Source organism: Petrotoga sp. Shatin.DS.tank11.9.2.9.3 (genome assembly GCF_003665005.1).
GTDB lineage: Bacteria > Thermotogota > Thermotogae > Petrotogales > Petrotogaceae > Petrotoga > Petrotoga mobilis.
The window spans coordinates 84,179-141,849 of record NZ_JGVT01000005.1 but is presented as its reverse complement, the minus strand read 5'-3'; the positions used below and the strand labels follow the sequence as shown (position 1 = coordinate 141,849).

General features: G+C 34.4%; 49 protein-coding genes and 3 pseudogenes (2 of these 52 running past the window's edge). 36 read left to right on the top strand and 16 right to left on the bottom strand.

Annotation, left to right across the window (positions count from 1 at the left end):
* Positions 1-2,156, bottom strand: partial view of a formate dehydrogenase subunit alpha gene (fdhF, locus tag BZ25_RS05645; RefSeq protein ID WP_121514548.1) — the 5' portion only. 598 nt of this gene lie to the left of the window's left edge; the window shows 2,156 of its 2,754 coding nt (coding positions 1-2,156); the start codon lies at positions 2,154-2,156; the stop codon falls past the left edge of the window.
* 44 nt (positions 2,157-2,200) lie between these two features.
* A complete protein-coding gene (locus tag BZ25_RS05640) occupies positions 2,201-4,012 on the bottom strand; it encodes an LVIVD repeat-containing protein (RefSeq protein ID WP_121514549.1) in 1,812 nt (603 codons plus the stop codon).
* A 181-nt stretch (positions 4,013-4,193) separates the two neighbouring features.
* Between BZ25_RS05640 and BZ25_RS05635 the strand changes: the two genes are divergently transcribed.
* Positions 4,194-4,658: a chemotaxis protein CheW gene (locus BZ25_RS05635; RefSeq protein WP_012208237.1), complete on the top strand. Its 465-nt coding sequence runs from the start codon at positions 4,194-4,196 to the stop codon at positions 4,656-4,658.
* 62 nt (positions 4,659-4,720) lie between these two features.
* Here the strand turns inward: BZ25_RS05635 and BZ25_RS05630 are convergent, their stop codons facing one another.
* The 7 genes from BZ25_RS05630 to BZ25_RS05600 are packed head-to-tail and all read right to left on the bottom strand — an operon-like array spanning position 4,721 to position 10,046.
* Positions 4,721-5,089, bottom strand: coding sequence for a cupin domain-containing protein (locus tag BZ25_RS05630; RefSeq protein WP_012208238.1), 369 nt, complete (start codon positions 5,087-5,089; stop codon positions 4,721-4,723).
* Positions 5,090-5,113: 24 nt separating this feature from the next.
* Positions 5,114-5,380 carry a carbon storage regulator gene (locus BZ25_RS05625; RefSeq protein WP_121514550.1) on the bottom strand — a complete coding sequence of 89 codons (267 nt, stop codon included), beginning with the start codon at positions 5,378-5,380 and terminating at the stop codon, positions 5,114-5,116.
* Positions 5,381-5,382: 2 nt separating this feature from the next.
* A complete protein-coding gene (gene fliW, locus BZ25_RS05620) occupies positions 5,383-5,856 on the bottom strand; it encodes a flagellar assembly protein FliW (RefSeq protein WP_121514551.1) in 474 nt (157 codons plus the stop codon).
* Positions 5,857-5,873: 17 nt separating this feature from the next.
* Positions 5,874-6,770, bottom strand: coding sequence for a flagellar hook-associated protein FlgL (gene flgL, locus BZ25_RS05615; RefSeq protein ID WP_103064562.1), 897 nt, complete (start codon positions 6,768-6,770; stop codon positions 5,874-5,876).
* 42 nt (positions 6,771-6,812) lie between these two features.
* Positions 6,813-9,263 (bottom strand): flagellar hook-associated protein FlgK, encoded by a 2,451-nt coding sequence (gene flgK / locus BZ25_RS05610; protein WP_233546298.1) that lies wholly within the window; start codon positions 9,261-9,263, stop codon positions 6,813-6,815.
* A 10-nt stretch (positions 9,264-9,273) separates the two neighbouring features.
* Positions 9,274-9,771, bottom strand: a complete 498-nt coding sequence (flgN, locus tag BZ25_RS05605) for a flagellar export chaperone FlgN (RefSeq protein WP_103064564.1) — start codon at positions 9,769-9,771, stop codon at positions 9,274-9,276.
* 5 nt (positions 9,772-9,776) lie between these two features.
* Positions 9,777-10,046: a flagellar biosynthesis anti-sigma factor FlgM gene (locus tag BZ25_RS05600; RefSeq protein WP_012208244.1), complete on the bottom strand. Its 270-nt coding sequence runs from the start codon at positions 10,044-10,046 to the stop codon at positions 9,777-9,779.
* A 260-nt stretch (positions 10,047-10,306) separates the two neighbouring features.
* Here BZ25_RS05600 and BZ25_RS05595 point away from each other — a divergent pair, with 260 nt between their 5' ends.
* From BZ25_RS05595 to BZ25_RS10665, 17 genes and pseudogenes are all read left to right on the top strand, one after another.
* Entirely contained in the window at positions 10,307-10,957 is a 651-nt protein-coding gene (locus tag BZ25_RS05595; protein ID WP_121514553.1) for a peroxiredoxin, read from the top strand.
* A 121-nt stretch (positions 10,958-11,078) separates the two neighbouring features.
* Positions 11,079-12,152 carry a Xaa-Pro peptidase family protein gene (locus tag BZ25_RS05590; RefSeq protein WP_012208246.1) on the top strand — a complete coding sequence of 358 codons (1,074 nt, stop codon included), beginning with the start codon at positions 11,079-11,081 and terminating at the stop codon, positions 12,150-12,152.
* A 185-nt stretch (positions 12,153-12,337) separates the two neighbouring features.
* Positions 12,338-12,919 carry a cyclodeaminase/cyclohydrolase family protein gene (locus BZ25_RS05585; RefSeq protein WP_012208247.1) on the top strand — a complete coding sequence of 194 codons (582 nt, stop codon included), beginning with the start codon at positions 12,338-12,340 and terminating at the stop codon, positions 12,917-12,919.
* Positions 12,919-14,046 carry a tRNA guanosine(34) transglycosylase Tgt gene (gene tgt, locus BZ25_RS05580; RefSeq protein WP_121514554.1) on the top strand — a complete coding sequence of 376 codons (1,128 nt, stop codon included), beginning with the start codon at positions 12,919-12,921 and terminating at the stop codon, positions 14,044-14,046. Before BZ25_RS05585 ends, tgt begins: the two co-directional genes overlap by 1 nt.
* Positions 14,047-14,070: 24 nt before the next feature.
* Complete coding sequence (locus tag BZ25_RS05575) at positions 14,071-14,427, top strand: hypothetical protein (protein WP_012208249.1); 357 nt, start codon at positions 14,071-14,073, stop codon at positions 14,425-14,427.
* Positions 14,428-14,513: 86 nt separating this feature from the next.
* A complete protein-coding gene (locus BZ25_RS05570) occupies positions 14,514-14,897 on the top strand; it encodes a hypothetical protein (protein ID WP_121514555.1) in 384 nt (127 codons plus the stop codon).
* 30 nt (positions 14,898-14,927) lie between these two features.
* Complete coding sequence (locus tag BZ25_RS05565) at positions 14,928-16,718, top strand: tetratricopeptide repeat protein (RefSeq protein WP_121514556.1); 1,791 nt, start codon at positions 14,928-14,930, stop codon at positions 16,716-16,718.
* Between the two features lie 36 nt (positions 16,719-16,754).
* Positions 16,755-19,571, top strand: coding sequence for a hypothetical protein (locus BZ25_RS05560; protein ID WP_121514557.1), 2,817 nt, complete (start codon positions 16,755-16,757; stop codon positions 19,569-19,571).
* 37 nt (positions 19,572-19,608) lie between these two features.
* Positions 19,609-19,788: a hypothetical protein gene (locus BZ25_RS05555; RefSeq protein WP_121514558.1), complete on the top strand. Its 180-nt coding sequence runs from the start codon at positions 19,609-19,611 to the stop codon at positions 19,786-19,788.
* Between the two features lie 222 nt (positions 19,789-20,010).
* Positions 20,011-22,776: a hypothetical protein gene (locus BZ25_RS05545; protein WP_121567459.1), complete on the top strand. Its 2,766-nt coding sequence runs from the start codon at positions 20,011-20,013 to the stop codon at positions 22,774-22,776.
* Between the two features lie 88 nt (positions 22,777-22,864).
* The gene (locus tag BZ25_RS05540; protein ID WP_121514561.1) at positions 22,865-24,094 is read left to right on the top strand and encodes a hypothetical protein; all 1,230 of its coding nucleotides are present in this window, start codon (positions 22,865-22,867) and stop codon (positions 24,092-24,094) included.
* A 114-nt stretch (positions 24,095-24,208) separates the two neighbouring features.
* Positions 24,209-25,366 (top strand): 23S rRNA (uracil(1939)-C(5))-methyltransferase RlmD, encoded by a 1,158-nt coding sequence (gene rlmD / locus BZ25_RS05535; RefSeq protein ID WP_121514562.1) that lies wholly within the window; start codon positions 24,209-24,211, stop codon positions 25,364-25,366.
* Positions 25,367-25,597: 231 nt separating this feature from the next.
* Positions 25,598-28,672, top strand: a complete 3,075-nt coding sequence (locus BZ25_RS05530; RefSeq protein WP_121514563.1) for an ATP-binding protein — start codon at positions 25,598-25,600, stop codon at positions 28,670-28,672.
* Between the two features lie 156 nt (positions 28,673-28,828).
* Positions 28,829-29,455 (top strand): SGNH/GDSL hydrolase family protein, encoded by a 627-nt coding sequence (locus BZ25_RS05525; protein WP_121514564.1) that lies wholly within the window; start codon positions 28,829-28,831, stop codon positions 29,453-29,455.
* Between the two features lie 467 nt (positions 29,456-29,922).
* Positions 29,923-32,085 (top strand): AAA family ATPase, encoded by a 2,163-nt coding sequence (locus BZ25_RS05520; RefSeq protein ID WP_121514565.1) that lies wholly within the window; start codon positions 29,923-29,925, stop codon positions 32,083-32,085.
* Between the two features lie 362 nt (positions 32,086-32,447).
* A complete protein-coding gene (locus BZ25_RS05515; RefSeq protein ID WP_121514566.1) occupies positions 32,448-33,473 on the top strand; it encodes a DUF3644 domain-containing protein in 1,026 nt (341 codons plus the stop codon).
* A 247-nt stretch (positions 33,474-33,720) separates the two neighbouring features.
* Positions 33,721-33,798 (top strand): annotated as a pseudogene (locus tag BZ25_RS10665) (glyoxalase); the annotation flags it as partial.
* Positions 33,799-33,865: 67 nt separating this feature from the next.
* Here BZ25_RS10665 and arsB read toward each other — a convergent pair.
* Positions 33,866-34,915: an ACR3 family arsenite efflux transporter gene (gene arsB, locus BZ25_RS05505; protein WP_121514567.1), complete on the bottom strand. Its 1,050-nt coding sequence runs from the start codon at positions 34,913-34,915 to the stop codon at positions 33,866-33,868.
* Positions 34,916-35,049: 134 nt separating this feature from the next.
* Positions 35,050-35,412, bottom strand: a complete 363-nt coding sequence (locus BZ25_RS05500) for a helix-turn-helix transcriptional regulator (protein WP_121514568.1) — start codon at positions 35,410-35,412, stop codon at positions 35,050-35,052.
* Between the two features lie 379 nt (positions 35,413-35,791).
* On the opposite strand from BZ25_RS05500, the gene BZ25_RS05495 reads away from it, so the two are divergent.
* On the top strand, positions 35,792-36,976 hold the full coding sequence (locus tag BZ25_RS05495) for a sugar MFS transporter (protein ID WP_121514569.1): 1,185 nt from the start codon (positions 35,792-35,794) through the stop codon (positions 36,974-36,976).
* Position 36,977: 1 nt separating this feature from the next.
* On the opposite strand, the pseudogene BZ25_RS05490 reads toward BZ25_RS05495, so the two are convergent.
* The 3 genes and pseudogenes from BZ25_RS05490 to BZ25_RS10660 all read right to left on the bottom strand — a co-directional run.
* A pseudogene (locus BZ25_RS05490) lies at positions 36,978-37,253 on the bottom strand (GNAT family N-acetyltransferase); the annotation flags it as partial.
* Between the two features lie 137 nt (positions 37,254-37,390).
* Positions 37,391-38,272, bottom strand: coding sequence for an AAA family ATPase (locus BZ25_RS05485; protein ID WP_041534021.1), 882 nt, complete (start codon positions 38,270-38,272; stop codon positions 37,391-37,393).
* On the bottom strand, positions 38,211-38,441 hold the full coding sequence (locus tag BZ25_RS10660; RefSeq protein ID WP_146026685.1) for an AAA family ATPase: 231 nt from the start codon (positions 38,439-38,441) through the stop codon (positions 38,211-38,213). Before BZ25_RS10660 ends, BZ25_RS05485 begins: the two co-directional genes overlap by 62 nt.
* An 833-nt stretch (positions 38,442-39,274) precedes the next feature.
* Between BZ25_RS10660 and BZ25_RS05470 the strand changes: the two are divergent.
* The 7 genes and pseudogenes from BZ25_RS05470 to BZ25_RS05440 form a co-directional block, all read left to right on the top strand.
* Positions 39,275-39,733, top strand: a pseudogene (locus tag BZ25_RS05470) (glycosyl hydrolase); the annotation flags it as partial.
* A gap of 87 nt (positions 39,734-39,820) precedes the next feature.
* Complete coding sequence (locus BZ25_RS05465) at positions 39,821-40,240, top strand: holin family protein (protein ID WP_012208271.1); 420 nt, start codon at positions 39,821-39,823, stop codon at positions 40,238-40,240.
* Positions 40,237-41,241, top strand: a complete 1,005-nt coding sequence (locus tag BZ25_RS10585; protein ID WP_012208272.1) for an N-acetylmuramoyl-L-alanine amidase — start codon at positions 40,237-40,239, stop codon at positions 41,239-41,241. Before BZ25_RS05465 ends, BZ25_RS10585 begins: the two co-directional genes overlap by 4 nt.
* Before the next feature lie 53 nt (positions 41,242-41,294).
* Positions 41,295-41,513: an SHOCT domain-containing protein gene (locus tag BZ25_RS05455; protein ID WP_059031384.1), complete on the top strand. Its 219-nt coding sequence runs from the start codon at positions 41,295-41,297 to the stop codon at positions 41,511-41,513.
* A 61-nt stretch (positions 41,514-41,574) separates the two neighbouring features.
* Positions 41,575-43,143: a recombinase family protein gene (locus BZ25_RS05450; protein ID WP_121514570.1), complete on the top strand. Its 1,569-nt coding sequence runs from the start codon at positions 41,575-41,577 to the stop codon at positions 43,141-43,143.
* Positions 43,107-43,598: a recombinase family protein gene (locus tag BZ25_RS05445; RefSeq protein WP_121514571.1), complete on the top strand. Its 492-nt coding sequence runs from the start codon at positions 43,107-43,109 to the stop codon at positions 43,596-43,598. Before BZ25_RS05450 ends, BZ25_RS05445 begins: the two co-directional genes overlap by 37 nt.
* Complete coding sequence (locus tag BZ25_RS05440; RefSeq protein ID WP_121514572.1) at positions 43,561-45,129, top strand: recombinase family protein; 1,569 nt, start codon at positions 43,561-43,563, stop codon at positions 45,127-45,129. The genes BZ25_RS05445 and BZ25_RS05440 overlap by 38 nt, the downstream gene beginning before the upstream one ends.
* 199 nt (positions 45,130-45,328) lie before the next feature.
* On the opposite strand, the gene BZ25_RS05435 is transcribed toward BZ25_RS05440, so the two are convergent.
* Positions 45,329-46,069, bottom strand: a complete 741-nt coding sequence (locus BZ25_RS05435; RefSeq protein WP_103899238.1) for a CPBP family intramembrane glutamic endopeptidase — start codon at positions 46,067-46,069, stop codon at positions 45,329-45,331.
* Positions 46,070-46,117: 48 nt separating this feature from the next.
* The gene (locus BZ25_RS05430; protein WP_103899239.1) at positions 46,118-46,714 is read right to left on the bottom strand and encodes a rhomboid family intramembrane serine protease; all 597 of its coding nucleotides are present in this window, start codon (positions 46,712-46,714) and stop codon (positions 46,118-46,120) included.
* Positions 46,715-47,085: 371 nt separating this feature from the next.
* Here BZ25_RS05430 and BZ25_RS05425 point away from each other — a divergent pair, with 371 nt between their 5' ends.
* From BZ25_RS05425 to BZ25_RS05370, 10 genes are all read left to right on the top strand, one after another.
* Positions 47,086-47,586 carry an LlaJI family restriction endonuclease gene (locus BZ25_RS05425; RefSeq protein ID WP_103899240.1) on the top strand — a complete coding sequence of 167 codons (501 nt, stop codon included), beginning with the start codon at positions 47,086-47,088 and terminating at the stop codon, positions 47,584-47,586.
* Between the two features lie 1,303 nt (positions 47,587-48,889).
* Positions 48,890-49,069: a hypothetical protein gene (locus BZ25_RS05410; RefSeq protein WP_103899242.1), complete on the top strand. Its 180-nt coding sequence runs from the start codon at positions 48,890-48,892 to the stop codon at positions 49,067-49,069.
* Positions 49,070-49,257: 188 nt separating this feature from the next.
* Positions 49,258-49,488, top strand: a complete 231-nt coding sequence (locus tag BZ25_RS05405; protein ID WP_103899243.1) for a hypothetical protein — start codon at positions 49,258-49,260, stop codon at positions 49,486-49,488.
* A gap of 18 nt (positions 49,489-49,506) precedes the next feature.
* Positions 49,507-49,803 carry a DAK2 domain-containing protein gene (locus tag BZ25_RS05400; RefSeq protein ID WP_199676860.1) on the top strand — a complete coding sequence of 99 codons (297 nt, stop codon included), beginning with the start codon at positions 49,507-49,509 and terminating at the stop codon, positions 49,801-49,803.
* 46 nt (positions 49,804-49,849) lie between these two features.
* A complete protein-coding gene (locus BZ25_RS05395) occupies positions 49,850-50,764 on the top strand; it encodes an alpha/beta hydrolase (protein WP_121514573.1) in 915 nt (304 codons plus the stop codon).
* Positions 50,765-50,954: 190 nt separating this feature from the next.
* The gene (locus BZ25_RS05390; RefSeq protein ID WP_199676859.1) at positions 50,955-51,587 is read left to right on the top strand and encodes a hypothetical protein; all 633 of its coding nucleotides are present in this window, start codon (positions 50,955-50,957) and stop codon (positions 51,585-51,587) included.
* 23 nt (positions 51,588-51,610) lie between these two features.
* Complete coding sequence (locus BZ25_RS05385; protein ID WP_103898170.1) at positions 51,611-53,575, top strand: ATP-dependent endonuclease; 1,965 nt, start codon at positions 51,611-51,613, stop codon at positions 53,573-53,575.
* Positions 53,538-55,394, top strand: a complete 1,857-nt coding sequence (locus tag BZ25_RS05380) for an ATP-dependent helicase (RefSeq protein ID WP_103898171.1) — start codon at positions 53,538-53,540, stop codon at positions 55,392-55,394. The genes BZ25_RS05385 and BZ25_RS05380 overlap by 38 nt, the downstream gene beginning before the upstream one ends.
* Before the next feature lie 829 nt (positions 55,395-56,223).
* Positions 56,224-56,598 (top strand): metalloregulator ArsR/SmtB family transcription factor, encoded by a 375-nt coding sequence (locus tag BZ25_RS05375; RefSeq protein ID WP_121514574.1) that lies wholly within the window; start codon positions 56,224-56,226, stop codon positions 56,596-56,598.
* 13 nt (positions 56,599-56,611) lie between these two features.
* A protein-coding gene (locus BZ25_RS05370) for a heavy metal translocating P-type ATPase (RefSeq protein ID WP_121514575.1) crosses the window boundary here: on the top strand, positions 56,612-57,671 show its start. 1,301 nt of this gene lie beyond the right edge of the window; only the first 1,060 of its 2,361 coding nucleotides appear in the window; it begins with the start codon at positions 56,612-56,614; its stop codon lies beyond the right edge, outside the window.

Sequence of the window (57,671 nt, the reverse complement as noted above, 5' to 3'; positions counted from 1 at the left end):
GCGATCTCATCCATAATTTCAGAAGGAGAATTATATTTCATTTCATAACCCATTTTATTAGCCAATTTAGTTAATATCTCCCAATCTGCTTTAGCCCTTCCAGGAGAGTTGACCGCTTTTCTCACCCTTTGTATGCGTCGTTCGGTATTTGTAAACGTACCCTCTTTTTCAGCAAACGACGCCGCTGGCAAAACTACATCTGCAAATTGTGCAGTTTCAGTCAAGAATATATCCTGCACTATTAAAAAATCCAAACTTTCTAGAGCTTTTTTAACATGGTCTTGATCTGGATCAGACAAAAAAGGATTCTCACCCATTATGTAGAGAGCCTTTATCTTTTTACCAGCTTCTTCAAACATTTCTGTTAAAGTCAATCCTTCTCTATCAGTTAATTTTACACCCCAATAATTCTCAAACTTTTCTTTAATTTTGGGATCACTGACTTTTTGATAACCAGGATAAACATCAGGTAAAGCCCCTACATCACAAGCACCTTGCACGTTGTTTTGTCCCCTTAATGGATTAACTCCTGTGCTTTCAAAACCAACGTTCCCAGTTAAGAGTGCAAGATTCGTAAGAGAAAGTACGTTGTTAGTTCCGTATTTATGTTGAGTTATTCCCATTGCAAAATATATTGCTGCTTTTTCGGCTAAACCAAACATTTTTGCAGCTTCGATTATCTTATCTGCTGGCACACCTGTAATCTGGGATACTTTAGATGGTGTATAACCTTCTATTACTTTTATATAACTTTCAAATCCTTCCGTTCTTTCTTCAATGAATTTTTTATCAAGTAACCCTTCGTGGACGATAACATTCATCATTCCATTTATTAAAGCCACATCTGTTCCAGGCTTGTGATGTAATGAAATGTCAGCAATTTCAGAAAGTTCTATCTTCCGAGGATCTGCTACTATTAAATGGGTCCCGTTTTTCTTCGCCTTTTTTATCTTGCTTCCAATTACCGGATGATTCTCCATTGGATTTGAACCTATAACAAATATTACATCACTTCCCTCTATTTCTGATATAGAGTTGGTCATGGCTCCCGAACCAAATGCCATCCCTAATCCAACAACAGTGGAGGCATGACAAAGTCTGGCACAGTGATCTACAGAATTTGTACCAATTACTGCCCTCATAAATTTCTGCATAATATAGTTTTCTTCATTTGTACATTTTGCTGAGCTCAACCCACCTACTGAATCACTTCCATACTTTCCTCTTATATTCAATAGTTTTTCTGCAACATAATCTAATGCTTCTTCCCAACTAACTTTTTCAAAATGTCCATTTCTCTTTATCAAAGGGTCAGTCAATCTATCGGGGTGATTGACAAAATCATACCCAAACCGGCCTTTCACACAGCTTTCTCCATGGGGGTTTGGAGAGTTTTCGTTGTAAACGGAACCAACTTGAATTATTTTATTGTCTTTGGTTCTTAATTCCAATTGACAACCAACCCCACAGTAAGGACAGGTCGTTATAGTTTTATTAAATTCGTAATAACGCCCTTTTCCTTTGGAAGGAATATAAGTAAGAGCCCCCGTTGGGCACATTTCAACGCATTGCCCACAAAAGACGCATGGAGAATCTTTCCCTCCCAGATCTTCATCAAATGGAGGGCTAACTTTAGTTTCAAAACCTCTATTGACAAAATCCAATGCGTTACACATTTGAATCTCTTTACATGTTCGTACACATTTGCCACAAAGTATGCATTTGTCTGGATCAAGCTGTATAAATTCATTCTGAGCTTTTATCTCAAAACGTGGGAGTTTCTTTGTTCCGAAGGTGGATTCTTTAATTCCATATTCGTAAGCTAAATCCTGAAGGACACAGTTTCCATTAGCTTCACATGTCATACAATCCATTGGATGATCAGAAACTAGTAAATCTACAACCGTCTTTCTAGCCTCGATAACCCGTTCACTATCCGTTAAAACCTTCATCCCATCAGTTACTGGTGTAACACAAGAGGCAACTAATTTACGATTATTTTCCAATTCTACCAAACACATTCTACAAGAACCTACATCGGATAAATGTGGACTATGACATATGGTAGGAATATAGATACCGTTTTGTTTTGCAACCTGGAGTATAGTTTGGCCTGGTTCAGCTTCGTAATCATTATGATTTATAGTAACTACCAAAACATAAGACCCCTTTCATTATTAAATTTACGAAAAATTCAATATCAAAAAATCATATTCTTAGCGGTGAAAATATTTACAACAACTTCTTCATCTACTAGTTGAAGTTTATCTGTAATATTATATCTCGTTATTCCTTTTGAAGAGTAAGAAATGTAAAGATATCCATTTTTACAATCCATACTTAAAATTGGAAGATCTAAATTTATTATTCGATTTAAATCAAAACTTGACAGATCAACGATCGTCAATTGAGAGCCTATAGAATAAAATATATATTTATCATTCAGAGCAATTATATCGGGCAAATAATCAAAGCTAAAATAATCGATAATGTTAAAATTTACGTCTGTCCTAAATACCCCTTTTTCTGTTAAAAGGATAAATCCATCAGGAATTGAATGAATTTGTTCAATATGATCTTTGGAATAAAATTTAAAACTACTCTTTCCCGTTAAAAAGTTAAACTCTATTATCTTATCTTCCTCAGCTATATACGCAAAGTTATCAATAATTTCTATATCTTGAGCCATTCCTACAAACACCTTTGTTCCATAAAAGAAAGAATATATATTCTCTTGGGCAATAACGAATACATCTTCTTGGGTTTCTTTTATACCTACAATGTTTTCAGGAAAACTTTTGGTAATTGTATTCGTAGCATCATAGAAATTAACTACATTTTCATTGAGTTCGTAAAACCCCTTCTCGCCTTTTATCAAATCCCCAATATATCTTTTCTCCCATAACTTTTCTTTTTGTTTATCTATATAAACTATCTTTCCACCCTCATCAATTAACACCCCTGATTCCAACGCAACGAAATCATCAATTGAGTCAACTGTATTAATATACTTAAGTAATTCTTTAGTATCTAATTCATAAATATACAGCCCATCTTCGTTATTCGTTAAGTATATATACCCGTCATTTATCAAAATATTTGGTCTAGAAAATTGTCCAGTAATAATTTCTTGAGTTTCTAATGATTCCAAACTTCTTTTATATACACCGTTATTCGTAGAAAAATAAAGCAAATCATCTACTAAATGTATAGAAAAAGCATCTTCATCCCATATATACAATGGTTTCACATCATGTTTTTTTGTCGTGGTCAAATCTTTTGTTTCAAATATTTGTATACCCAATAAATCGTCGTTCACCACAAAAAAATCCTTACTCAAACTAATCATTCTAGGTGAAACCAACTGATCATAATAATTAATTTCTTCAACGGTTCGATCTTCTTTGACTTCATAAATCTTCATCCCTAAACCTGGACCAATCACAAATAAATACTTTTCAAACATTTCAACTTGAGTTACCATGCCCCGTAAACGAATATGTTCTTTCAATCTTATATACACCTTATCTTTCAAATCGAAGCTTATCAAGCCATTTTCACCATCCGCAACAAATAATAATTCTCCATTCGTTGCAACGGATAAAGAATCACCAAATGTGGAGTAAGAGTTTAATAAAGTTACTTTTTGGGGATCTGAAAAATCATAAATTTTCAATCCCTCTCTGTCAACAAGATAAAGATAATCTTCATAAATTTGAGCATCGTTAACATAACTACCGGTTGTTACTGAAGCAATTATTTCTTTCTTTTCAACATCGAAAACATAAAATCCTTCGTAACCTCCTATTATTACTCCGTATTTGGCATTTACTGTTGAGATAGGAATTTTTTCTTGAACAATCGGATTAGTAACCTCTTCTACTTGAGTACTACTCACCTGAACAGACCTTTCTTTTGCAATTTGGATGTGAAATATTACAACCGAAGTCATTATCAAAATTAAAACAATTAAAAAGCCTAAAATAGTATAATTCTTAATAATTTTGCGCACGGGTTACACCCCAATATGTTATAATTTTAATATAATTATAACATAATTTTTTTCGTATATTCTTTAGCCCAGAGACAACTTTTTTTCTAAATACTTTTATGATATAATTTTTTAGAAATTTATTGAATTATAATTAGCCATTTTAGAAACAAAATTTTGATTTTAAAAAGGGGGAGTAAAAATGCCATCCGAGTTGAAAATAGTCACATTCAACATTGGTAAAGAAAAGTTTGGCCTCGATATTATGAATGTGGATGCCGTAATTGAGTATGAAGAGACCACTAAATTACCAAATGCTTCTGACTATTTCGAAGGTGTAATAAATTATCGCAATGAAGAAGTTTTACCTATCATCAACCTGAGAAGAAAATTTAAAATGTCCGACTTTGAAGACAGATCTCACGCCAAAGTAATAGTTTTAAAAATCGATCAAAGACGTGTGGGAATAATGGTTGACGATGTAAAAAACGTAAGAAGTATCGACCCTAATTTAATAAACGAAAAACCTAATATAGGTGGAATGCGCGGAGCTGATTTTATAAGTGGCATAGCACGTTTAGAAGATGGTATGTTAGTAATATTAGATATAGATAAACTGCTAACCGAAGAAGAAAAGGTTGCAATAGACGAAGTTATTAATAATTAAACTGCTTTCAAAAAGCATAAAAAGTGGCGATATATTTATTACGCCACTTTTTTATGAAAAATTCATTCTTCATCTGCAGATGTTGGAATAACACAAATAAATTCTAAATCTTCATCTCCTGCGTTCTTCAATTGGTGCTCTATGCCTCCAGGGACGTAAACAAAACTTCCAGCTTCAACTGCATTGTATTTTTCTCCATCATAAACTTCTGCCTTACCTTTAACTATAAATATTTCATGTTCCCATCTATGAGAGTGTTTAGGAGAATATCCACCTGGTTTAACAGTGAATAACCTCATAACAAAATTAGGCGCTCCATAATTACTCTTCCCTATTAATATTCTTTTTTCAACATCTTTAGTCATTTCATTATTTATTATTAAAGGTTTAACTTCCTTTGCTTTACCTATTATTGCTTTTTCCTGCGACATATTCGATTTTTTCCTCCCTTGTATCTAAGTATTTTGTTTTTTATCTTTTTTTACTAGTTTTGGGATACTGGTCTTTATTTTTCCCAATCTGTTAACATCGCTCTCCAATGAGGCTTTATTTTGCTTTACGATTTCTTCATACACTTCTTCACGATAAATTTTTATATCTTTAGGTGCCTCAAAACCGATTTTTATACTTCCATTATCTTGTTCAACCATAATGAGTTTTATTTTTCTATTTCCTACTTGTATTACGATGGATTCTCCTATTTTTCTAGTTAATATCAACAAATCTATTCACCATCTTTTTGAACAGAGAGTATAGCCTTACTTCTTTCCAATTCTTCTTTCAAAAAGTGTCTAATTTTGTATTCTTCATTTTCAATTAAATATTGTACACCTTTATGATTTTTTTGGGAAATAATAATTGGAGCAGCTAAATTTATAGTTATTTCATCTTCTTTTTCTGGTATAGTCAATATACTTAATATTATAGCATCTTCTGGTTTCTCTAATTCCAAGTATTCTGTTAAATCTTGAGGAAGAGCAAACTGATAATCGTTTCTTATAAGTTGAGGAAAAGTAACAGGGAAAGCTACTTTCTTATCTTCTAACGAAGCTAACCACATGATAGGATATGTATCTTCAGGTTCCAGCAAAACAAATTGTTTAAGATCTTCGAAACCAGGAATACCATACTCAAAAATTATGGTTTTTTCAGTTTCTATCTTCACACTTCCCAACTTCGTTTCATATTCTTTTATCATAATTTTGGAAAACCTCCTTATAGAAAATCTGCCAAGGTTGGGGGAATAATATTACCAGCTGCCTTTAAAGCAGCTTGTAAGACATTTTGCTGAGTTGCCAATTCCATTACTACTTGAGCCATATCCGCATCAGCTTCATTGGATAAAAATTCTGTTGAAAAACTCTTAAATTCTTCCATTCTGTTTGAAGTCATTTCTAAAACTCGTTGAGTAGCTCCAACTTCCGTAAGATTCTTTAATACATTGTTTTGTATTTCTTCAACATTTTCCATCTCACTTTGAAGTGATGTGTAATCTCCTGCTTCTATAGCATTGGACAATCTTTTTACTATGGCAAAAATTGAGGCACCATAATCAGTTACAAAAGCATCATAAACTGTTTTACCGTATTCTATATCTTGCCCACCAACGGAAATCTTCTGCCTAATATTTGCTTCTGGGGGCATTATTATTTTAAAATTACCTTCGCTATCTATTTCCACGACTTTTTGATTGTTTTTAGCTCCCCCAAACACATAGTTTCCTGAAATTTCCGTATTTGCAATAGAAACTAGTTGCGTATTTATCTTGTCAAGTTCTTCTGATATAGCAACTCTGTCATTTTCGCTCAAAGTGATATTTTTTCCTCTTTCAGCAAGTTCTCTAATTCTAAGATATATTGAACTTACTTCCTGTAATGCTGTATCATACATATTCACATAATTTTGGGCTGTTTCCACATTAGTTTTATAACGTTCAATTTCCCTCAAACGACTGTCTAAATTAGAAATCCTTGTTGCAACAGCTGCATTATCTGATGGGTAACGAACTTTCTTTCCTGAAGTTAATTGAGAATTTAAATCACTATATTTCCTTAAAACATCTTGAATATCGTTAAGTGTTCTACTACTTAAAAGATTTTCAGTGATTCTCATGTTTTTACCTCCTCACCAACCAAACAAGTACTATTCACTCTATTATACAACACCCAAGTTGTTAATAACCGTCTCCATCATTTGATTGACCGCTGTGATAACCCTGGCAGAAGCATTAAAAGCCTGCTGATATTTCACAAGATTAGTCATCTCCTCGTCGATAGAAACACCCATCACCCTTTCTTTTTCAAGGCTGATTTCACTATTCAACATTTCACTGTTGAGTCTCATCTTATCCGCGGTTTCTCCCTTAACTCCTATATCTGTAACAATATTTCCCAAAAAGTTCGAAAAACCAACCCTTCCATTATCTAATACGGAATTATCATACATCTTGGATATTTCATCCCATACACTAACGTTTCCTGCACCAGTGGGAGAATAATTAATATTATAATAACCCAAATCGGTTGCAAGTAAAGAAGGGTTCTCTTTTAAGTTAGACGATACAGAAATTTGATTGACTATTCCTAATTCCTTATCAATTCGTAAAAGATCCGCTTTAGAAAACTTTTCATCTATTTGTTCAGGGCTTATATCTGGAGAAATCAGTGTAACGATATTGTTAGAATCATCTTCGATAAATCCTAAAGCATTGAATAATTTTTCAGGACCCTTTATAGTAACGTTCTTTAAGTCAAAATCTATTAGATTTCCAGCTCTCAACACAAATGAGCCATGTGGAGTTACAGAAGCGGTAACCCCTGTGTTTGTGGCATTGATTTTATCAACCAAGTCATAAGCAGTGTCTTTAAGAGGGTTGATCTCGATTCTTATTCCATTTATACTCATTTCTATTTTTTCATTTGAACCTAATAAATTATTCAAAGTAGGTTTTGAGGTATCTAAGGCGTCTAATGTTATTCTTTGTGCGTCATTTTCTGAAAGAGAACCATCTATGTCGTTCAATACGATGGTATCCAAATCAGCATTTGGAACTTTCTTCGTGGGAAGTATGTATATAAACTTCTTTTTAAGATCACCCTGATCATTCCTTATTTCTCTTTCTAGAGCTTTCAAATAACCTCCAGAATCGCTATTTATTTTTGATACTAAATCCGTAGCATTTGAAAAATATATAGGATCAGTCTCATTCGGCACTTCAAGCTTAATTTCGCCAGGGATGATAAGCTTTGGAGGAACTATTGAATAATCCTCTTCTATTTTGTATGCCTTAATTTCTTTAGTAGGAAAACCGTATTCCCTGAGAAAATCTCCTTTTATATCAACTATTAATTTGTCTTGAAAGCCAGAAGTATCCTTAAGATAAATAACATTATTTGTTGGATCATATTCTTTTAAATTATTAACGTCATATTCATCTGGAGAAGACAAAGCTTCAGAATCTACAGAGTAAAGATTGAAATCACCTGACTCAAGTGTAGGATCTTCATAAAAACTTCTATAACTTGTTACATATTGAATTGTGTCTGGATGGAATACGTCCGAATTTCCTGCTATCCTGAAAAATCTTGAATTTTCAAAACCTCTTTTGGTACTTATATCAGCAAAAAAGTTGGCTCCTGTTATAGTTCCTGTTGAATCCCACCCTTCTTTATAAATAAGATTAGTTGTATCGACTAAATACAAACCAAACTCATCGAGTTGTTGTTGATAAGAAGGGATGATTTCATCTCTCAATTCAAAAAGTGCAGACATTTTTCCATCGTTAAAAGTCAACAAATTGCTACCTACATAGGCGTAATATGCATCATTTGTTTCTGCAATGGTTAAGGATCTTATCTCTTGATAACTACTTCCATTTAAAACTACTTTATCCCCCATACTCAAAGAAATTTGACCATTTGAATGACTTGTTATTCTTATATTGGAAAGTTCTGAAAGTTTATCCAACAATCTATCCCTCTCATCAAGCAAATCATTAGGGGAACCACTCATTGAACTTGATGTGAGTATCTTTTGATTTAAATCGGCAATCCTTTTCAAATAACCGTTTATTTCGTCTATTCTGAGCTTTATTTCACTGTTTATATCATTTTTTAATTCTTCTAACCTATAGTTAAGATCTTTCATGGTGTTAACTAATTCTTCCGCTCGAGATACAACCTGAGTTTTAGCGGCTTCATTTGATGGATCAGTTTTCAACTCCTCGATTGATGCCCAGTAAGAATCATACATATTTCTCAAACCCGTTTCTCCAGGTTCACCAAACAATTGTTCAATATAATGCACATTAGAATATATATTTTCCCAATAATTCAAACGAGAAGAAGTTTCTCGAAATTGCAAATCTAAAAATTCGTCTCTCACTCGTTGAATATCGCTTACCGTAGAACCAGTTCCAAAAGATAAAGCTGCTCCCCCACTCCCTATCGTTGTTAAATTAATAGGGTTGGTAGTCACAATAACAGGACTCTGCCTAGAAAAACCCTGGGTATTAGAATTAGAAATATTATGGGCGACAACGCTCATAGCGATTTTATTGGTATAAACTCCTAGTAAACCCGTGTTCAATAGGCCGTTCAAAGTCATTGCACACACGCTAACCCCTCCAACTTCTTGAAGTTAAATCTTTGTTCAATCTACTACCCTTTTGAGAGTAAGTTTTGCTGTTCGTAATCGATTCAGGATTCAAAATTTGATATATAAAATTGTTCAAGTTAGATTGAAATGAAATGATGTTACTTAAAAGATCGATTTCACTCACTAACTCCTTTAAATTTTTAACTAGTTCTGAAAAGAGAAGTGCAATTTCATAATCATTCTTTGAAAAATAATCAATAATCGATTCTAATTTGTTCTGTATTCTTTCTTCCAAACATATTTTCGATATTAACTGTGCTCTTAAACCTTCTATTTTTTTAAAGTTACTTGCTAATTTTTCAATCGTCAAAAGGGTTGAATTAATCTCTTCGATAGATGCTTTTTTTACTAAGCTTTCCCTAAGGTTATAAAAAGATTTTTTTAACTCTATTAAACTAACGTTCTCTTCCTTTAATACTTTTTTTATCGCTTCTAAATCATTACTAATGTTGGTCACCTACTTCACTCAAACATTTTGTTTACAATTTGGTCTACATTGATATTATACGAGCCATTTTCAATAGATTCCTTCAATTTCGATACCAGTTCTTGTCGAATTTCTGGTATCTTACTTGATAGTTCTATATACTTCTTTGATTCTCCTGTAATCCTATTTGCACTTTCTAGGTTTTCAGATTTTACCTGCCTCTTAATAAAATCCTTATCAAGCCTTTTTCGATTTATTTTATCTAAATTATTACCATCAGCAGGATTGATATTGTTGATATCCATAATTTAGTCCCTCCTTTCAACAATTTGAATTTCATATGTATTATCGTCCACAATTATTATAACATTAGAAGTTTGTAGCAAAATTATTTTTTTCCAAAGACTTTTATACCTTTGTAGCAATAATAAAGAAATATAAATTTAAAAATTTTATTTATTTTTTTACTTGACTTTTCTATTTTTTAGGTATATAATTTTTTTAGACAAACCTAAAAAATAGATATTTCATAAATAAAAAATCATCAAATAGGAGGTAGGTAAATATGGAAGGAAGGATTCCTTTAATTGGAGAAAAGTTTCCTGAAATGAAAGTATTAACAACGGACGGTGCAAAAGAACTACCAAAAGACTACAAAGGAAAATGGTTGGTGCTCTTCAGCCATCCAGGAGATTTTACACCTGTTTGTACAACAGAATTTGTTGAATTTGCAAAAAAGCATGAAGATTTCAAAAAGATCAACACGGAACTTTTAGGACTTTCTGTTGATGCCGTTCATTCACATATCAAATGGATGGAATGGATCAAAGATAACCTTGGAGTAGAAATTACTTTCCCTATAATAGCTGATACAATGGGAAGAGTAGCCTCAAGATTGGGAATGGTAGACCCCGAAAAAGGTTCCGCAACTGTTAGAGCAGTTTTCATCTTAGATCCTGAAGGAACCATTAGATTGATCATGTACTATCCTTCTGAGGTTGGAAGATACATCGAGGAAATATACCGAGCTGTAAGAGCTTTACAATTGGCAGACAAAAACAAGGTAGTAACCCCAGCCAATTGGCCTGACAACTCAATACTTGGAAGTAAGGTAATAATTCCACCAGCATCAACTTATGCTGAAGCAATGAAGAGAAAAACGTCAGCCGAAGAAGGATACGATTGGTGGCTAAAGGTTAAAGAAGTTAAAGAATAATACTAAACCCCAGCTAGTAGGAAGTAGATAAGATATTATCTACTTCCTACTTTTTTATGATACAATTATGAATATAAAATCGAATGAAATTAGACACTATTCATGGGAGGCGCTTTGAAGGTTGCGTAAAGATAGAATAGAAAAACTTCTCAATAAGATGGCAAAAAATAATATTTATCAGGCAATAATATCCTCACCACCTTCTCTTTACTATTTTCTGAATGAGTGGTTTGAACCCGGTGAAAGATTGTTGGTATTATTCGTAAATACTTCTGGCGAAGTTAAATTGCTAGTCAACGAATTGTTCCCGGTAAATACTGTTGAAGAAGAAAATTTAATCAAATATTCTGATTCAGAAGATCCCCTTAAAATTTTATCTTCTCTTATTGAAAAAGATAAACCTATAGGCATAGATGGAAGTTGGGAAACCCGTTTTCTTTTAGGTTTAATGGATATTATTAAAGATTTATCTTTAAAACAGCTTTCTCCAATAATTAGTGAATTAAGGATGGTAAAAGATGTTGATGAAATAGCGTTAATGAGGTCTTCTTCTTTATTAAATGACTCAGCTATGGAAAAGGTTATAGACCTAGTATCAGAGATGCTTCCAGAAAAATACTTAGCCAAAGCCATCAAAAATATTTTCGAAAGAGAAGGAGCCGATGGAGTTTCTTTTGAACCTATAGTAGGATACGGTCAGAATACTGCTAATCCTCATCATATGCCTACTAATGCAAAGTTAAAAGATGGAGATGTCGTATTACTAGACATGGGTTGCATAAAAAATTATTATTGTTCAGATATGACAAGAACAGTCTTTTTTGGCAAACCTATTGAAACCTTGAAAAATATTTATCATATAGTTTTAGAAGCCAATTTAAAAGCTATTGAAAAAATAAAACCTGGCCTTAAGGCGTCTGAAATTGATGCTACCTCGCGTAATTATATAGAAAGCAAAGGATATGGAAAGTACTTTACTCATCGAACAGGTCATGGTGTAGGGATAGAGATTCATGAAAAACCTTACATATCTTCAAATAGCGAAGAAATTCTAACACCTGGCATGATCTTTTCAATAGAACCGGGAATCTATTTACCTGGTGTCGGCGGAGTAAGAATAGAAGATCTGGTTTTGGTGACTGATAATGGTTGTGAAGTATTAAATAGGTATCCAAAAGATTTCTTGGTAATTTAATCACTTCTTATGCTTTCGATCAATTCTTTGCTACTAATTGAAACTAGAGTCTTTTTTCACTAATTTAGTTAGTACCCTCCGCTTCGCTGAACTCATTTTGATTTTCTTTCACACTTAACAATCCTAAAAGTATGGTATAATAAAAGTACAGATACTTCAATTTTTTTGAGATAGGAGGTGGATGAATGTATAAAAATATGACTTTTGAGGAAATTTTAAATAAAATTTCATCCACAGATCCAGCTTCGGCTGGAGAAACTGTCACAGCTTTAGTAGGGGCTTTAGCGTCTGCACTGGGTTACATGGTTGCAAATTACACTATCTCCAATGAAAATGACAAGGATTATGAAAATACGCTAGAAGTAGCTTTAGAAAATCTTATAGACATCAAAGAAAAACTTATGGAATACGCTGAAGAGTCTTCTAAATATTCAGAAAGGATCCAGAATGTCATGGAAGGAAAAGATAAGGACAAATCTTTAACAGGTGCCGCCATATTTTCTTTCAACATGGCAAAATCATCTTATAACATTCTAAAAAATTGCTTTACCTTGTACAAATATGGCAACCCCGTACTAAAACCAGAAGCAAAAATCACTTGTTATTTAGCATGGGCAACGTTGAATTCCGCCATTATTTCTGTTGAAGCAAATTTAGAAAAAATAAAAGAGGAAAAAGTAAGACAAAACCTTTTAAATGATACAATAGAGTTCAAGAATGAAGCGGATTCCTTGTTAAAGGATTTGAAGGAGGAAATAAAAAATTAATGGATGATTCACCTATAAAATTTGAATTAATTCATATTGATAGATACACTGGGGCTAGGCGTGGGCGAATCGTCACAAAACATGGCACTATTGAAACACCAGTTTTTATGCCTGTAGGTACGAATGCAACCGTAAAAACTTTAACTAACTCGTTATTAAACGATATCAATACTGAGATAATATTAGCTAATGCTTTTCATCTTTACTTAAGACCAGGCTTAGAGGTTCTTGAGCATTTTCAAGGTCTTCATAACTTCATGAACTGGGAGAAGCCGATTTTGACAGATAGCGGAGGGTTTCAGGTATTTTCCTTACCAAACACTAGATTAACTGATGAAAAAGTAATTTTCAAATCTCCACTGGATGGTTCTCAAATAGAGTTAACTCCCGAGAAATCTTTGGATATACAAAAAGTAATTGGATCAGATATTGCAATGGTTTTAGATGTATGTATAAACTCCTTGTCTGGGTACGATGCTGTAAAAGATAGTGTGCAAAAAACTTTTAATTGGGCTTTAAGATCCAAACGATATCATAATAGCAACGGACAGGCATTATTCGGTATAGTTCAAGGAGGCCTCTTTGAAGATTTAAGAAATCTCAGTTTGTCTCAGATAACCTCTTTAGATTTCGATGGTTATGCCTTAGGAGGATTAGCCGTAGGAGAAAAATACCAAGATTCTGAAAAGATTTTAAAAGCTTTTGGAAATAAATTACCTGAAAACAAACCAAGATACATAATGGGGATAGGTTCTCCCACCATGATGTTTTTATCTGTAGAAAACGGTTTGGATATGTTCGATTGCGTCTTACCAACAAGAATGGGAAGACACGGAACAGCATTAACCTGGAAAGGAAAACTAAACTTAAAATCCTCAGAGGTTAAATTTGATCAAAAACCTATTGATGAAAAATGTGATTGTTATACATGTAAAAATCATTCACGTGGTTACATACACCATCTTTTTAAAAAAGATGAGGTACTCGGGAAAATCCTTTTAAGCATTCACAATCTGCGATTCAACATTTCTCTGGTAGAGAAAATGAGAGAAGCTATAGAAAATGACGAATTTAAATTTTTTAAAGATAAATTTTTTAGCAGTTCAACATATTCTTTAACTAATTAAAGCACTAGAAAGGAGGGATCCCCAGTGAAATCGTTTATAAAGTACTACAATGAAATAAAACCTTTATATCAAAATAAATTAGACCTTACCAAAAAATTCCAAGAGATCCCCAGTCTTTTTTCAGAAAGTGTAAGTAAGTTACTAGAAAACATTTATGGAGAAGATAACTTAGATAGAAAACTTATAGAAAGTTATATAGAATTCGATCCAGATAAAGAGCCTTATTTTAAATTAAAAAAAGAACTGATGAATTTTTTAGTTGAAGATTGGACTGATAGTGATCTTCCAAGCATTTTAGAAAAAATGGCTAAAGCTGCCTACGCTAGATATAAACATATAATTGAAGATCATGATAGAACCGAAACATTTAGAATGGAATGAAAAATAGAGTTAAAAAAAATTTGTCAAACCTGGGGCAGCATCCCCAGGTTTATAAGTTATAAATAAAATTAGAGAAAGGTAATCAAATGAATGATAAAAATAAAGATATAACCAAAATAAAAGATATGTTTTGGAAAGCTTTATTCCTTTTATACATAGTTTTTATTATATATCTATCGGTTTCCAAACCCATAATTAATTATAGTAGTTTCAAAGGAGAAGACAAAATAGTTCATTTTGTTTCGTATTTTTTGGGTGCCGATTTTTTCTTTATGGCTTTTTTCAAAAAAAGTAAAAGATCTTATTTTATACTTTTTTTGATTTTTTTTCTTTTAGTTCCCTTACTAACAGAATATTTTCAAAAATTCAGTATTTATCATACATATAGCCATTTAGACATGGTTACAAGTTATTTAGGTGCCGTGTGTGGTTCTCTTTTTTTTGCCTTCAAATATAAGGCTTTCAATTAGTTTAAAAAAGTATGAAGAGGTGCGTTTCTTTTGAAAGAAGTAAAATATGCTATAGTTTACCTGAATATTGATCCCAATTATGCAAAGTTGAATAATCTCCCTGTAAAATTACCTATTTTAGTGGAAGATTTTCAAAAAGCAAGAAAAACCAATAAAATACCTTTGGACATAATTATTAGAGGATTAGAAGCTCAAATTGATATAGATAAAAACAATCAATATTACTTATCTTACTTGGTTTATTATTATTATGAAGCTTTTAAAAAATCCCTCAACGATACAGATTTTGAAAAGGCGAAGGAATTTTTAGATAAGGCAGGTAAAATTTACCCCGATTATCGATTGCATTTTTATACTGGATTATACTACAAAAAATTAGGAAATCTTGAACTGGCAGAATTACATTTAAAACAATCAATAAAAGAAAAGCCAAATTTTGCATATGGTTATTATGAACTCGGTAATCTTATGTATGAAAGAAATATCTACGACGAGGCGATAGAATACTACTCTAAATCCGTCGAACTTGAAAAGGACTTTACGTTAGGTTTTCTGAAGATGGCAGATGTATACATGGAAAATGGCAGATTTGAAGAAGCTATACCACTCCTACAAAATTGCATAGAAATTGATAAAAATTTTGTTCCTGCCTATGAAAGATTGGGTGTTGCTCTGAATATGCTTCAACGCTATAAAGATGCACACAAAGTCCACCAAAAAGCTTTAGAAATAGATAGCAATAGATATGAAATTTATTATAACGATGCTCATTCATTGGCTAGATTAGGAAACCACAATGAGGCGATAAAAGCCTTAGAGAAAGCCGCTTCGTTGAATGAAACAGACTATATACTTCACGAATTAGCTTTGGAATATAAAAACATGGGAAGATATTTACAAGCAATTGAAACAGAGGAAAAAGCTTTAAAATTAGCTTCAGAAGAAAATAAAGACCTTATTGTTTTAACTTTATTAAAACTCTATGTAATAATAGAAGACGAAGAACAAGTGGAAATATACTTTGAAATCTTGAATCTCAATTCTGACTTTCACGAAGCCGCTGTTAATTTCAAAGTATTGTTCGAATTATCCCAAGGTAGAGTAGAAAAAGTGAAAGAGATATTGTTAGAAGAATCCGTATCAAGTTTTACTCTACTAATAGATAAATTAGATAGATTAGATTTTTACATCTCCAAACTTGAAGATTTTACAGATAAAAATATCTCTGACTCAATATTTGAAAGTATAGACGAATTTGGCAACATCGACCCTTTTACTTTGTCGGAGCATCTGGTAGCTAAAGGAATAGAACGCCCATTCATTAGCTGGTTAAAAGAGAGTTCAATAGAGTCAAAGTCATATCCAGATGGTGTTGAATTACTCACAAACGGCCTACTTCTTTCTGGCTTTAATTACGGCCTATCGGAAAGGGTAGCAACAACTATATCACAGTTTCTTTGGAAAGACGGTGATGGGTTAGCTTTCGGTAGATTACTCTTAAGATTCTACCAAGATCGAATCTTAGGAGAATCGTTACCCTTAGAGCCCTTTATTCAAGAAAATGTGGAAGAAATCAAAGATATGTCTTTTACTTTTGCCCAAATATTTGCTAATTACGAAGAACATTTGATGGATTTCGACTCGATAGTAGATTTTAAAATAAATAACTTTAAAGATGCTCTAAAAGTTTTTTTGTCCATGTTTAGAATACAAACTACAGCCGAAGAAATAACTTCAGTCAAATTCAAAGATCATAACACAAAAATTTTATCTTTATTCATACAGAATCTTAACTCGATTTCCAACTCTTTTTTGCAGTAAATTCCATACCAAAAATAAATTTTTTAGAGGTGTTACATGAAAAATTATTTAATAATATTTGTAGTGATTTTATTTTCCACTATTACTTTTGCTTTGAATATAAATATTCTCTCCCCACAAGAGAATGCCCAAAACGTCGATATAAGAACTTCTTTTAGATGGCAAACCATAGACGCAGAAGGAAAAGAGCTTAGATATAAGATCTATATCTCTGAAGATGCCAATATAGACGAAAAAGATTTGAAATTGGAAAATATTTTTTCAAACTTTTATACGGGAGACGTCTTAAAGCCTGAAACAACTTATTACTGGAAAGTAGAAGGAGTTGATCAGGATGGAAACGTGTACTCCAGTAAAACAGCTAAATTTACTACAAGAAGTTTACGTGCTGGAGATGCATATATTATCATATTTGAAGAGTTTGATAAAATTTTTCCTTTAGGTGATAACTTCCTGGGCATATCGAAAAACAAAGTTGAATTAATGAATGCCAATAAAGTTATAGTAAAAACGGTTGATTTTGAACAAAATATTGAAAATGGATTCTTGACAAGTAAAGCTGTTTTTCTAGTTACTCAAAGTGAAACTTATATCTTTGACTATTCTCTAGAAAAAAGGGAACAATTAAATGTCAAGATTAAAGGTTTAGCAGGAGAAAATATCTTTTACAGTGAAAATGAAATCTTTTCGATAAGCGACGATTTCCAGATACAAAAACAAATCGATTTCAACAACATTCAAAAAGCCCTAGTAAAAGATGGATATATCTATCTTTTAACTGAGGATAAATTTGTTAAAATGAATAGTAATTTTGAGACCGTTGAAAGTTATGATTTTAACGATAAAACTTTCGATTTCGACTATCTTGAAATTCAAAATATGACTTTATTCCCCATACTGACTAATAATAACATTATACTCTTAGACACCAACCTGCAAAAAATGTCACAACTCGACTTTCAAATTGAAACTCAAAGATATCAAAGAAAGATATACACATATTACGACAAAATAGTTCTATTATCCGGTTCAAAAAATCTTAACTTTTATGATTCTGAATTAAATTTAATCAGAACTTTCACATATGAAGAAAATTTCAATTATTTTGTCCCTGTTAACAAAGATAGATTCATATTAGTAGGAGAAAGTATTAAATCCTTCAATTTGGAAGGAAATTTAGTTTGGAACTATTCCACAATAAATAAATTCCAAATAATCGATGAACCCTTAGTATATGACAAAGGTTTAATGGTAGGGGTAAAAGACTTTTTAACTCGATTTTTAATATTTTATGATGATTTCGATTCTCAATACTATTTTACTCGATACATCAAAGAAAAAATGTCTTTACCTCAACCAATCGAAGAAATAGTGGCACCTCCATCAACAGTAACTGTCCAAGCTACCCCCATTACGCCCCAGGCAACGGAAATAACGCCTGAACCCACACAAATCACGGTACCAGAGCCAATAGAAGAAGTTATTACGGCACCTTCTACTCCTGTTGATATAACTGTTGAACCTACGCCATCAACACCTCAGGCTACGGAGATAACAGCCGAACCTACTCAAATCACAGTACCTGAGCCAGTAGAAGAAGTTATTACGACCCCTTCTACTCCTATTGATATAACCGTTGAACCTACTCCATCAACACCTCAGGCAACGGAGACAACGCCCGAACCTACTCAAATCACAATACCAGAGCCATTAGAAGAAGAAGATATTACGGCACCTTCTACTCCTGTTGATATAACTGTTGAACCTACGCCATCAACGGCTGAAGCAACAGAACTAACTAAAATATTCTCTAAAAGTTTTGATGAATATATCTACGGAAGTTTGTACGATGAAGAAAACTTTTATCTATATGGTTATGAAGGCAAAAATGACAATTGGGATGCAAAAACATGGAAAATGGATCCATATGGAAATATTTTAAACGAAAGGTCGTTATATGCACAAAATACAGACTTTTTTAGAGATGCCATACTCACTAAAGATTCTACCGATAACACTAAGAATATAATCTACGTTGGCGATACCCTTTCTTACGGCTTAAACGGTAATGCTTACATTGTCTCTTTGACTGAAGATGGCAGCGTTAATTACCAAATAGATTACGGGGATATTGGTAGAGACAGCGGTATAAGTATTACAAACATTGACGAAAATAGTTACGCAGTCACTGGAAATTTATTCATCAACAAAAAATTATCAGATATATTCGTTTCAAAGTATTTAAACGATGGAACTAGAATCTGGACTAATAACTTTGGTGGCAACGATGTAGAGATTGCTTTGGATATAAAAAACTCTCAAGATCAAGGTTTCATGGTTTTTGGAGCCTCAAGGTCCTTTGGTGCAGGTGGTTTTGATATATACGTTTTAAAAATTGATTACTATGGAAATATGAAATGGTCTAACGTCTACGGTGATTCTAACGACAACATCCCCGTAGGGGTTATCAAAGACGGTAGAAAATACTACGTATTATTCGAAACTACTTCAACACCTATGAGTTACGGAATTTTAGAAGTAGATGAATTAAATGGATTTGGAGATTCTTTTGAATTTCCGTTAGAAGGATCGAATAAATTTTTAGGCTTTACTATAATAGATGGAAAATATCTAGCATATGGTTACAGTATTGAAAATGGGAAAAAAGCCGGAATCATCTACGAGGTAAATTTCGAAGAGGAAAAATTCGAAAAGTTAAACACTTACACTCTCGATTATGATTTTGAAATAATCAGTATATCAAAGCCCGAAAATCAAAATTCTATCTATATTTTTGGAAATACCACCATCAATGGGATAAATAATATCGCCTTAATAATAGATATATTATAATTTTCCCCTTTTTGAATATACAAAGGTGCTGATTAATATGAAAATATTAGACCCGGTTTTTAAGCCTCTCTTAATAAAACCACATCATCAATATAGAGAAAAGTTACTTAATTCTTTGATCGATAATAAAAGTAAAAATTACATTCTAATAAAAGCTCCTTCAGGATACGGTAAGAGCATTATTTTTAGTATGTATTTTGATAAATTGAAAGAATAGAAAGTATGGATTAGTTGCCCACAGGATTACTTTGATTTTGACACCTTCCTAAATCATCTAATCTATACTTTATCCAAAACTATAAATCTGAAAGTATTTGATGATGATTTAAAAAATAATATTTCTTTTTTTACGGAAGAAGAGAAGGTTGTTGAACTGTTAAACGCCTTTTCAAATAGTAAAGAAGAAATATTTATATTTGTTGATTCCTTTGAAAATGTTATGTTTGAAGGAAAAAATGAAAATCTTCTCAAATTGTTATTAAACTTCATACCCCAAAACGTCCATTTCCTTTTTACTACTAACCAAGAGTTTCCAATTCCTTTAACAAAATTTGCTATGGCAAATAATGTTTACACTATTCAAGAAGAAGAACTAAAATTTTCTTTTGATGAACTTAAAAATTATATCAGCACAAAAAAAATTAACTTGTCAGAAGACAACTTGTTAGAGCTATACCAATTGACCGATGGGATACCCACTTTTATTAACATTTTAACCACATACATAGAGACAATAGACCTAAAAAAATATGATGAGCTTATAGATTCAGCAAAAAAAATAGATGAGTATATAAACTTACTCACCGAAGTCTTATCAGAAGATTTAAGAGAGTATTTGAAAGTTTTCAGCTTAATGAATGAAATAGAGCCAAAGATTTGTAAAGCATATTTCAATCTCAAAAGCGATGAAAAAATTCACGAGTCTTTTGAAAAGTTATACGATTTAAACATGATAGAAAAAAAAGATCCGCATTACTACTATATGAATGAAATATTCCGTCGAACAACCTCCAAAGGCATTGGAGAGAGAGAAAAAATCCATATATACCAGACACTTTTTAACATATATCAAAAAGAGCAAGATTACTATGGACAATTTCATTGCTTACTGAATATGAAAGATTTAGAAAAAGTCTATGACTTCTTTCTCAACCATTCTGAGCTATTGATAAAAGATTTTTCAATCATCAAAAAATGGTTAGATTTAATACCCACCTCTTTTTTCAGCAACAACATTGAATTGTACTATTACCGCGGCGTTATAGAAGAGAAATATTCCATGTTTGATGAAGCTCTTTCAGATTATAGGCTTGTAAAAGATAATATTCATAAAATTTCCAATAAAAGTATTCTTGAGAATATAGATACACAAATAATAGGAATTTACTGGCATCAGGAAAAATATGAAAAGGTCATCGAAATGGGAAATGAATTGCTAAAAAGTATACCAAATGAAAATTACCAGAGCTTAACTTCCTTGTACAATTTATTGGGAACCAGTTATTCTTATCTTTCAAAATTAGATGAAGGGAAACTGTATTTAAACAAGGCTATGGAATTATGTGAAAGATTCAATTTTACAGAAATGAAACCCTGGCTTCTCAACAACCTTGCTTACAATATTTTTCTAATCGAAGGAAATTTAGAAAGTGCGGAAAATTTCTTTATTAAATCTTTAAAAAGCTTTGAGGATTCAAAAGATCTATACGGAAAGGCACTTTTAAATGCGAATCTTACCGATTTTTATATTGAAACCCAAAAATATGAGAAAGCTAAAGAACATCTCGAAGCCTTTGAAAGCATCTACTTGGAAACTAAAAACATCGCTTACCTACCCGTTCTAAAAATCTTGCAAGCCAAACTAGAAGTAGAAAAAAAAGAATTAAAATCTGCTCAAAAAAGTTTAATGGAAGCTGAGAATTATTATTCAAGATCAAAATTTCTACAAGCAAATTATTACTTTGTCCAATCCCTGTATCTTTTAAAAAAAGATGAACTTAAAGAATCTTTTTCAACAGTTGAAAAGGCTATAAAGATTGGCAAAACTATTTTCAACGAATATCAGATATTGAACTTTGAACTACAAAAAGTTCGGTTGTTGATACATTTAAAACAATTCGAAAAAGCCCTGTCATACATTGGAAAAATTATTCAGATTGCCACAGAAGGGAAAGCAAAATCAATACTAACTCAGGCGTTACTCTTAAAATTATTTTTAAGTAAATCATTCAACTTGTCTTCTTATAATGAAGATTTAAAAACATTTAATGAGTTATTATCAGATAACAATTACCAGTTTATCTTGCAAAAATATCCCGAAATAACGAACTCAATTGAAGATCTCATAGAAATTAATTTAGAAGCTAAAACACCTTCCTTAGATACTTCACTTAAATTGAGATTCGAAGCCTCACCAGAAATCTCTTATCTTGAATCAAAAAAAGCTTTATACCCTAAAATCTATCTCTTTGGCGAATTTAGATTAGTATGTGGTGATAAGGTTTTGACTATGAAAAAGGTGAGAAATCAAAAAGCCTTAGAACTTTTTAAATTTTTAACTTTGAATTATGATCAATGGATTATTCAAGACGTCATAATCGAAAATTTCTGGCCAAATTTACCTTTTGAAAAAAGTCGCCAAAGCTTATACGTAGCGCTTCACGACATACGAAAGAGATTTCAAGAGTTTAGTTTGGTTGAGGAATATATACTTCAAAAAAATAAAAATTACAAATTCAATGTAAATAAAGTTTATTACTTGGATTACGAAGATTTTATCCTCCATTTTGAAGAAGGAAATAAATTGTTTAAAAACAAACAATACTTAAAAGCAAAAGAACATTATTTAAAGGCTAAGAAACTTTACTCTTATGGTCTTTTACCTTCCAATATTTACGACGATTGGGCAATCCCAAAGATAGAAGATGCTGAAAAATCTTATCTGTCAATACTAGCTATTTTGTATTCATTAGAAAAAGAAAAAGACATTGTAATGGCAGAAAATTACTTAGACGAATATTTACGGATCGAGCCTTTCGCTGACGAAATGAACATTGAGTATATCAATCTTTTACTGAAAAAAGGTGAAAGAAAAAAGGCTTTGGATTATTACAAATATATCAATGAGTTGTACAAAAAAGAGTTAGGAACAGCTTTTAATTCAAAAGAAATAAATTACTTCGTCAAAGAATTCCAAATTTATTAATCTTCTCCAAAAAAGTTGTTTTAGATTTTTTTTAGATCTCTTTACTAAAATCTAATAAACAACTTTTTATAAAAGGAGAGGATTTTAAATGAGGAAATTAAGCATGTTCTTTATGATCTTAGCGATCGGTTTGCTCTTTGTAAGTTGCGCAACTTTACCAATCAACGGAGATGACATAACCAATCAAGTAGTTATAAACACATTTATTGGACTTGATCGAGAAAGCGTGGAGTTTTTAGCTTATCAAGATGGGAAAGATGGAACCTGGACAAAACTAAGTTCAACAAACGGCGTGTACACTTTTACCCCTGAATCAGCTGATGGAAATTTTAGCATCTATGCTGTCAACGAATGGTATGATTCTTGGAATGAGGAATTTAACTATGACATTCAAATAATGAATCTCAACACCACAGAAGGAAAAGAAGTACCAATAACCTTTGAGTACTGGCCAGATACTTTTGATGCTACATTAAATTTGAATTTTGCAAGTGATTTTATAGGGAAAAGTGCAGGCACCTTTTACGGTATTGGTCATGGATTTCCCTGGTTTAGTACGGTGGATGATTTAATATTCCAATTAGAAGCAATTCCTGGCACCTATGATTTGGTAATTTTAGCAGGAAGTCAAGGAGAAGATTTTTCAAAAATATATATTGACAGAGATAGATCAATAGCAGCTGGTACCGACGACGAAGACATTTCATGGTCTGACTTTGAAGACTTCACAACATACATTGCTACAACCACCATAAACGATGCAGACGCATGGGGTAGTTTGTTAGTGGGTGGAACAACCCCAATATTTACTTGGTTCGGAGATAATTCCCAGGTAAAAATCCCTCAATCTCTTGCAACTTCTGATGACTTATATGCTTTAGAATTAAGTCACAACGATTCTGAAAACTCAGTTTATAGATTATTTACAAAATTTACAAACTATCCGTCTGATATTGAAATTTTGGACACGCTTCCTTCTAGTACCTGGGAAAAACCTGCCTTTTCAGACAATACATTCACATGGAATCAGTATGATCCCCAAATCAGCAATCATGAATTGAGATTTTATAATACCTCTTTAGTAAATGATGATTGGACTATAAATTGGATGATAGTATTATCTTCTGGTTGGTTGGGAAGTGCAGATTCATATGAGTATGAAATACCAGATTTATCAGGTTTAGAAGGCTGGAACGATTTATGGTATCCTGATGTTGATTCATACCATCACTTTGAAGCGGTTTCAGGAACCGAAGATGATTTGACAAAATATTTAGACCCAATAGCTGGCATGGAAGAAAGTATAATTAGTTATTAGCCCTCTTCTTTAAATAAGGTTAAAGTAAGAAAATAACCATTTACCCCCGAAAAGTGTTAAAATTGAATTGTTCGGGGGTATTTTTTATTTTAATTATCGAAGGGGAGTCATAAAATGCAGATATGTTCAGCCTTTGGAAAATGTGGTGGATGTAGAAAATTGAATATAAGTTACGAAGAACAACTAAAAATAAAAGAGAACGGCGTTCTCTCGCTGTTTGATAAATATCAAATAAAGCCTAATAATTATCACGGTATCATGCCTTCTGTAGATATATATGAATACAGAAACAAAATGGAATACTCTTTTGGTAACGAATACAACGGTGGTCCTCTTGTTTTGGGGTTAAGAGGAAAAGGTAAGAAGTTCGATGTCTATTACACAAAAGATTGTAAGTTAGTGGATGATGATTTCAACAGTATCGTTTGGCAAACAAGAGAATTTTTCTTAAAAAAGAACCTACCTTTTAGAAATTACAAAAACCACTCAGGTTTTCTTAGAAATTTAGGAATCAGAAAAGGATTAAAAACAGGGGAAATACTTTTAAACTTGGTGACTTCTTTAGACAATAATTACTATCAAAAAGTAGACGCATGGAAAGAAAACATGTTGAATACCAACTTAAAAGGAAATATCGTCTCCATAATTCAAAGTAAGACTGAATCTAAAGCCAACGTTGTCAAAGCAGATGAAATAGAAATATTATACGGCAGAGACTATTTTTACGAAAAAATTTTTGATTTAACTTTCAAAATTGGTCCATTCTCTTTCTTTCAAACAAACACAAAAGGAGCAGAGGTCTTATACCAAACTGCATTATCTTATGCAGAAAATTCAGATGTTGTATATGACTTTTATTCTGGAACCGGCACAATATCATTATTACTTGCAAATAAGGCTAAAAAAGTTTACGGAATAGAAATTGTAAAAGAAGCGGTAGAGGCAGCTAAGCAAAACGCCATATTAAATAATATCAACAACGTAGAATTCATAAATAAAGATGTAAAAGATTTTGTTAAGCAACAAAGCAGCACCGAAAAACCTGATTATATAGTGTTGGACCCACCAAGGGCTGGATTACACCCAAATCTTATAAAATTCATAAAAACCCAGCAATTTAATAAAATTATCTATATTTCATGTAACCCTAAAACCCTAATACCCAATTTAAAAGAATTATCCGATCTCTACACAATCTCAGATTTTCATTTGGTAGATATGTTTCCTCACACTGATCACGTTGAGTCAGTAGTATTGATGACGAGGATATAAGCTTTAATATTACTAGATTTGATAGATTACATTTAACTTGCTTGTATGATCTAAAGTACTAAAAAAATAGGTACGAAATATTTTTGGAGATACTTTGACTCACGCTCATATCACTTTAGGATCAAAGTAAACGGCAAAGGGAGAAAAACAGACATTTAAATAGAATTGAACTAGATAATTATTTCAACAACTATAGAAGTCTTGCACTTTAAATAAATTAGGAAATGGGGGATGATTGAAGTGGATAAAACAAAAGATATTTTGAACTACTGGTATAATTTAGAATTTTTTTCACCGTTTTGGCCGTTAAAATCACAAGAGACACTTCAAATTAATAAACCAAGTAAGAAATTACCTTGGATAATAAAGGATGATCCTAGATACATTTATGATATTTATTTAGGCAAAATCAAATCTCAAGATTTGATTGAAGCCATGTTAGATTCTATCGGTGAAAAAGATGATTCTATAGAAAAAGATAGTTCACTGTCATGCATCTGTGCGTTTAAATTAGCATCTGACGGGACCTATATAGAGAATTCTTTTTCAGTTGCTCCTTTTGTGTGGGCAGTTGCTAAAATAATTGCAGAAAAGAATTTGAGAACAAATTTGAGTATTTTTGAAATAGATCGGCTGAACAATGAAATGAATGAGGTCTTAATATCTGTCGAAAAGAAACTCGAATTCAAAGATTTGAAAGATATTTATACTAAAATTATGAAAAAAATATTGCTTAATTTGCCCACGAGTGTTTTTTGCGCCATTATAAATAAAAAGTTTACTAAAAAGAACGATGAAGAAAATGATAATGAGACTAATATCTCTATTTTATCAAGTTTTTATGTCTCGGATATTGATATGATCAGACACAAGATTCAAAAAGAGGACAAAATTGCAAATTATATTGAATCGCTTAATAACCCAAAAATGAGCCGTCTAGAGATAGATGTTGATGCTTCGCAAATGAAAAAATGGGTATTACCGGAAAAATTTCCTCTAGGTAAATGGCCTTCGATTTATAGTCCATGCCTGATGCAACAAATAGCAATCAATATAGGAATATCAGATGAAGAACAACTTGAAAATATCTTTTCAGTAAATGGCCCTCCAGGGACAGGGAAAACTACTCTCCTGAAAGAAATAGTTGCTTCATATGTCGTGGATAGGGCAATATTACTGAGTAATTACCAAAAGCCCGATGAAGCTTTTAAAAAATGTTGGTTTGCTTCTAATGAGAATGAATATTTAAAGTATTATTATAAGCTTACATCTGAGCTAAACAAGTATGGCATTATCGTGGCATCTAACAACAACGCTGCGGTCGAAAATATATCTAGAGAGTTACCCCTTGCCGAAGATGTAAAAGAATGTAATTCAGGATTGTTTGATATTAATGAAAACAAGGAGATCTATTTTTCTGATATTGCTAAAACGCTTATGAATAATGGTCAAAAATGCTGGGGGTTGATTTCTGCACGTTTGGGTAAAAAATCAAATATTAAGGAACTAACACAAGTTCTTTGGTTTAATAAGAAAAATATTAATTTACAACAGCTATATAAAGAGGAATTGCCTGACTGGAAAGAAGCTAAGCAGGTCTTTAAAAATAAATATAAAGAAGTTTTAAGCTACCGAAAGGAGATAGAAAATGCAATTGAAAAAACTAATAAACATAAACAAATTGTCCATGAATATGATAATGTAAAAAATATGTTGTCTACAGCAAAAGACAGAATAACTGCACAGAAAGATTTATTTAATCAAAAAATCAAAGAACAAGAAAGTATTAAGCATCAATTTGACGTGCTAATAGAAAATAAAAAACTTCTTAAAAGTAAGCTTTCTTTTTTTAAACGGATGTTTTCCTTCCTCTTTAGAAAAGATTTTATTATATCGCAGATTAAACAAACAAAACAAGAGCTAGATGCAATGAAAATAAAACTTACAGATATTACCTCGGAATTAAGTCGTTTGAAAATCCAATTGGATAAAACCATAGCAGATTATTCCAAAGCACAAAGACATTTTAAAGAAAAAGAAAAAGCATATATGAATAGTTGCGATTTAATGAAAAGATATAAAGAACAATTTGGTAACAACTTTGCCGATGAGAAATTCTGGGAAAACATACCAAATAATGAAAGTTCACAAATGGCCTGTCCATGGACTGATAAAAACTACGATACCCTTCGGGAAGAGCTGTTTTACTATAGTTTAATGCTGCAAAAAGCATTTATCTTAAACTCAAAAGCTGTGAAACAAAATATCAGTTGCCTTATAAATATGTGGAACGGAAGTTTTTCAGAGAAGGATAAAATATCAAGCTATGTACACCTTTTAAACACGTTATTTTTAATTATACCTGTCTTGTCAACCACCTTCGCTTCGGTAGAAACATTTTTAAAATACATAGATAAGAGTGAATTGGGGACTTTGATAATTGATGAGGCAGGACAAGCTACTCCCCATTCAGCACTAGGAGCTTTATGGCGTTCAAAAAAAGCTATTATTGTGGGAGATCCATTGCAGATAGAACCTGTAGTAACTGTACCCAAAGAACTCTCAAAACAATTTGCTGAAGAATTCGAAATTCCAGATCAGTATAAAGTACAAGAGCTTTCTGTTCAAATATTAGCTGACAGTATAAATCCATACGGAGGATATCGAATGTATTCCAGCAAAAAGATGTGGCTTGGATGCCCACTCGTAATACATAGAAGATGTATAGATCCTATGTTTTCAATTTCCAATGAAATAGCGTACAACAACAGAATGTTCAAGCAATCAGCAGTTCCAAAACCAGATGTTTTACTATCAATTAAAGAGTCTGTATGGATAGATATTAAAGGTAAAGAAAAAGGGATCAAAGATCACTTTGTGCCAGAGCAAGGAGATAAAGCAATCGAAATGGTACTTAATGCATTTGAATTAAACAGTGTGTTCCCGAGTTTATATGTCATTAGTCCTTTTAAATCTGTTATACAACATATGAAAAGGTTACTTAAAGAATCTATTTATAATAATTATCAAGGGTATTATAAAAAAAGTCACATTGATAATTGGATTGAGATATCCTGTGGGACTGTTCATACATTTCAAGGTAAAGAAGCGAACGAAGTTATATTCATTCTTGGTTGCGATGAAAAGAGTGGAAGTGGAGCCGCACAATGGGCAGGAAAAAAACCAAATATACTTAACGTTGCCGTGACAAGAGCGAAATACAGAATTGCAATTATTGGCGATAGCAATTTATGGAGAAAAGTTTCTAATTTTGATGTTGCATATAAAATTTTAAGTAAAGAATAGAATATAACATTCAATACTTAATGCAAATAGTTATGGAAATATTCCCAAGAACGAATAAAGACATACTTTTTCAAGTAAGCTGCCGCTTGTGCTAATCTTAGCCTGATAGTATGATAATAATATAGTTGAAATTAATTCAAAAAGGGGGAGTTTGACATGCTTATAGAAGACAACGCAATAGTATTGTTTCAAGGAGATAGCGTAACCGACGCAGGTCGAGATTATAAAAATGATGCTGACCTTGGCTTGGGTTATCCTATGATAACGGCATCATGGTTATCAGCTGCACATCCTGCAAAAAACATCAGTTTTATAAACAAAGGAGTAAGCGGTAACAGGGTAAAAGATTTAAAGGAATGTTGGATGAGGGACTGTATAGCCTTAAAACCCACTTGGGTATCCATACTCATCGGTATTAATGATTGCTGGCGACGTTATGACAGCGATGACCCAACGTCGGTAGAAAAGTTTGAGTCAGATTATCGTTACATTTTGCAAGAAGTGAAAACGCAACTAAACGCTAACCTGATAATATGTGAGCCATTTGTTTTGCCTGTGACAGAAGAGCAAGCTAAATGGAGGGAGGACTTAGATCCCAAAATACACGTCGCGCGTAAGCTAGCTAGAGAATTCAACGCTATATTTATACCACTAGACGGTATATTTGCTCAGGCAGCAGCACAAAAGAAACCTATCTTTTGGCTGCCAGACGGCGTACATCCATCACCTGCAGGACATGCGCTTATAGCTCAATCTTGGCTACGGGCTGTGGAAGCGTTATAAAGAACACTCTAAAATCCAAGTAATTACTTCGCTCGTAGATGGTGACTTCCCCAATATAGTTTCTCCTAAGGATACCTGGAAACGAGTGTTTTTTATTAATCCAAAGCTTAAAACTTGAAAAAAACTATTACTCCGTCCGATAACCATCCTTTAGGCATAACGTCTCGCTTGCAGCCATTTCATGTATTGAAATATTTCCAGAGAAAGGCAATTTAAAATAGGCACGATTGAGAACTTTCGGAATATACATTATAAATTCGTTTGAGATAGCGCAAAGATAGCGAAAGCTATGAGAACTAACTTGTATATCATGGCACGAGTAGTTCATAAGTACATTTACGCAATGGCCTGTCAATGTGGGAAAGATGTTGCTAAAAATAGGATAAATGTGTCGAGATATAATAATGCAATAAACTATTGCGGCCAATCTCAGATATAAAGCTTACTGAAGGGGGTACTAAACTACCATGATTAAATTCAACTTAATCGAAAATGAGGAGATTTTTACAAGAGACTTTAGACCTTTCATGAAGAACAACGTAATAGACTTTGCCTCTACTGAAGAAATTGTGGCAATTTACGGGCCCAATGGCACTGGAAAAACCTGTTTTGTTAAAGTTTTAGCTGGAGCAAAAGGTACTAAATTAAAGTTTGAGATGGATGGAGTTACATACAGTTCAGGTTCTACAGTATTTCATGTCATTAATGACCAGAACAACAGAAATATTATCGCTGGCGAAACGAAAGACTTCTTCCTTGGTGACAACATAAAAAAGGAACTTGAACTGCAGAAGTACTTAGCCGAAGGCCGTGAAAAAATTATAGGCGAAATCATACACAAATTAAAATCAAATCACGGAATTTCTGCTGCAAGTAATCCCTTGCTTTCACTTATAACTAATACTGATATTGCTGAAATTGTAAAGGATATAGTTAATAGTAAGTCAAAAGGTGCAAAATTTTCAACTGAGGTAATAATTAATAAATTTGCTTCTCTTCCATTTGAAAGCATTACTTTAAGTGATGAGCAACAGGCAAAACTGACATTTTTAAAATCTGATTATGCAAGCAAAGATTCTCTAATCCAACAAATTGAACAACTAGGATCAAAAACACTTAACTCGAATCCTAATGTTTACGAAATCGAAGAGAATACGGAAGCTATTGGTATACTTAATCGTTTCCATAAGGATCAATGTATAGTTTGTGATACCACTGGCATTGACTGGCAGGCATTGCTGGCGGATAAAACGGATAATCGTGCAAAAGTCTTTGAAGCTATCGATAAAGATATTCAACCACTCATTAAAAAAATTATTTCTTTAGTACCTGCTACCGACCCATTTAACATCAAGGTTATGTTGCTGGATGCAATTAGCAATGGTACGAAAAGAAACATAGACTCCCTGATATCGGATTTTAAAACCATTAAAGGAATATTTGAACGTTTGGTTATTAACGAATTATCAGCGGTTTTTGACAATAGTGATTTGCCAGCAAAAATGAAAGAATATCAAGAATTGATAGATGAAAGACCCGAAATTTCTGAAGAAGATATGCTTTATATTGAAGAAATAATTGGTAATAGCATGAATAAAAAGCTTTCACTGGAACGTGACGAAAATAAAAATTTACGCATTACGTTATCCAACAATGAATTTTTGGGTAAAACGCGCGACCAGTTGCCATTAAGCACAGGTGAGCAAAATTTTTTGTCATTAACATTTGAGTTTTTAAAAGCTAAAAATTCAGCTTGCCCTATTGTTGTTATTGATGACCCTATTTCAAGTTTTGATTCAATATACAAGAATAAAGTTGTATATGCTATTGTAAAAATGCTTCATCATAAAAAACGAATTATTTTAACTCATAACACAGACTTGCTCCGCTTGCTTGACAGTCAATACAAAAGATGTTACAAGCTGTATTTGATGAATAATACTGATGGGGAAGAAAACGGTTTTATTCCACTTAATAGCAAAGAACAAGAAATGTTAATTAGCCTCGAAAAATTGCTTGCCACATTCAGAGGATCAATTTTCTATTGTATCCGAGATATGAATATTTTTCTCATTTCAATGGTGCCATTTATGCGAGGATATGCAAACATCATCAATAAGGAAACATTGACAGAAAACTTAACTCAGTTGATGCATGGCTATAAGGAGGTAAAAGTAGATATTGCCAAAGCTTACATTGAGTTATTTGGAAATAAGGATGGTGTAATACCAGATACCTATGAAGTATCGGTTCCAGATATTTTAAGCAAAACAGTGGATGGTGTAAACATTTTAGATAATTCTAAATTTCCTCTATTAGATAAAACTTTACGGCATTCGTTTACATACCTGTTTTTACGGCTTTTAGTCGAAAAGAAGCTTGTCGAAAAATTTAAAATAGATACTGATCAAAACAAACAGTTAGGTCAAATTATAAATGCGGCTTACCCTGATGAAAAGGATATTGCGCAAATACGTAATCGAATTAGACTCACATCTAAGAAGACTTTGATAAACGAGTTTAACCATTTTGAAGGAAATTTAAGTATTTTTCAACCTGCAATCGATATAACGGACCAAGCTCTTGATAAGGAAAGGGTGGATATCACTAATTTTGTAAACAGCTTATAAAAATTAATACACTAAAACGCTATAATATTTCTTCTCTTCGAGTGGTTGCTGTGGAAAAAATGTTTAAAATAAAGGTTCCAAAATTCTAGAATATGAAATTATTGCAAGAGGTATATAATATATTTGATGCTACGAAAGTTTTTAGTTTTGTTATTTAGTAGAGCATAATTTTTAACAATTGAAATTGTTATACCTTTTAAAAATTTGATGCATCATTGATGGCCTTGAAAAACAATTTGCTGTATAAATATATATATATAAGAATTCATTGAAATTCGTTGCCTTATCTGAACTCCGAGATACCCTACTTCCCAATCTAATTAACAGCGAAATTAGAGTCAGAATGTGAGGGGAGACAAATTATGGGTAAGGGTAATACAATTAAAAATCTATTGCAAAATTCTATTGCTGCCTATTTTGCTGCTATTGAGATACATAATAAGCCTAATATTACTTATCGTTACGAAACAACTACCTTGCTGCTCATAAATGCATGGGAACTAATATTAAAAGCTTTTATCAGAAAATATGTGAAAAGCAAAGATATTTTTGAAAATAATGACCATACAATCTCTTTTAATAAAGCCGTTAAATATGTAAATGATTATTTGAACAAGAAAAAAGCAAATAGTTTTACTGCTGTTAAGAAAAATCTATGTATCATAGAAGAATATAGAAATAAAATTGTGCACTTCTATCAAGACTCTCTCGAGATGCTAATTTTTTCACTGATTGCGCGTTGTGCATTAAATTACGTTGAATTTGTTAAGGAGCATTTTTCGAGAGACATAATAGCTGAACAAGGGTTATTCATTATGCCTCTAGGATTTAAACAACCATTCAAACCTGAAGATTTTTTATCTAAAAAAGCAATAGATAACGTTTCTTCTAAGGAAGGAAAGGATTTCATCGATAACATCGTAAAAGTAATCGAAGATCTGAAAGAACAAAATATTGAGGATTCAATTGTTTTACCTTTTAGTGTTTATATAGAGAACGTTAAAAAAATAACTAACAGTGATGTATTAATTGCATTAACATCACCAGATCAAGCAGACGCGAAATTAGTAAAAGTGACCAAATATCAGCCTGTGAACGATCCCAGCGCCCTGAAAGTATCTTTATCTGACGACGAAATTTTTAATAAATTTCCTTTAACGTTTACTAATGTCCGTGATAAGTGTCGGGAAGAAATTCCAGGTTTTAAACAAAATCCAGATTTTAATAATATTATGAAGAAAATAAAAGAAGACCCAACCTTAAGTTATAAGCGAAAACTTGACCCTAAGAACGAGAGATCATCCTCAAAATATTTCTATTCCGAATTGGTAATAGATGAAATAAAAAAAGAATATAATCAAAGTAATGAACACCATACTCAAACTTAATCTTAACTTTGACCGTTGGACCTTGTTTTTAGTAAACTGAATGTAAAAAAGTGAATTTGTAAGGGTAAAATAACTATTTTTTTCGTAGCAACATTTTTAAAAAGCAGAAAAAGTTCAAAACACTGTTTTCATTTATTCATGCATGCTGGCTTTAAGATGTCCGAATTTTTGTAATTGCCAAACTCAAGGAAAAACTTTAGCTCAAAAAACATGATTTTATTTGATGTAATTCGTGAACCAGCTACCGCCCTTTGGGAGACAACGAACTTGTTATATTGCAGATCCAGATGGCAATCTGATAGAGATTGGTTCATTTAATCAATAGATAACTTCTCCTCGGTAATCTAGTAGCTCAGATAAGAGTTATGAAACTATATAAATCAACCTTTGGTTTATGCATACTTGAACCATTCTTTTGTACTATTTGCAATCTTTACAAGTATCAACATAACAGGGACCTCAGTTAGAACGCCGACTATGGTAGCAAGGGCCGCAGGACTTTGTGTACCGAAAAGAGAGATCGCAACAGCGACAGCAAGTTCAAAGAAATTTGACGCCCCAATCATACTGGCTGGTGCAGCAATATCATGAGGCAGCTTTAATGCCTTACTTGAAAAATAGGCTATGAAAAAAACAAGGAATGTCTGTATAATCAGAGGTATTGCAATCAAAATTATGTGTAGAGGGTTATTGAGAATAACATCGCCCTGAAATGAAAAAATGATGACTAATGTTAAAAGAAGTCCAATGGTTGTGACATTTCCAAACTTCGGAATAAATTGGTTCTGAAGATATTCTAGACCATGCTTACGGGTGATATAGTTCCGAGTTATCACTCCGCCCACAAGTGGAATGACAACGAACAAAACTACAGACAGAATCAACGTGTCCCATGGAATAGATACTCCTCCTACACCAAGTAGAAATGCCACTATCGGCGTGAAGGCTACAAGGATAATCAAATCATTAGTTGCAACCTGCACCACAGTATATGCAGCATTACCATTTGTTAGATGGCTCCATACGAATACCATTGCAGTACATGGAGCAGCTCCTAAAAGGATGGCACCTGCCAGATACTCCTGGGCAAGCTCTGCAGGGATAAGCGTTTTGAAAATTACAAAGAAAAATAACCAAGCGATTCCGAACATGGTGAAAGGCTTGATGAGCCAGTTTATCACCCATGTTACAAAAAGCCCTTTTGGATTTTTGCCCACGTTCTTAATACTTTGAAAATCGACCTTCAGCATCATGGGATAGATCATGAGCCAGATGAGTATGGCAATCGGTATGGATACATTGGCATACTCGAAGCGTCCGAGAAACTCAGGAATTCCAGGAAGGAATCTACCAATCAGTACACCTGCAATCATGCACAAGATAACCCACACTGTTAGATATTTTTCAAAAAAACTGATCCCTGTATTTTCGCTTTTTTTCATATAACCACCCTTCAAATTCTATTTGATTTTTTGCAAAATCTTTAGGACCACAACCACTTCTAAAAGCTCGCCATAATAGATCACATATCAGTCAAAACTGTGACTGCTCTTCTTTCAATAAAATAATATTAATGTCAAATAATTTCAATGTGTTTTTCTGCTTTAAAGTTATCATTAGATGGTTTGGTTTTGCAGCATTTATTTCCTTTTGCATTCGCTTTAGGGGTTGTTAACCTTTTCAGCAAAGTAGCGGCATACTCACTACCCTTTTCACTAATTGTGTAGTATGTCCATTTCCCCTCCTTCCTGCTCTCTACAACACCTGATTCAACCAGAATCTTCATGTGGTAGGAAAGTCCCGACTGCCCCAAATTCAACTGTTCTTGCAAAACACAAGCGCATTTTTCACCGCTACGAAGTAGTTGAAGTATTCTCAAACGTGTTTCATCGCAAAACGCTTTAAATACTTTTGCCTGTTCTTCATAAACAGTTGCCAAGATATCACCTCATATCAAAATTATTTGATATGATACTATTATATACATCATATCAAATTTTGTCAATGTGTTTGAAAAAGTTTTCGGACAAAGTAAATATCTATGGATACTTACTGATCCAAAAGACATAAGCTACTAAAAAATGATTTGGATACCAATTGTTAACTGTAATTATCATTATTTATGGTATGCTAATAGTAAGAGAAATATCAGGAAATGCATGGGGATGCATATTCATTTTTGTGTTTTTATGGAATGCGTTTTAGCAAAAAGCATTTTCAAAATTTAGGATTAAATCTGTAAATCTAATCAGTCACTAAAAATACCTATACTATCATTCTAACCCATTTAAATTTTAAATCAACGGAGAGATTTTAATATGTATTCTATCTTACTAGTGATTATCTATATTTCATTCATCAGTCTCGGATTGCCAGATGCTCTTTTAGGGTCAGCCTGGCCAAGCATGTATGAAACATTAAACGTACCTGTATCGTATGCAGGAATTTTATCAATGATTATCTCTGGAGGAACTATTGTTTCAACTTTGTTCAGCGGTAAGTTTATTCATAAACTTGGTACTGGGAAACTAACCGCCATAAGCGTTGGAATGACTGCTATAGCATTGTTTGGTTTTTCTATATCAACTTCTTTTTGGCATTTGTGTTTGTGGGGGATACCTTACGGTTTAGGTGCAGGAAGTGTTGATGCAGCACTTAACAATTTTGTCGCCCTGCATTACAAAGCTAGACATATGAACTGGTTACATTGCTTTTGGGGAGTTGGAGCCACAATTGGACCATATATTATGGGAATATTGTTGACTAAGGGTTTTAAATGGAATTCAGGATATTTTACTATTTCGTTAATTCAAATTGTTCTAACCTCAGTACTGTTTTTTACTTTGCCGCTGTGGAAAGAGAAGAAAACAGGTAACAAAACCAAAGAAGAAAAATATAAAAATTATTCTTTAAAAGAGGTTATTACTTTACCCGGGACAATGTCTATTATGATCGCCTTTTTCTCTTATTGTGCTTTAGAGGCAACTACTGGTTTGTGGGCGGCAAGTTATTTAGTTCTAAATAGAGGTATAGCTGCTGAAATAGCGGCCAAATGGGCTGCTTCATTTTATTTCGGAATTACAATAGGAAGGTTTATATCTGGATTTATAACATTCAAAATGAATAATAAAAATATGATCCGTTTAGGACAAGGAATCATTATTTTAGGATTGTTACTATTGATTCTTCCTTTTAGCAATTATACGGCGTTTATAGGCCTTATTCTCATAGGTTTAGGTTGTGCACCGATATATCCAAGTTTGATACATTCAACACCAACTAATTTTGGTAAGGATGTTTCACATTCCATTATAGGGGTACAGATGGCTTCTGCATATCTTGGAATAACTCTTATGCCACCCTTGTTTGGATTTTTGCAAGAACATTTCGATATAAGGTTATATCCCATATATTTAACGATATTAGCCTTTCTTATGATAGCGATGGTGGAAAAGGCAAACGGTATATTTGTGAGAAAACCTGTGATCAATAGTAACCCCTGATTTATTTGATATCTTTTGAGTAAATAAGTAACTCATCGCGCTTGTACCACCCTGTTTTTTCCCAAAATGCCTTACCAATTTCATTCTCATAATAAACAAACAAATGGCATTTTATGATACCTTTTTCTTTTAAACTATTTAAAACCAAGTTTACCAATTCTTTCCCTATCCCATTTCTTCTATACTTCTTATCAACCGCAAGATGGTAGAGATATCCTCTTCTTCCATCTTCGCCACACAGGATTGTACCGATGATTTTCCTGAGTTTGACAGTTACAAAAACGTAAGAATTCTAAAACAGGCATGAATAATAGCAAAAAGGCGTTTTTTGCTTTCTCTGTTTTTCAAAAGTGTCACTACATGCCTTCCTTCTCCTTTGTTTATCAGTGTTTTAGACTTAAGCTTTTACTTTGCTCAGTTCGCTCCACAGCTGACTACCGCCGTTTTATCACCTTCCTTGTAAAAACGTATAAGGTTACGGTAATCCCCAAGCAATGCGTCCGTTGAGTGTGTGACGATAATTAACTGTCCGTCTATGCCATCTATACCAAAGCAACTCTTCAAAAGCTCGGTGAATTCAGCATCTTGATTCTGCAGAATTCTCTTGTAGTAGCCGATGAGCGACCGTTGTAAGTACAGGTGAAGGTGGACTTCTGGTTCGTCAATCGACAATACGAGTGGCATCAGTTTTTTGCCTTTGTCGTCGCTATATAGGTGTTCCTCAAACGGAGTGGACTTACTTCTGTATAACTCCATTATCTGGCGCAGTATGTTTATCGAAGCCATCGCCAGATACTGGACACCGCTTCCTGTCGACTCAATTTTCCTATCACCATCAGAGAGATAGAAAAGGCTCATCAGCATTTCTGTTGGATTTGGGGCAATGGTTGCCTTGATGAAGTAGTCGTGGAAGCTGCGGATTTTGCCTAGATGACTGTTGATAAAATCCGTCAGCTTATTCACTTTCTCATCATTCAGAAATGTTGGAACACTATCGGAAATAAATCGCTCGATGATTCCATTTATGAGAAGTCCTGCTACCTTTTGCGAATCAAGGCGTAATTCTCTACTTGGGACAGACGTGGTCTCGTACTTCAGAAAGTTGATTTTTTTGATCAGCGGCTTCGGTATGCTCTCGTTTGAGTCTTCGTTAACGATTGTTGGATATGCTTCCTTGATGGTCTGAAGATAACGAATTTTCAGCAAGGAAGCATCATTTGAACAGAAGTTGTCGTCAAAAAAACCCTGCTCGTAGGGAAGCAATTTGATGTCCAGTTCGACTTTCGTAGTTGGCAAAATCCGCTTCTTCAAACCCCTTGCCACTGCATACAGTGTCAAGAAGAGATAAGAAGTTACTTTTGCCCAAATTGTTTTCACCAACAATATAATTACAGTCCGGGTTGAAGCAGACGGATATGCCGTCGATGTTCCTGTAATTTGAAATTTTAACAGAAATTATCCTCATAAGCCTTCCTTCGGATTGCACTTTACTATTCTCTTTATTCTACAGCAGAATTCCCCTAACCGCTCATGCTATTTAATTGGCTTGAGTAGGTGATAGGCACTCAACCCAGGAATTTACCTACACTTCACAAGCACTCAACTTCAGCCTTAATACTTGGCGAGTCTATATCCCATAAAAATTTACACCTTGTATTGTAACTTCATTAAAATTACCAGCAAGCACAAGGCACCTAATGTCAATGAGCGAACCCGTATGTTCAAAACATCCTTGTTGTTCTTAAAGACCTCCAGCATCCCCGGGGAATGAGTAGAATTTTTCTGAATTTTGCCGACTTGCAAGGAATGGCTCTTAAAATTTTCTTGGATTGCAGCAACCAAAGATGTCTTGGCTTCCCCACTAAGGACAATAACTGTTTTACCGTCAGAGTAAATCGCATCGAAAGGAAAGCATTTTGCAGAGATACTACTTTGCCACCGTAAAATTGGTAAAGCGGTTTTTACGGTAACTTATCTCGGTGGGTAGTAGACACCGATAATAATGAACGGGTTAGGAGATACATTGTGAAACTGCTTTGTTGTTCCTAGGAAGAAGTACAAATCCCGTGTCAAGAACCAATCGAAGCATTTTTCCTTGACCTTTGCGATTGCCACAGCTTCGTCTTTATTTGCTCTCTTCAGACAATTCCAATACAGCATACCGATTTCCCAATCCTCGATCATCATCTTAGATTGCTTACCAGAATCGTCCTCGAACCGATAGGAAAACTTATAAGGTACTTTCTGTACGACCTTAAATTCTTCCTCGATTTCTTTCAAGGTCTTGAACAGATGTAGCTGCTGCGGCTGGGCGATGCGTGGGTATATGAACCATACGAGTGTTTTGATGTGGAGCTTCCGGATGGAACTATAACCGGCTTTGGCAGGCTTGCTCGCACTGGTGTCACGTGGGATGATGAATTTCAGGTGTTTTCAGTAAATAGCGATGTGGAGGAATCGGTAACTCGCAGTGAGGACATTTCGATGGACTATGACTTTTTCCACTCACAACTTTTGGCGCTTTCTTGCGGTAATGACTATAAAGTAAAGATTATACCGAAAGACATCAATATCTGGATATCCCGTCTCTTCCTCGGAGATGCGGATGGTTTTTCTATTCTGTATTATCAGGATGTAGACAGCCTTGTTTACTGGGCAAATGAAGCGGCTTATCGGTGGAAACTGCGAGGCATAGCCATCTGGTCGCTTGGACAGGAGGATATGCGACTGTGGGAAGCGCTTCCGAAGCAAATATAGTTTAGATGTTTTATTAATTCAGCGCTTTGCTATAAGGCAGGGCGTTTTTTTATATGCAAAACTCAAGTTGAACGGAGGGTTAAGACAATGAAAACAGTATGGAACTGGGGGCAGGCGGTTTTTACTGCTATTGGCGGATTTCTTGGCTGGTTTCTTGGAGGGCTGGATGGATTTTTATATGCTCTCGTCGCTTTTGTGGCCATTGACTATGTGACCGGCGTGATGTGTGCCATTATAGACAGAAAGCTTTCAAGTGAAGTCGGAGCCAAGGGCATCTTCAAGAAGGTGCTTATTTTTGTGCTGGTGGGTGTGGGACACATCATCGACAGCCAGGTGCTCGTAAGCGGCGGGGCAATCCGGACAGCGGTCATCTTCTTTTACTTGAGCAACGAGGGCATTTCAATACTGGAAAATGCAGCACATATAGGACTGCCCATTCCTGAAAAGCTGAAGAACGCGCTGGAACAACTGCATGGCCGCTCAATTGAGGAGGATGAGAAGAAATGAAGCTTTTTACAAAGTACATGACGCGAAACGACTGCTATACGGCAGGTCGGAAAATCACGCCTAAAGGAATCATGGTACATTCGACGGCTGTGCCGGGCGTAATGGCGGCTGAGTGGTTTTCCCGTTGGAACAAATCTTACAAGGCCGGCGATATAAATAGGCAGGTATGTGTTCACGCTTTTGTAGACGATAAAGAGGTTTGGCAATACTTGCCTTGGGATCATCGCAGGTGGCATGCGGGAGGAGCAGCCAACAATACCCATATTGGCTTTGAAATCTGTGAGCCTGCTGGGTTTTCGTATAAATCCGGGTCGGTAATGGTGGGTTATGATGCAGCAAAGCAGGAAGATTATTTCCGTAAAGCGTGGCAGAATGCTGTTGAACTCTGCGTTATGCTCTGCAAGAAGTACGGTCTTAATGAGAATGACATCATCTGCCACTCCGAAGGATATAAGCTCGGTATTGCCAGCAACCATGCTGATGTGATGCACTGGTTTCCCAAGCATGGGGAGAATATGGACACTTTCCGTAAAGCAGTAAAAAAAGCGCTGGAGAACAGTACAGATATCAATACTGATATTGGAATTGGAGATATGGTGGAGTTTAAGGTCAGTGTAAAGAATTACTACCCCGGCAGTGTGGAAGTTCCAACGTGGGTCAAAAATGACTATTACCACAGGGTCACACAGACTTTATACAAAGGCAAGCCGGTCATAAAAGGCGGCAAAGAATGTGTTTTGCTTGGCAAAAAGGTTAAGAAATCCGGCGGTCAAGAGATTGCAGGCATAAACACTTGGGTAGCAAAAGAAAACCTTGTAATTGTAAACAGCATTCCTGATAACAAGTGCAATAGAACCTATACAGTGCAAAAAGGCGATACCTTATGGAGAATAGCGGAAAAAGAACTCGGTAGAGGAACAAGATATCCGGAGATTAAGAAACTCAATGGTCTGACTTCAGATACTATTTACCCCGGACAAGTTCTGAAATTGCCGGAATAACGATAAAGGACAGCCAATCGCGGCTGTCCTAAGTTTTTATAGGAGGTGCTTGAATGATAGAGGCGGCTAATCATTTACCATATAACCCGCAGGAAACGAACTATTCAAAGATAACACAGGAGGAAATTCAAAGAGAGGTTGATTACTGGCGGGCATATAAAATCCTGCAAAAGATGCTTAAGGCGGGACTGATTTCAGAAGAAGAATTCAACAAAATCGACAAGTTGAACCGCAAAACTTTCTCGCCGATGTATGCACAGCTTATGGCCTAATTAGCTTGCTATTAGCGGCACACAGAGGTAACATGTCACATGCCCAAAGGAGGTGAAAACAGTGAGAAAGGTAACAAGGATTGATGGAAACAATGCTCTCCAAGCTTTCAAGCCAAAGGTGAGGGTAGCGGCTTATTGCAGGGTTTCAACAGACAGTGATGAGCAAATGGCAAGCCTGGAAGCACAAAAGGACCATTATGAATCCTATATAAAAGCAAATCCTGATTGGGAATTTGCAGGGATTTATTATGATGAAGGCATATCAGGCACAAAAAAGGAAAACCGAACTGGACTTTTGAGACTGCTTGCAGATTGCGAAAACAAAAAAATTGACTTTATTATAACCAAGTCGGTCAGCAGATTTGCCAGAAACACAACCGACTGTATTGAGATGGTGAGAAAACTTACCGATCTCGGTGTTTTCATCTATTTCGAGAAAGAGAATATAAACACACAGCGCATGGAAGGCGAATTGGTGCTGACAATTTTGAGCAGTCTTGCAGAAAACGAGTCATTATCCATTGCAGAAAATAGTAAGTGGTCTATCAGACGTAGGTTCCAAAACGGAACATACAAAATTTCGTATCCTCCCTATGGTTACGATTATGTGGATGGAAAGCTATTTATCAATAAAGAACAGGCTGAAATCATAAAGCGGATTTTTTCCGAGGCTTTGGCTGGTAAAGGCACACAGAAAATTGCAGATGGGTTAAATTTGGACAAAATCCCAACAAAGAGAGGGTCACATTGGACAGCGACCACTATCCGCGGTATCCTTAGCAATGAAAAATATACCGGGGATGTCCTTCTGCAAAAGACCTATACAGATGAGAATTTTAAGCGGCATTATAATCGTGGGGAAAAAGATCAGTACATGATAAAAGCTCATCATGAAGCTATCATATCCCATGAGGAATTTGAAGCTGCCCAAGAAATTTTAAGGCAAAGAGGAAAAGAAAAAGGTGTAATCAAGGGAAGCAGCAAGTATCAAAAACGCTACCCATTCTCGGGGAATATCAAATGTGCAGAATGTGGCAGCAGTTTTAAGCGTCGAATTCATGGAAGCGGTGACCGTAAATATATTGCCTGGTGCTGCACAAAGCATATAAAGGACGCATCAAGCTGTTCCATGAAGTTTGTCAGAGAGGATGCAATTCATCAGGCCTTTGTTGTAATGATCAATAAGCTTATTTTTGGTCATAAATTCATTCTAAGACCATTGCTACAAAGCTTAAAGAGAACAAATTACTCAGATAATATAGCGAAGATTCAAGAACTGGAAACAAAAATCAAAGAAAATACAGAGCGGGTTCAGGTAATCATGGAACTTATGGCTAAGGGATACCTGGAACCCTCTCTTTTTAATACACAGAAAAATGAGCTGCTTAAAGAAGCGGCTTTATTAAAAGAACAAAAAGAAGCCATAAAACGCACAATCGATGGGAGTCAGACTATCCTCGTTGAGGTTGAGAAGCTTCTTAAATTTGCAACGAAAGCTGAAAAGCAGATTGATGCATTTGATAGTGAAATATTTGAGGATTTTACCCGCGAAATCATTGTGTTTTCACAGGAGAAAATAGGTTTCAAAATGAAATGCGGGTTGATTTTAAGGGAAAGGTTGATGAAATAATGAGCCATATACCTTTTGGATATACCATTCAAAATGGCAGGGCTGTCGTTAATGAAAAGGAAGCGATTATGATTAAGAAACTATTTGAAGTTTATCTTTCCGGGCTTTCTTTAAGCGAAGCGGCACAAAAAGCGGGTATTAAGCGTTACCACACATCTGTTGCAAGAATGCTGGCAGATAAACGGTATGTTGAGGACAAATTTTATCCGCCAATTATCAGCAAGGACACATTCGAAAAAGCACAACTGGAAAGACGCAGGCGAGCAGAGGCACTTGGTAGGATTTATGAACATAAAGGAAATGAAAAGAAATGCATGAATTTTAGGTTTCATGCTTCAATGCCAGATAATCTATACGATGATCCATTTCAGCAGGCAGAGTATGCTTATAGTCTTATTAAGAGCGAGGTGATTTTAGATGACAAACAGGAATGTTACGGTAATTCCCGCCCGTAAGCGAATTGGAAATAGTGCAAAGGCCGAGGAAATGCCTAAGCTTCGAGTAGCAGCTTACTGTCGTGTTTCTACGGACAGCGAGGAGCAGGCAACCAGTTATGAAGCGCAAATTGAGCACTACACAAACTACATTAAAAGCAATCCGGAATGGGAGTTAGCTGGCATATTTGCGGATGAAGGGATTACTGGAACCAACACGAAAAAGCGTGAAGAATTTAACCGGATGATAGAAGAATGTATGCAGGGCAAAATCGATATGATAATTACGAAATCTATCAGCCGTTTTGCAAGAAATACGCTGGACTGCCTAAAGTACATAAGGCAGCTTAAAGAAAAAAATATTCCAGTTTACTTTGAAAAGGAAAATATAAACACATTGGATTCCAAAGGGGAAATCCTGCTGACCATTATGGCTTCTTTGGCGCAGCAAGAAAGCCAATCGTTAAGCCAGAATGTAAAACTGGGTATTCAGTACCGATATCAGCAAGGAAAAATCCATATTAATCACAACCGGTTTCTTGGCTATACAAAGGATAAGGATGGCAATTTAGTTATCGTACCTGAAGAAGCAGAGATCGTTAAACGCATTTACAGAGAATACCTTGAAGGTTCCAGTATGCTACAGATAGCAAGAGGTCTGGAAGCTGACGGAATTCTGACAGGTGCAGGCAATCACAGATGGCATACCAGCACCATCAATAAGATTTTGAGGAATGAAAAATATATCGGTGATGCGCTGTTGCAGAAAACCTATACAGTAGATTTTTTATCGAAGAAAAGGGTGGCCAATAACGGCATAGTTCCTCAATACTATGTAGAAAACAGCCATGAGCCCATAATCCCGCGTGAAATTTATATGCAGGTTCAGGAAGAGCTTGTCCGCAGAAGATGTGTGCATATAAGTAAGAACGGAAAGAAGAGAAACTACAGCAATAATCATCCCTTATCCCAAATGGTGTTCTGCGGCAAGTGTCATGAAGTATTCCGCAGGGTTCATTGGAATAACCGAGGGAAAAAATCCATCGTTTGGAGATGCGTCAGCAGATTGGAAAACACCGGTTTGTTTTGTACCGCTTCCACTATACTTGAAGATACTCTCAAAGAGAAGATTGTAGAAGCTATCAATATAGCCGTCAGCGGGAAAAACTCTTTCCTGGCCATACTGAAAAAGAATATTGAAACCGTATTAAACGAGGATTTGGACGAGAGTACGGCAGATATTGATAAAAGGCTGGAAGAGCTTCAAGCCGAGTTAATTCAAAAGGCAAATTCAAAGGAAGTATACAATAATATTGTAAATGAAATTTATAGGTTGCGAGATTTAAGACAAGAAACACTTTCAAGAAACGCTCTCCGCCAAGATAAGAGAGATCGGATTGCTGAGATGACGGACTTTCTTGATATGCAAACTGGTGATATTACGGAGTTTGATGATAAACTGGTCAGAAAACTAGTTGAAAAAGCCATTGTATATGATGACAGGATAATGATTGAGTTTAAGTCTGGGTTAGAAATAGAAGTGAATCTATAGGATTATAATATTACCGCCAGTTGAGGAGGAGCACTAATATTATTGCGAATAGCAACAGGAAACAAACTAATATTCCTTTTGGAATTGTATAGTAATATGGACTGGAATTTGTTTAACTTTCTGCAAAAAAAATCGTTAAGATCAACTCAAGCCTGTACCTTTTATATAAGGCACAGGCTTGCCATTACCAGAAAAAGTATCAAATTATCGATAAAATATACTCGGCCCCAACTATCGCCACATTTGATAGGCTGTGCATCATCATCGGATATATAACACTTTTGCTCCTTTGATATACGATACCATACATTGTTCCTAACACTAACGAAAATAGTAACTGGAAATAATTCATACTTACCGAAAACGGGTTCACCGTCCATTTTATATGCGCAAGGGCAAAAAATATCGCAGAAATCAAATTTGCCCATGAAATATGCAGCTTTGATATCTTAATGCCCTTTTCACTTGGAATAAGACATGTAATTATTGAAATTGGCAAGGCCCGAAACAAAATTTCTTCTGAAGGACCTGAAAGAAACAATTGAAAGCTTAAATAACCTAATACATTTGTACAGGTCAATGGATAGTCATATTGCGATATTTGCCCGCTAAGATATCTGATAGCAGATATGATCGCTATATATGCCAACATTGCCAAAGTAAAAATCTTGACATATTTTAGTCCTGTCCTTTTATCACCAACTTTTAACCCAAAATCGATATTATATGTTTTTGACATTATAATAATAAGCACTAATGCTAAAAGTGCCTGAACTATGTGGTGTATAGAGATCCAGGCAAATACACCATTCTTATCAATTGTGCTGTAGTCAAACATGTTAGCAACAAGTGAACCAAGTTTGCTGCAAGCTTGCTGAAATAGGAATACCAATAATATTGTGATAACTATCCTTGCTCTTTTTGATTTATTGACTGCCATGCATCTTCTCCGTTCGTACTATTATCATAGGTTTTGAAGCTAATAAAACTAATCGTTGCTTTTTACACTAAGCTTTTTCTTTAATAACCAACCGATAAACATTCCTACCACGATACCTACCGCGTGGGCAGGACCCCCAATAGAAACTTGCGGATTTCTTATCGTTAGGATCGCATTAACTGCAAATAATGCTATCAGCCAATATTTAGACTTGGAATTTAAGATCAATGCATCCGGCTTAAGCGTAGCATAAGCTGCAACAATACCAAAAGCAGCAGCTGATGCACCTGATATCAATCCACCATTATAGTCGATCAACGGGGCATATATAAAAATAGTTAAGCTGCCAATAAAGCCGCAAACAACATAAGCAAAATAAAGTACTTTTGCGCTTGTTTCTTTATTTAGTTCAGTACCAAAGATAAGAACCAAAAGCATATTCAATAAAATATGTATTGGAAGTACATGAGAAAAAAAGACTGTTATTAAAGTCCATGGTTTCTCAAAGGCTATTTGGGGATCAGCGTTCAGCAGAAAATTGTCACCAAGATTCGGAAATACATTTAGAGCGATAAAGACAATTATATTGATACATATAAGTACCAATACAGCTAAGTTTTTTGTAAAATACTTTTTCAGATTCATTGTTCCCCTCCAGGATAAACTCAATTAAAATCATTTTATGGTTAATGCTGATTCTAAATATGAAAAATGCAATCAGACATCGTTTTAAACATTGAGAGAAAAATTGATTAAACTAATTTTTGTTCTCAAAGGAATAAGATGTCTTATAACTATTTGGATTCATAATTGAGATACGAGAATACGATTATATCAGCCTTTATCAGCGATGTCAATGAGGGAAGCTCCCCTGCGCGGTGAATATATGCTGCCGTATGACGAGGCGCATATCTATAAGCTCCGGACGTATGACATCCACTCACTCGATGCATAACACAACTTTTTTTGAAATCCTCATCATTTCATAAAATCGCTCTTCTTATAACAGGACATTAATGATTGATGTAGTAGTCTATTTCCCTGTTGGTTATCATCTTCCAGAGAATGAAATAGATGTTAAACGTGATATACTTCATTTGTTTCAAGTGTTGGCTGAGTTTACTGATAGCTCTGACCGAGTGCTTGCTATGAATAAGTTTGAGGCCCCACAATCAGTCGACTTTCCTATTAATGCTTATCTAGAGGTTATATATTATTTTATGGAGAAGAACGGTTACTATATGGAAACTGAACCTGTATATAAAACAAGAGACCGTGGAAATATTGACTGGGCAAAAACTATACAAAGGCAAAAGGCATTGATACAGTCTAACTTTTCACCAGTGTATACACAATATACTGTTCGAGAATCAACTCCGAATGAGAATAAGTTAATAACCCATATACACAGACATTGTGTATATGAAAGTTTTTCAAAACTAGGATGGCTATTTACTCCATATATGCCTGAACCACCACAAATACCCCTGTCAATAACCTGTGAAAATGTCACCTAAAAAATCATGATTTTATTCTATGAAAATGTCACTTTCGAGATATAATTTTGCTTTTTAAGTAACGAGTTAGAAATAACGACAAGAGAAAAATCATGAAAGTGAGATAAGATGGAAAAGTGAGTTTTTTCGCTAAGTTATAGCTAAGGCCGGGTGCGTGATAAAATTAGGGTAAAGCCTATGGAGCCACCCACCGGCATAAACAAAAGCGTGTTTGTAAAGTCGGCAGTCAAGTAGCTTTCGCGGCATAAGTAGCAAGGCTTTGCGGGTCAGGCCAACTTATTCCACGATCTACTTGACAGCCATTGCAGGTAAACTACTTTAAAAAAGAGCATGGGAAAAAAAGCCCTTGATAAAACTTATCAAAAGCGGTATGATGAAATTAAGAATATCTTCTCTCAGGCCCATGCTCGTGTGGAATTGAAGAGCTGATTGAGCATTTCAATAATTTCACGGTCGGTTTCTTCGTACGCGAAATTGGGCCTCTTTTGTGGCATTTGTCGCCATGGATGATCAGCAGCAGGCTTTACAGGAGTACGCTTTTGTGGTTGCTTTTTAGAAGACTTTAAAGCCTTCTTTTTCGGGCGCTCTTCAAGAACTAAAGTATCATATACCACACCAGCGTATATGGCTTTAACACCTATTTTAGAACTGCTTTAATCTCATTAGTGAGATGTACGAAAAACAGTCTATCATACTTAAGCTGGGCAAGGTTGTTACAAAAAGTCTACGAGGTAGACCCATTTGTCTGTCCGAAATGTCAGGGGACAATGTCGGTTGTGGCGATTATCGAGGATCCTAAAGAGCTTACCAAGATTATTGACTGGGCAAGTCAGCAAAAACGAGAGCAACCAGAGACCGTCTGCGCTCGTTCACCTCCTGAGCTGGCACTGGTGTCGGTATAATACCCAAAAACGAAGTTTATGCAGAACAGGATAACACCTCGAAATCGATGCTTATACAGCGACCCGTGGGAGATATATTTTAAAGTTTTGTCAAATTGGTGAGAATCAGGTATTGACAGCAAAAATAGACTGAACAATAATGCTAATTGTTGGCGTTGCCGAAAATTTTTGATTGGTTCAGTTGTTCGGGCTGGAAAAATGGTTGTAGTTCGGAGAAAAATCCGAATTTCGACGGAAAACTGCTAAAAACCCCGAAATGACAGTTCCTATCAACAACTGCTAAAAACCCCGAAATGACAGTTCCTATCAACCTGGTAGACAGCGTTTTATTTGGATGCTGCTTTCTGATTATTCCTAAACGAACTCTCGAATGTGTTATACTATAGGAAAGAGGTGATAGCATGAGTCTTGATTACAACAATCCGTTTTTACAACAGAAAATCACTAAGCAAGCAGACGAACAATTCAAGAACATTTACAGTGACGATTTCTCTCGTAGGTTAGAAGGTAGTAAGATAATAACCGAAGTGTTAAAGAATACCGATAAAAATGACCAATGCAACCCATTCAAAGTAAACTGAAACCTGTTAAGCGTTAGCCAGTACTGTTTTATTTGCTATCTATCCTGAAAAATACTAAAAGAGTCACACGAAAAAAGTGTGGCTTTTTTATTTTGCCCTATTGACAACCGTTCTATCTTATGGTATTATTGATATTAACAAGACAATATTATCATAATGACAATAAGAGAGAGTGAAGTTGAATTAGTTTGAAAGCATCTGAAATTTTAAAGAATAACAAAGATATTAGTATATCAAGTGCAAATGTAGGACGTAAAAATTTTTGTACTTATTTGAAAACGTTATGTGATACAGCTACGGATATGTTTTTGAGCAATGATAGTACCCTTGATGCTTATGACAAAGCATTTTTAAAATTGGATGCGCAACTAAAGGAGTTGCTGGATTATCCATCAGATGCATTGCCCTTTAAAATATAAACGAATGAGTGATTGGAGGTGAATAGATATGGAATACAAAAAAGAGGAGGGGCAAAGCTTGGAGACAAGACATTACTAGATGCTTTAATTCCTGCTGCAGAGTCCTTGAGGGATAGCAACCAAGCCGGAGAAACGATGATTGTGGCGATGAAAAAAGCTGCCGATGCAGCAGTTTCCGGGGCAGAGAAAACAAAAGAAATTATTGCGATGAAAGGAAGAGCAACCTATCTAGGTGATCGAAGCATCGGATATCCGGATGCAGGCGCGGTTGCAATTGGCGTTATATTTACCGGGATGGTACAGTCTTTGGGTTGATGCAGTGCATACGGCAAATACAAAAAAATGTGAGGAGGAGATCATGATGTTAGCAAAAGAATTTACTTTTGAAGTAGAGGGTGGACTGAAAATCTTTGTTAGAAAGCTATTACCCGAGGCCGGTAGGCACCTCAAGGGAATCGTCCTGATTGTACACGGCGCAGCGGAACACTCGGGACGCTATGTTCGGTTTGGAAAGGTACTAAATGAAAACGGTTTTGTAGTTTATGCACATGACCAACGAGGACATGGACAAACTGCTGCGAACCCAGCTATTATACACATTAATGAAGGTGGATTCGAAGGTATGGTTGATGATATCGACAGGCTTTATAAAATCGCAGCCTCCGAACACCCTGGTCTTCCTATATTTCTTTTTGCCCACAGCATGGGTACAATTATTTGCAGAAAGTACCTTCAAAAGTACAGCGGACGTGGGCTGAAAGGCACAATACTTTGTGGTGCGGCTCATATTCCACAAATAAAACAGATATGCGATTTTGCGAAAACAATAATAGAACAGCATGGTAGAGATTATGTTGATGTAAATCTGCAGGGGGTGAACCAATCCTATAATGAAAGATTTCAGCCAGAAAGGACACCTTTTGACTGGTTGAGCAGGGATGAGGCTGAAGTGGATAAATATATTCAGGATCCGCTTTGCGGAAATCCCGGAACTGCAGGCTTTTTATACGAATTTGCGAAAGGGTACGATATTTTTGATGAAGAAAAGATAAAAGGAATCGATAAAGAACTGCCAATTCTATTTATTACCGGGGATCAGGATCCTTCAACCCTCTACGGTGAAAGTGCAAAATTAGCAAAGGAATTGTATCAGAAAGCAGGGATAAAAGAAGTTGACTTAATTATATATCCTGGGGCAAGGCATGAATTGCTGAATGAAATCAACAGGGATGAAGTTACAGAAGATATTATTGATTGGATAAACAAACATTTATAAGACAGAACTGATGAGGGGTAGTGGAAATCCGAAAGGTGGGATGATTTGTCAATGTCATTAAGTTAAGACAGGTGTAATAGAATTCTCTAAAGAGTAGAGTACAGAAAATGTATCCTACTCTTTTTTTGTGGAAAATCATAGAAACAAATAATACAAAATCGAAAAAAATGCTTGACAAGTAGTCAAAAAAATGTGGCGAAGCCCCTTGAGAAAAAATGATAGTGAGAAATTTAACAAAGAAAGCTATGTTCATAATATAATCTATCCGATGAGAACGACATCTGATGAGATTGAGTATGCTAACCATAATTTGTGGCTCATAGATGAGAAACTTGCATACTGCAGCTTTATTTCTTCGGATATCCCTTTTAACAATGATAATAAAGAAGAACGTACAGATATCATGATATTGGACAATCCAGTTGCGGTATCTGATGAAGAAAATGATGGAAGTGAATTTGACACTATAGTTCTTTTTGAATTGAAACGACCAATGAGAGATGATTACTCAACTGCGGAAAATCCAGTTACTCAATTATATGAATATGTAGACAAGATTAAATCAGGCAAAGCTAAAGACAAATATGGAAGAAAAATTATAGCGGGGAATGGCACAAAGTTTTATCTTTATGCCGTATGTGACATCACTCCAAGCTTGGAAAAAACCATTCGATTCAATAGCTTTAAACATACACCTGATAAAATGGGATACTATCTGTTTAATGATACCTATAATGCATATGTGGAAATTCTGTCATTTGATAAAATTATCAAGGATTCGAAAAAGAGAAATAAGATTCTCTTCGATAAGCTGGGTATTTAAAAGAAGATAATGGGGTGAGTAAGATGGGAATCATGATAACTAAAATTCGAATACAGAATTTTCGTTCTATAGAAAATGTTGAAGTTGAACTAGAAAATACGAATATTTTAATTGGCCAAAATAATTGTGGCAAAACTAATTTTTTAAAAGCAATAGATTTGTCCTTGAATTCGTATAAAGATGTAAGTAAGGAAGATATTTTTGTAAAAGATAGCGAAAAGCTCTCTACAGATAAGAGGGCGATAATTGATATTTTAATTGTCCCAATAAATGAAAATGGAAAAAGAGAAAGAGAGTTCAATGAGTTTTGGAATTCTGCATTTACAGAAAAATGGATAACGACTGATGCTACAAACGGAAATTACGTTGGTATACGATCAATCGTTGAGTATGATATAAAGAAGAACGACTATGGAATTACTAGAAAACAAATTAAAGAGTGGAATTCAGATATTGAGGAAAGTAAAGTAGGTAAACCACAACAGTTTGGATCAGATATGAATAATTATATAAACTCATTTTTTATGGATGCACAAAGAGATATTTCAGATGACCTTAAAAGCAAAAAATCTTATTTTGGAAAAACAACTTCAAAAACAGATATTACACCAGAAAAAACACAGGAAATTGAAAAGCAATTGAATGATATCAATGATGAAATAATCAATAGTATTCCATCACTAAAGCAGGCGGCAGTAAATATCGCTAAAATAGGAAAGACTTTAGGAAACAAAGGTAGTGATATACAGATTGAGCCTCTGGCGAGAAGTTTGGGAGATTTGCATAAAGGGATGGATATAACCTTAAAGGATGGAAACGCAGCTAAATTTTCAATAGCACAACATGGAATGGGTACTCGCAGTTGGATATCATTTTTAACATTAGGTGCATATGTCGAAGAATTCCACAAAGAGGCTAAAAATGATGATGCTGATGATTATGTAATGTTGACTCTTGAAGAGCCAGAAGCTCACTTACATCCACAAGCTCAAAGACAATTATATTCACAAATTGAAGATTTCCGTGGGCAAAAAGTTGTAAGCACACATTCACCAAGTGTTGTTGCACAATCAGAACTAAAAAACTTAATACATTTTTATAAAGAAAATGGGATAACAAAAGTTCAAAGGTTTTTGGAAGCTGAGTATGAACCAGAAGAAATAATGAAAATTAGAAGAGAAGTAATAAAAACACGGGGAGAACTTTTGTTTTCTTCTGGGATTGTATTGTGTGAAGGGATAACCGAAGAGCAAGCTTTACCAATTTACTTTAAAGAATATTTTGGAGTAGATCCTGTTTTCTTAGGAATTAATATAATCGGTGTTGACGGTCAGAATTATAAAACATTTTTAAATTTAATCAAAAAATTTGGAATCAAATGGTATATTTTTAGTGATGGTGAAAAAGAACCAATCAAAGGAGTGAAAAATGCTGTTAAAGTAATGAGTAATCAAGATGTATCAGAATTGAAAAACGTTATTATTTTAGATAATGGTGAAGACTTCGAGAAATATTTAGTCAAAAGTGGCTATTCAGAACACATAATCAATGCGGTAAATGAAGTTGAAGAGAAAGAAAATGAACTGACTGAAACGCAAGTTGAGGGTCTTGAACAGGTAACAAAGACATTTTTTGAGAAATATAGTGAAAATGCAAAGGAATCAAATGACAAACAGCCAAAGCGAAGAAAGACAGATAAGCCACCTTGCAAAGAATGTGGTCAAGATATATATGAAGATGTCGTGGAAGTAATTGATGGACTTGATGAAGCTCAGAAACTTGTTTATAAATGCATCACCGCAAAAAAAGCAAAAGCTAAATATGCGATGGCAATTGCAGAACATATAGTAAGAGATGAAGAGCTTAGTCTGAGGATACCTTCAAAATTATTGTCTTTGTTTAAGGAAATATCTATTCAACAAGGGATCAAGGTAAGAGAGGAGTATATTGATGTTAAATCTGTCGGAGAAACAGCAACAAATAGTTGATTTTACTGATGGGGCTCTTTTAGTTAAGGCAGGACCTGGAAGTGGAAAAACTAGAGTATTAATTGAACGAATAAAAAAACTGTTATTAACAAATAAAAGAAGTAAAATTTTGGCGTTAACATTTAGTAATTTGGCTGCTGAAGAGATGAAGAATCGATTATTGGAAGACCAAGCAGTAGAAGATTATATTGAAAATGTTAATGTAGGAACAATACATTCATTTTGTCTCGATATTGTTCAATCACGAGGCAATCTCATTGGATTAGGAACTGAGCTAGTTTTATTTGAAAACAATGATGATAGAAAGAAAATGTTAGCAGATATATTTTTAAAAGATAGTGAACTTCTAAGATTATTAAAAAGTAAAGAGAAACCGGAAGTGTTTCTAAATGAATGTTTAGAACTTATTTCAGAGCAGAAGAAGAATTTTGTATCTCCTGAAGTTTATGATGGAAATGAAGCGTTTAAAGAAATATATATAGAGTATAACGAGTACTTAAAAAAACAAAATGCAATTGATTTTGATGATATTTTATTTTATGCGTATAGAATATTAACTGAAAATCCGAATGTAACGAAAATGTACACCAGTATATACAAGTTCATTTGTGTAGACGAAGCTCAGGATTTAAATTTTGCGCAATACGAAGTAATTAGAGCTCTGTGTGGTGAGACATTCAATAACATTATGTTGGTAGGGGATGAAAATCAATCCATCTATGGATTTAATGGATCAGACAGTAATTTAATGAGTAAGACTTTTGTATCCAATTTCCAACCAACAGTTTATGTATTAAATGAAAATTTTAGATCAGCAAAATCCATAGTTCGATTTGCCAATACATTGGAAGAATCAGATAGTGTATCAAACTATTTCTATGAAGGCGAACTAAGCGCACATGAGTTACAAGATGAAGAAGAGGAAGCCTTATTTATTATTAAGAATTTTAAGACACTAATGGAAAACGGTCATAGTGATATTGATCATCCACTCGATTTTGAAGATTTTGCAATAATTGCGCGTAATAGATATGTATTAAACAAAGTGGAAGATAAATTGAAAGATGAGGGTATTCCGTATTACTTTAAAAAATCAAGTTCGGGAATTGAAATTGAATCGGAATTCATCAAAGTGTTTGATCTTAGTTTAAGGTTATTAATAAATTGCAAAGATATAATTCATCTTAGAGAATTATGCAAAATAGTAAAAGTGGATGTGCCTGATACAAGCAATTCATGTTCCGGTATGGAACTATTAGAATTAATTTTGAAAAGTGAGTCCCATAAAGTAATCATTGAAGAGCTTAAAAAGTTTGATGAGGTGAATTTTGAATTTGGGAAGACGTTGAAAGCGGTTGCTGATTTTGTTGAAAATAGCACAGAATTTCAAGAAGAAGAAAAATATTTGATCTTTAATGATATTGAAATGTGGCAAAAGCATTGGAGCAAATATATCATGCAAGTTGAAAGAGAGTATAGAAGTGCTATTTCATTTAGGAGTTATATTGCGTTAGGAAAAACACAGGATATATCAAATGATAAAGGCGTTTCTTTATTAACTGCGCATATGTCTAAAGGGCTACAATATGAAGTTGTTTTTGTTATAGGTTTATCGGAAGGAACGTTCCCTGACTATAGAGCAGTAAGAGCAAATGGAAAGGAAATGGAACAAGAAAAAAATAATATGTTTGTTGCTGTAACAAGAGCAAAACGAATTTGCTTTTTGACATATCCTAAGGTTAAAGTTATGCCTTGGGGAGACAAAAAAAATCAACAAGCATCTAGATTTATTAAAGGATTAGAGATAAGAACTATATAGAATAAACTCAAATAATTGTGCCGAATAAAGCTTTCAAGTAAGGCACAATTATTTGAAAGTTTTATTGCGCACAATTTTTACCGGTCGGTAAAAATGTGGCAACGGTTCAACAGAACAATAATGTGTCAAAGTAGTGATGCACCTTACTATCGAATTGGCCAGAGATTTCATTCGAAAAAACAGATCAGAGTAACTCTTATTAGAGAAAAATAACCCTCCGCCAAGGAACCAGTGGGTCCTTACGACATCATTATTGTCTACTCAAGGCACGTTGAGAGTATAATTCTGATGACGTATTGTGGTTCAGATGGCAAAGAGTAGAGATTGACCACAATATATAGTGGTTCAAGGACGATTTTGGAGCGAAAAAAGAGTAAAAAACACCGTTTTTTGACCCCTGTTTTTGGGGTGATTTATAGATGACATAGGGTAAATTGAGTGAAGACATCATAAAGGTGGAGAAATTGATGGCTCAGAAAGAGGTAGAAATAATCCTCTGGGATGATAAGAATTTTATATAATCTAAAGTAGTGGTAGTTGTTTTGAAACAGCTACCACTATAGTTTTTTATTAGATTGAAATTTTATTTCAAACTATTTTAGAACCTACAATAATATTTTTTTAAAAAATGTTTGTATTGAAACCACCCTTTTATGGTACTAATGTCGTAGTAGATAGTTTTGAGATATTTCAAATAATATTTAAAAAACACTTGAATAAATGCTCATATAACTATTGACATATGAAAAAAATTATAATATAATAAATACACAACATATGAATAACAGCTCAAGTATTCAGATGAAATGATTTAAAAAGAGGTGATAATATGACTGAGAAATTTAATTCAATTGAAAGATGTGACTGCAATGTAATTCATGAGGATATTGTAAATCAAGTTAGAGATAAAATGCCTCAAGAAGAAAGCCTTTACGATTTAGCAGAACTATTTAAAGTTTTTGGAGATTCAACAAGAATTAAGATACTCTGGGCATTAGATCAATCAGAGATGTGCGTTTGCGATATTGCATTCTTATTAAATATGACCCAATCAGCAATTTCACATCAGCTAAGAGTCTTAAAGCAGGCTGGACTAGTAAAGAGCAGAAGAGAAGGAAAGATTGTATTCTACTCTCTTGAAGATGAACATGTAAAGCAAATATTTGACCAGGGATTAATTCATATTTCAGAAGAAAGTAAGTAAAGGAGGGTCAGTAATGTTAAAGAAGGAAGTAATTTTAGAAGGTTTAGATTGCGCAAATTGTGCAGCTAAAATTGAAGATGAGGTTAATAAATTAAATGGAGTCAAAGCCTATATGAACTTCATGAACAAGACATTGACTTTAGAAATTGAATCAGAGCAAGAGTATAAGAATATATTACAGCAAGTTAAAACCATAGTGCACAAGCACGAACCGGATGTGGTAGTGAAAGAAAAATCCGTTAACAAGAGCAATAAAATAGTATTAATACTTGAAGGACTTGGCTGCGCGAATTGTGCAGCTAAAATGGAAAAAGAAATAAGCGGTCTAGCAGGAGTTGAATTTGCTGCAGTAGATTTTGTTTCGAAGAAACTAACACTGGAAATAAGTCCGAAAGTCAACCGCTCTGAGTTAAATAAGAAGATTGAAGGCATAGTAAAGAAAATAGAGCCAGATGTAAAGGTCATTTTTGAGGAGAATAACTCCAAGACCAAAATAAACGAAAATAACGAAGAGGAAGAAGAAGGTGTCAACAAAAAAGAAATCATAAGACTTGTGGTCGGTGGAGCAATATTTGCCGTGGGAATCATCTTTAATTTCCAAAATTGGCTTGAGCTTACCTTGTTTATTATTAGTTATATCATAGTTGGTGGAGAGGTTGTCTTAAGAGCAATAAAAGGTATTGCCCGCGGTCAGGTATTCAGTGAGCATTTTTTGATGAGTATTGCTACCATTGGTGCTTTCTTCGTTGGAGAGTATCCAGAAGGTGTAGCAGTTATGCTGTTCTATCTGGTAGGTGAATTGTTTCAGGATATAGCTGTAGGTCACTCCAGAAAATCAATACGTGCTTTGATGGATATTCGTCCTGACTATGCAAATCTTAAAGTTGGCGATGAGATCAGGAAAGTATCTCCTGAAGAGGTAAACATAGGTGACATCATTATTGTTAAACCAGGAGAAAAAGTTCCCCTCGATGGCAAGGTTATAGAAGGAAACTCAATGGTTGACACTGCAGCGTTAACAGGGGAATCTGTTCCTCGTGAACTCGGGCCAGGAGACGATGCATTGAGCGGAT

Coding starts and splice junctions, on each gene's coding strand:
- BZ25_RS05445 (WP_121514571.1), top strand. CDS start 43,107: ATGCGGGTTGATTTTAAGGGAAAGGTTGATGAAATAATGAGCCATATA.
- BZ25_RS05440 (WP_121514572.1), top strand. CDS start 43,561: ATGACAAACAGGAATGTTACGGTAATTCCCGCCCGTAAGCGAATTGGA.
- BZ25_RS05430 (WP_103899239.1), bottom strand. CDS start 46,714: ATGAATCTGAAAAAGTATTTTACAAAAAACTTAGCTGTATTGGTACTT.
- BZ25_RS05425 (WP_103899240.1), top strand. CDS start 47,086: ATGATTGATGTAGTAGTCTATTTCCCTGTTGGTTATCATCTTCCAGAG.
- flgK (WP_233546298.1), bottom strand. CDS start 9,263: ATGACTTTGAACGGCCTATTGAACACGGGTTTACTAGGAGTTTATACC.
- BZ25_RS05410 (WP_103899242.1), top strand. CDS start 48,890: ATGAGTCTTGATTACAACAATCCGTTTTTACAACAGAAAATCACTAAG.
- BZ25_RS05390 (WP_199676859.1), top strand. CDS start 50,955: ATGTGGCGAAGCCCCTTGAGAAAAAATGATAGTGAGAAATTTAACAAA.
- BZ25_RS05455 (WP_059031384.1), top strand. CDS start 41,295: ATGATAGAGGCGGCTAATCATTTACCATATAACCCGCAGGAAACGAAC.
- BZ25_RS05540 (WP_121514561.1), top strand. CDS start 22,865: ATGAGGAAATTAAGCATGTTCTTTATGATCTTAGCGATCGGTTTGCTC.
- BZ25_RS05515 (WP_121514566.1), top strand. CDS start 32,448: ATGGGTAAGGGTAATACAATTAAAAATCTATTGCAAAATTCTATTGCT.
- BZ25_RS05555 (WP_121514558.1), top strand. CDS start 19,609: ATGAAAATATTAGACCCGGTTTTTAAGCCTCTCTTAATAAAACCACAT.
- BZ25_RS05585 (WP_012208247.1), top strand. CDS start 12,338: ATGTATAAAAATATGACTTTTGAGGAAATTTTAAATAAAATTTCATCC.
- BZ25_RS10585 (WP_012208272.1), top strand. CDS start 40,237: ATGAAGCTTTTTACAAAGTACATGACGCGAAACGACTGCTATACGGCA.
- BZ25_RS05600 (WP_012208244.1), bottom strand. CDS start 10,046: ATGGATATCAACAATATCAATCCTGCTGATGGTAATAATTTAGATAAA.
- BZ25_RS05395 (WP_121514573.1), top strand. CDS start 49,850: ATGTTAGCAAAAGAATTTACTTTTGAAGTAGAGGGTGGACTGAAAATC.
- arsB (WP_121514567.1), bottom strand. CDS start 34,915: ATGAAAAAAAGCGAAAATACAGGGATCAGTTTTTTTGAAAAATATCTA.
- rlmD (WP_121514562.1), top strand. CDS start 24,209: ATGCAGATATGTTCAGCCTTTGGAAAATGTGGTGGATGTAGAAAATTG.
- BZ25_RS05380 (WP_103898171.1), top strand. CDS start 53,538: ATGTTAAATCTGTCGGAGAAACAGCAACAAATAGTTGATTTTACTGAT.
- BZ25_RS05595 (WP_121514553.1), top strand. CDS start 10,307: ATGGAAGGAAGGATTCCTTTAATTGGAGAAAAGTTTCCTGAAATGAAA.
- tgt (WP_121514554.1), top strand. CDS start 12,919: ATGGATGATTCACCTATAAAATTTGAATTAATTCATATTGATAGATAC.
- BZ25_RS05570 (WP_121514555.1), top strand. CDS start 14,514: ATGAATGATAAAAATAAAGATATAACCAAAATAAAAGATATGTTTTGG.
- BZ25_RS05435 (WP_103899238.1), bottom strand. CDS start 46,069: ATGGCAGTCAATAAATCAAAAAGAGCAAGGATAGTTATCACAATATTA.
- BZ25_RS05560 (WP_121514557.1), top strand. CDS start 16,755: ATGAAAAATTATTTAATAATATTTGTAGTGATTTTATTTTCCACTATT.
- flgL (WP_103064562.1), bottom strand. CDS start 6,770: ATGAGAATCACTGAAAATCTTTTAAGTAGTAGAACACTTAACGATATT.
- fliW (WP_121514551.1), bottom strand. CDS start 5,856: ATGATAAAAGAATATGAAACGAAGTTGGGAAGTGTGAAGATAGAAACT.
- BZ25_RS05495 (WP_121514569.1), top strand. CDS start 35,792: ATGTATTCTATCTTACTAGTGATTATCTATATTTCATTCATCAGTCTC.
- BZ25_RS05545 (WP_121567459.1), top strand. CDS start 20,011: ATGTTTGAAGGAAAAAATGAAAATCTTCTCAAATTGTTATTAAACTTC.
- BZ25_RS05525 (WP_121514564.1), top strand. CDS start 28,829: ATGCTTATAGAAGACAACGCAATAGTATTGTTTCAAGGAGATAGCGTA.
- BZ25_RS10660 (WP_146026685.1), bottom strand. CDS start 38,441: ATGAGGATAATTTCTGTTAAAATTTCAAATTACAGGAACATCGACGGC.
- BZ25_RS05520 (WP_121514565.1), top strand. CDS start 29,923: ATGATTAAATTCAACTTAATCGAAAATGAGGAGATTTTTACAAGAGAC.
- BZ25_RS05530 (WP_121514563.1), top strand. CDS start 25,598: ATGATTGAAGTGGATAAAACAAAAGATATTTTGAACTACTGGTATAAT.
- BZ25_RS05385 (WP_103898170.1), top strand. CDS start 51,611: ATGGGAATCATGATAACTAAAATTCGAATACAGAATTTTCGTTCTATA.
- BZ25_RS05465 (WP_012208271.1), top strand. CDS start 39,821: ATGAAAACAGTATGGAACTGGGGGCAGGCGGTTTTTACTGCTATTGGC.
- BZ25_RS05635 (WP_012208237.1), top strand. CDS start 4,194: ATGCCATCCGAGTTGAAAATAGTCACATTCAACATTGGTAAAGAAAAG.
- BZ25_RS05630 (WP_012208238.1), bottom strand. CDS start 5,089: ATGTCGCAGGAAAAAGCAATAATAGGTAAAGCAAAGGAAGTTAAACCT.
- BZ25_RS05375 (WP_121514574.1), top strand. CDS start 56,224: ATGACTGAGAAATTTAATTCAATTGAAAGATGTGACTGCAATGTAATT.